This is a genomic window from Pseudomonas sp. RIT-PI-AD (assembly GCF_025642785.1).
GTDB lineage: Bacteria > Pseudomonadota > Gammaproteobacteria > Pseudomonadales > Pseudomonadaceae > Pseudomonas_T.
Map to the genome: position 1 here is coordinate 1 of NZ_JANZKU010000032.1, position 45,829 is coordinate 45,829.

44 protein-coding genes are annotated in these 45,829 nt (G+C 68.5%); 20 read left to right on the forward strand and 24 right to left on the reverse strand.

Annotated features, from left to right (window positions below; translation table 11 throughout):
* The 4 genes from OGL92_RS20015 to OGL92_RS20030 all read right to left on the reverse strand — a co-directional run.
* Positions 1–1,081 (reverse strand): acyltransferase (locus tag OGL92_RS20015; protein WP_263147098.1); only part of this gene is annotated, 1,081 nt, incomplete at its 3' end.
* On the reverse strand, positions 1,078–1,977 hold the full coding sequence (locus OGL92_RS20020) for a class I SAM-dependent methyltransferase (protein ID WP_263147101.1): 900 nt from the start codon (positions 1,975–1,977) through the stop codon (positions 1,078–1,080). The genes OGL92_RS20015 and OGL92_RS20020, both read right to left, overlap by 4 nt.
* Positions 1,974–3,527 (reverse strand): glycosyltransferase, encoded by a 1,554-nt coding sequence (locus tag OGL92_RS20025; RefSeq protein ID WP_263147104.1) that lies wholly within the window; start codon positions 3,525–3,527, stop codon positions 1,974–1,976. Before OGL92_RS20025 ends, OGL92_RS20020 begins: the two co-directional genes overlap by 4 nt.
* Complete coding sequence (locus OGL92_RS20030) at positions 3,524–5,083, reverse strand: glycosyltransferase (RefSeq protein ID WP_263147106.1); 1,560 nt, start codon at positions 5,081–5,083, stop codon at positions 3,524–3,526. Before OGL92_RS20030 ends, OGL92_RS20025 begins: the two co-directional genes overlap by 4 nt.
* Positions 5,084–5,546: 463 nt before the next feature.
* On the opposite strand from OGL92_RS20030, the gene OGL92_RS20035 reads away from it, so the two are divergent.
* From OGL92_RS20035 to OGL92_RS20045, 3 genes are all read left to right on the forward strand, one after another.
* The gene (locus OGL92_RS20035; protein WP_263147109.1) at positions 5,547–5,864 is read left to right on the forward strand and encodes a DUF2388 domain-containing protein; all 318 of its coding nucleotides are present in this window, start codon (positions 5,547–5,549) and stop codon (positions 5,862–5,864) included.
* A gap of 84 nt (positions 5,865–5,948) precedes the next feature.
* Positions 5,949–6,266, forward strand: a complete 318-nt coding sequence (locus tag OGL92_RS20040) for a DUF2388 domain-containing protein (RefSeq protein ID WP_263147111.1) — start codon at positions 5,949–5,951, stop codon at positions 6,264–6,266.
* Between the two features lie 66 nt (positions 6,267–6,332).
* A complete protein-coding gene (locus OGL92_RS20045) occupies positions 6,333–8,294 on the forward strand; it encodes a DUF4105 domain-containing protein (RefSeq protein WP_263147113.1) in 1,962 nt (653 codons plus the stop codon).
* A 12-nt stretch (positions 8,295–8,306) separates the two neighbouring features.
* On the opposite strand, the gene OGL92_RS20050 is transcribed toward OGL92_RS20045, so the two are convergent.
* From OGL92_RS20050 to OGL92_RS20060, 3 genes are all read right to left on the reverse strand, one after another.
* Positions 8,307–9,434, reverse strand: coding sequence for a hypothetical protein (locus OGL92_RS20050; RefSeq protein WP_263147115.1), 1,128 nt, complete (start codon positions 9,432–9,434; stop codon positions 8,307–8,309).
* 7 nt (positions 9,435–9,441) lie between these two features.
* On the reverse strand, positions 9,442–10,299 hold the full coding sequence (locus OGL92_RS20055) for a hypothetical protein (protein ID WP_263147116.1): 858 nt from the start codon (positions 10,297–10,299) through the stop codon (positions 9,442–9,444).
* Between the two features lie 124 nt (positions 10,300–10,423).
* The gene (locus tag OGL92_RS20060) at positions 10,424–10,825 is read right to left on the reverse strand and encodes a GFA family protein (RefSeq protein WP_263147118.1); all 402 of its coding nucleotides are present in this window, start codon (positions 10,823–10,825) and stop codon (positions 10,424–10,426) included.
* Positions 10,826–10,914: 89 nt separating this feature from the next.
* On the opposite strand from OGL92_RS20060, the gene OGL92_RS20065 reads away from it, so the two are divergent.
* Together OGL92_RS20065 and OGL92_RS20070 are read left to right on the forward strand one after the other, a co-directional pair.
* Positions 10,915–11,847, forward strand: coding sequence for an AEC family transporter (locus OGL92_RS20065; RefSeq protein ID WP_263147123.1), 933 nt, complete (start codon positions 10,915–10,917; stop codon positions 11,845–11,847).
* A gap of 169 nt (positions 11,848–12,016) precedes the next feature.
* Entirely contained in the window at positions 12,017–12,781 is a 765-nt protein-coding gene (locus OGL92_RS20070) for a TerC family protein (RefSeq protein WP_263147125.1), read from the forward strand.
* Between the two features lie 58 nt (positions 12,782–12,839).
* Here OGL92_RS20070 and OGL92_RS20075 read toward each other — a convergent pair whose 3' ends face one another.
* Complete coding sequence (locus OGL92_RS20075) at positions 12,840–13,007, reverse strand: rubredoxin (RefSeq protein WP_263147128.1); 168 nt, start codon at positions 13,005–13,007, stop codon at positions 12,840–12,842.
* Positions 13,008–13,170: 163 nt separating this feature from the next.
* Between OGL92_RS20075 and OGL92_RS20080 the strand changes: the two genes are divergently transcribed.
* The 6 genes from OGL92_RS20080 to OGL92_RS20105 all read left to right on the forward strand — a co-directional run bounded on the left by OGL92_RS20080 (position 13,171) and on the right by OGL92_RS20105 (position 18,653).
* Positions 13,171–13,728 (forward strand): chorismate lyase, encoded by a 558-nt coding sequence (locus tag OGL92_RS20080; protein WP_263147129.1) that lies wholly within the window; start codon positions 13,171–13,173, stop codon positions 13,726–13,728.
* 62 nt (positions 13,729–13,790) lie between these two features.
* Positions 13,791–14,681 (forward strand): 4-hydroxybenzoate octaprenyltransferase, encoded by an 891-nt coding sequence (gene ubiA / locus OGL92_RS20085; protein ID WP_263147132.1) that lies wholly within the window; start codon positions 13,791–13,793, stop codon positions 14,679–14,681.
* Between the two features lie 84 nt (positions 14,682–14,765).
* On the forward strand, positions 14,766–15,455 hold the full coding sequence (gene phoB / locus OGL92_RS20090) for a phosphate regulon transcriptional regulator PhoB (protein WP_263147134.1): 690 nt from the start codon (positions 14,766–14,768) through the stop codon (positions 15,453–15,455).
* Positions 15,456–15,504: 49 nt separating this feature from the next.
* On the forward strand, positions 15,505–16,806 hold the full coding sequence (phoR, locus tag OGL92_RS20095; protein ID WP_263147136.1) for a phosphate regulon sensor histidine kinase PhoR: 1,302 nt from the start codon (positions 15,505–15,507) through the stop codon (positions 16,804–16,806).
* Positions 16,807–16,997: 191 nt separating this feature from the next.
* Entirely contained in the window at positions 16,998–17,186 is a 189-nt protein-coding gene (locus OGL92_RS20100) for a hypothetical protein (RefSeq protein WP_263147140.1), read from the forward strand.
* 126 nt (positions 17,187–17,312) lie between these two features.
* Positions 17,313–18,653, forward strand: coding sequence for a hemolysin family protein (locus OGL92_RS20105; protein ID WP_263147142.1), 1,341 nt, complete (start codon positions 17,313–17,315; stop codon positions 18,651–18,653).
* A gap of 235 nt (positions 18,654–18,888) precedes the next feature.
* On the opposite strand, the gene OGL92_RS20110 is transcribed toward OGL92_RS20105, so the two are convergent.
* From OGL92_RS20110 to OGL92_RS20145, 8 genes are all read right to left on the reverse strand, one after another.
* The gene (locus OGL92_RS20110) at positions 18,889–19,785 is read right to left on the reverse strand and encodes a M23 family metallopeptidase (protein ID WP_263147144.1); all 897 of its coding nucleotides are present in this window, start codon (positions 19,783–19,785) and stop codon (positions 18,889–18,891) included.
* Between the two features lie 121 nt (positions 19,786–19,906).
* Positions 19,907–20,734 carry a M23 family metallopeptidase gene (locus OGL92_RS20115; RefSeq protein ID WP_263147146.1) on the reverse strand — a complete coding sequence of 276 codons (828 nt, stop codon included), beginning with the start codon at positions 20,732–20,734 and terminating at the stop codon, positions 19,907–19,909.
* A 100-nt stretch (positions 20,735–20,834) separates the two neighbouring features.
* A complete protein-coding gene (locus OGL92_RS20120; RefSeq protein WP_263147147.1) occupies positions 20,835–21,728 on the reverse strand; it encodes a response regulator in 894 nt (297 codons plus the stop codon).
* Positions 21,729–21,841: 113 nt separating this feature from the next.
* Positions 21,842–22,570, reverse strand: coding sequence for a phosphate signaling complex protein PhoU (gene phoU, locus OGL92_RS20125; protein ID WP_263147149.1), 729 nt, complete (start codon positions 22,568–22,570; stop codon positions 21,842–21,844).
* 113 nt (positions 22,571–22,683) lie between these two features.
* Positions 22,684–23,517 carry a phosphate ABC transporter ATP-binding protein PstB gene (gene pstB / locus OGL92_RS20130; protein ID WP_263147151.1) on the reverse strand — a complete coding sequence of 278 codons (834 nt, stop codon included), beginning with the start codon at positions 23,515–23,517 and terminating at the stop codon, positions 22,684–22,686.
* Positions 23,518–23,580: 63 nt separating this feature from the next.
* Entirely contained in the window at positions 23,581–25,251 is a 1,671-nt protein-coding gene (pstA, locus tag OGL92_RS20135; RefSeq protein WP_263147153.1) for a phosphate ABC transporter permease PstA, read from the reverse strand.
* A gap of 82 nt (positions 25,252–25,333) precedes the next feature.
* On the reverse strand, positions 25,334–27,589 hold the full coding sequence (locus OGL92_RS20140) for an ABC transporter permease subunit (RefSeq protein ID WP_263147155.1): 2,256 nt from the start codon (positions 27,587–27,589) through the stop codon (positions 25,334–25,336).
* A 135-nt stretch (positions 27,590–27,724) separates the two neighbouring features.
* Positions 27,725–28,693 (reverse strand): phosphate ABC transporter substrate-binding protein PstS family protein, encoded by a 969-nt coding sequence (locus OGL92_RS20145; protein WP_263147158.1) that lies wholly within the window; start codon positions 28,691–28,693, stop codon positions 27,725–27,727.
* Positions 28,694–28,838: 145 nt separating this feature from the next.
* On the opposite strand from OGL92_RS20145, the gene OGL92_RS20150 reads away from it, so the two are divergent.
* Positions 28,839–30,152, forward strand: a complete 1,314-nt coding sequence (locus tag OGL92_RS20150) for a sorbosone dehydrogenase family protein (RefSeq protein ID WP_263147161.1) — start codon at positions 28,839–28,841, stop codon at positions 30,150–30,152.
* Between the two features lie 101 nt (positions 30,153–30,253).
* On the opposite strand, the gene OGL92_RS20155 is transcribed toward OGL92_RS20150, so the two are convergent.
* The gene (locus OGL92_RS20155) at positions 30,254–31,537 is read right to left on the reverse strand and encodes an MFS transporter (protein ID WP_263147164.1); all 1,284 of its coding nucleotides are present in this window, start codon (positions 31,535–31,537) and stop codon (positions 30,254–30,256) included.
* Between the two features lie 421 nt (positions 31,538–31,958).
* Here OGL92_RS20155 and OGL92_RS20160 point away from each other — a divergent pair, with 421 nt between their 5' ends.
* The 3 genes from OGL92_RS20160 (at position 31,959) to OGL92_RS20170 (ending at position 33,991) form a co-directional block, all read left to right on the forward strand.
* A complete protein-coding gene (locus tag OGL92_RS20160) occupies positions 31,959–32,360 on the forward strand; it encodes an acyl-CoA thioesterase (RefSeq protein WP_263147166.1) in 402 nt (133 codons plus the stop codon).
* Between the two features lie 147 nt (positions 32,361–32,507).
* Positions 32,508–33,431, forward strand: coding sequence for a D-hexose-6-phosphate mutarotase (locus tag OGL92_RS20165; protein ID WP_263147168.1), 924 nt, complete (start codon positions 32,508–32,510; stop codon positions 33,429–33,431).
* A 110-nt stretch (positions 33,432–33,541) separates the two neighbouring features.
* Positions 33,542–33,991, forward strand: a complete 450-nt coding sequence (locus OGL92_RS20170; RefSeq protein ID WP_263147170.1) for a DUF3592 domain-containing protein — start codon at positions 33,542–33,544, stop codon at positions 33,989–33,991.
* Positions 33,992–34,006: 15 nt separating this feature from the next.
* Here the strand turns inward: OGL92_RS20170 and OGL92_RS20175 are convergent, their stop codons facing one another.
* The 5 genes from OGL92_RS20175 to OGL92_RS20195 all read right to left on the reverse strand — a co-directional run bounded on the left by OGL92_RS20175 (position 34,007) and on the right by OGL92_RS20195 (position 37,954).
* Positions 34,007–34,543, reverse strand: coding sequence for a DUF3299 domain-containing protein (locus tag OGL92_RS20175; RefSeq protein ID WP_263147173.1), 537 nt, complete (start codon positions 34,541–34,543; stop codon positions 34,007–34,009).
* A gap of 290 nt (positions 34,544–34,833) precedes the next feature.
* Positions 34,834–35,079 (reverse strand): GlsB/YeaQ/YmgE family stress response membrane protein, encoded by a 246-nt coding sequence (locus tag OGL92_RS20180; protein WP_263147176.1) that lies wholly within the window; start codon positions 35,077–35,079, stop codon positions 34,834–34,836.
* Between the two features lie 122 nt (positions 35,080–35,201).
* Complete coding sequence (locus tag OGL92_RS20185) at positions 35,202–36,284, reverse strand: 5-(carboxyamino)imidazole ribonucleotide synthase (protein WP_263147179.1); 1,083 nt, start codon at positions 36,282–36,284, stop codon at positions 35,202–35,204.
* Between the two features lie 40 nt (positions 36,285–36,324).
* Positions 36,325–36,816, reverse strand: coding sequence for a 5-(carboxyamino)imidazole ribonucleotide mutase (gene purE / locus OGL92_RS20190; protein ID WP_263147182.1), 492 nt, complete (start codon positions 36,814–36,816; stop codon positions 36,325–36,327).
* A gap of 235 nt (positions 36,817–37,051) precedes the next feature.
* Positions 37,052–37,954 carry a LysR substrate-binding domain-containing protein gene (locus OGL92_RS20195; protein WP_263147185.1) on the reverse strand — a complete coding sequence of 301 codons (903 nt, stop codon included), beginning with the start codon at positions 37,952–37,954 and terminating at the stop codon, positions 37,052–37,054.
* A gap of 176 nt (positions 37,955–38,130) precedes the next feature.
* On the opposite strand from OGL92_RS20195, the gene OGL92_RS20200 reads away from it, so the two are divergent.
* Positions 38,131–39,555, forward strand: a complete 1,425-nt coding sequence (locus OGL92_RS20200; RefSeq protein WP_263147187.1) for an aspartate ammonia-lyase — start codon at positions 38,131–38,133, stop codon at positions 39,553–39,555.
* Between the two features lie 80 nt (positions 39,556–39,635).
* On the opposite strand, the gene OGL92_RS20205 is transcribed toward OGL92_RS20200, so the two are convergent.
* A complete protein-coding gene (locus tag OGL92_RS20205; protein ID WP_263147189.1) occupies positions 39,636–40,454 on the reverse strand; it encodes a helix-turn-helix transcriptional regulator in 819 nt (272 codons plus the stop codon).
* 175 nt (positions 40,455–40,629) lie between these two features.
* Between OGL92_RS20205 and OGL92_RS20210 the strand changes: the two genes are divergently transcribed.
* Entirely contained in the window at positions 40,630–42,075 is a 1,446-nt protein-coding gene (locus tag OGL92_RS20210; protein WP_263147192.1) for an alanine/glycine:cation symporter family protein, read from the forward strand.
* 105 nt (positions 42,076–42,180) lie between these two features.
* On the forward strand, positions 42,181–43,173 hold the full coding sequence (locus OGL92_RS20215; RefSeq protein ID WP_263147193.1) for an asparaginase: 993 nt from the start codon (positions 42,181–42,183) through the stop codon (positions 43,171–43,173).
* Here the strand turns inward: OGL92_RS20215 and OGL92_RS20220 are convergent, their stop codons facing one another.
* The gene (locus OGL92_RS20220) at positions 43,174–44,637 is read right to left on the reverse strand and encodes a PLP-dependent aminotransferase family protein (protein ID WP_263147195.1); all 1,464 of its coding nucleotides are present in this window, start codon (positions 44,635–44,637) and stop codon (positions 43,174–43,176) included. It lies immediately after the preceding gene.
* Between the two features lie 99 nt (positions 44,638–44,736).
* On the opposite strand from OGL92_RS20220, the gene OGL92_RS20225 reads away from it, so the two are divergent.
* Both OGL92_RS20225 and OGL92_RS20230 read left to right on the forward strand, forming a co-directional pair.
* Positions 44,737–45,372: an FMN-binding negative transcriptional regulator gene (locus OGL92_RS20225; RefSeq protein ID WP_263147196.1), complete on the forward strand. Its 636-nt coding sequence runs from the start codon at positions 44,737–44,739 to the stop codon at positions 45,370–45,372.
* Between the two features lie 20 nt (positions 45,373–45,392).
* Positions 45,393–45,829: GNAT family N-acetyltransferase (locus OGL92_RS20230; RefSeq protein WP_263147199.1), on the forward strand; the 437-nt coding region annotated here is incomplete at its 3' end.

Here is a 45,829-nt window from a genome sequence, read left to right on the forward strand (position 1 = left end):
CGCCATGCCGGCGCAGCGGGGTTTCCAGCAGGCGGAAGTTGGCTTCCGCCAGCAGCCCCAGCAGGGGCAACGCGCAGGCCAGGTACGCCAGGGCCAGGCCCGGGCTGGGCGGCTGCCCCGGCAGCAGGCGATGGAACAGTTCGCGGGTGGCGAAGAACGCCGGGATGTGGATCAGGTAGAGGGCGTAGGAGCGCGTGCCGACCCACACCAGCAGCCGCCGCAGGCGGCCGTCCGCCAGCAGCAGGTCGCGGTCGTAGGACGCCAGCAGCACCAGCGCCGCCGAGAACAGCGCGATGAGTGCGACGGCGTAGCGCACCGCCTGCAGGTGGGCGCTGAGCCACGCCATCGCCGCCACCAGCCCCAGGGCCAGCGCCAGGCGCGCACCGCGCCCCCAGGCCGACAGGCTGGGCAGCAGGGCACGCCAGGAATCCCGCCCGCTCCACAGCGCGATCAGGATGCCCAGAGCCAGGGCATCGGTGCGGAACACCATGAGGAACGACTGCTGGCGCGGCAGGGCCATCTGCGCCAGGGCGAAGAGCAGCAGGAACACACCCAGCCGGCGGCGGAACAGCACCACCAGCAACGGGAACAGCAAGTAGAACTGTTCTTCCAGGGACAGGCTCCAGTAGACGAAACTGGCGCCGATCTCGTGGAGCATGAAGTTCTGCGCGAAGCGCAGGTTGGCGTACTGCAACACCCCGGCGGCGGTGGCTTGCAGGTTGGCCTCCAGGCTGCCGAAAACGCCGCTGCGGTTGAACCCCACCACCGCCAGCAGGATCAGCCCCAGCCAGAGCCAGGCCGACGGCCACAGCCGCCAGATCCGCCGCACCCAGAACGCCTGCATCACCCGCCAGGCGCTCGCGGAATCGGGGGCCGCCAGAAGGCGCGGCACCAGGTCGCGGGCGATGACGAAGCCGGACACGGCGAAGAACAGGTCGACGCCGAAGGTACCGCCGAATGCGCCGTAGAGCAGGTCGAGGGTCGAGGAGGTCCAGGGCCACAGGTTACCGATGTGCTGGAACAGCACGAACAGCACCGCCACCGCGCGCAACACCTCGATGTCGGCGATGCGTCCCTTCACCGGGGTTCGGGCCCCGGCTTGCGCGCCACGATCAACTGGCTCTTCGGCAGCACCTGGTCGAGGGCGCGCTTCATCGGCGCGGCCTCGGGCATCTTGATCAGTTGGTGCCAGAGCTTCGCCCAGTCGTTGAGCAGCGGCGGATAGGGCGGCTGCACCACGTCGTGGGAGGCGCCCTCCAGCTCGCCGCCGGCGGCCTTGGCGCAGGTCCAGTAGAAGCACATCCACAGGGTCCAGAAGAACCCGTAGCTGTCGCGGCGGACGATTTCCAGGCCGGCGTCGCGCACCAGTTGGCCGAACGCCTCGCGTTCGAAGATGTGGATGTGGTTCGGCCGCTCGAAGTAGTAGGCCGGGGCGAAGGCCTTCTGCAGGTGCTCGCCGGCCGCGTCGGGCACCGCCAGCAGGTAGAGGGCGCCGGGCCGGCCGACCCGCACCAGTTCGCTCAGCACGGCGGCCGGGTCCTCCACGTGTTCCAGCACTTCCAGGGCCACCACCCGGGTGGCGCTGGCATCGGCCAGGGGCAGCGGCGCGCTGTCGGACACCAGCCCCTCGGCCTGGCGCGCCGGCGTCTGTGCGACCCGCCGGCGCAGGGCCTCGACCTTCTCCGCGACCAGGTCGCTGAAGATCACATGGGCGCCGCGGTTGGCGCAGAACAGCGTCGCCCCGCCGGCGCCGCAGCCGACGTCCAGCACCACGTCCTCGGCGCTCACCGGGAAGTCGCTGAAAAGTTCGCCGCGGTCGTTGCGGAACCAGCCGCTCTGCACCACGTCGACCAGGCCACAGTCCCGCGAGTCGACGAAGCCGGCGCCCTCGCTGATGGATTTCCAGGCGGCCTCGGCCTCGGCTTCGTCCGCGAAGTCCATGCCGAAGCGGCGGAATCCTTCGAGCAAACCGCTCATGCGTCCACGTCCTCATCGATGGTCAGAAAACGGCGCAGGCGCTCTTCGGCCACCGCCTGCGAACAATGCCCGCGCATCCGCTCGACGGCGTTCGCCGCCAGCGCGCGATAGCGCCCGGGCTCCTCCCGGAAGGTCCGGTAGGCCTCCTGGTAGGCCTCCAGCAACGACTGCCAGTCGATCTGGTGGCGCAGCGTACGGTACGCCAGGCGGGGGTCGTGGGGCCAGGCGGTGGCGTCGAGCCAACTGTCGACGACGAAGCCGACCTCCTCGTCCATGTAGTCGGCCATCGCCGAATGTTGCGGCGCGATGGCGGGTTTGCCGCAGGACATGAATTCCATCAGCGGCAGGCACTGGCCTTCGCCGTGAGAGGCGTTGACCACGAAGGCGGTGGCGTCGATCAGCGCCTCGAAATCGGCAGCCTCCAGGTAACCCTGGAGCAGTATCACCCGGCAGCGGAACGCCGGCAGGCGCGCCATGCACATCAGCATGTCGTTGATCGCCGAGTGGTATTTGCTGTGCCCCAGCTTGAACAGCAGGGTCGCCTCGGGCTGGTCGCGGAACGCGGTGCAGAAGGCGGTGAGCATGTCGACCCAGTTCTTGCGCCCGTCGTAGGGGTTGAACATGGCGGTGAAGATCACCCCGTCCAGTTCGAGCCGGCGCGGCGCCAGGTCCCAGGGGCTGAGCGGCGGCTCCGCGTCCACCAGGGGTTCGGGGGCCGGCGCGGCGGGCGGCGGCACCGGGCGCCCGCGCCGACGCAGCGCCCGCAGGCCGTGGTCGAACGCATCCGGCAGGCGGTCGCGCCAGACCAGCCGGTACCACTCGGCCAGGTAGCGCAGGGTCATCTTCAGCCGCCCGGAAGCGACCGCCGGCGGCGCAGCCTCCACCGCGGTCTCCGCCTGGACCATGGGCACGGCGTCGGCGAGGCTCTGCGCGGGAATCTCCCCGCGTGCCACGGCCACCGCCTGGGCCACCGCGTCCAGGCCCGGCATCCAGGGCTCGAGCGACAGGCAATGGGTGTCGAAGACCACCCCGGCCGGCAGCTCCAGCACCCAGGGGCCGCCCGGGCGTTGCGCCGGATCGCGCTCGCGCAGGGGGGCGAACTTGTCCCACACCGGCGCCGGGATGGCGATCACCGGGAAGCGATCGTCCATCGCCTCGCACACGGTGTCGCGGGTCAGCCAGGAATGCACGATGGCCCGGCCGCAGTGGCGCAGGCCGTGGCGCCAGTCCTGTTGCGGCTCGTCGAGCCAGCTCTCGCTGGGGATCGAATCGAATTCCCAGGCGAACACCGGCACCGTCGGGCAGGCCAGTTCGAGGCAGGTGCGGTGCGGCGGCGAGAAACTGAGGAACACGCAGGGCTCGCCGGTGGCGCGGGCGCTCGCGTAGTGCGCATCCACCTCGCGCTGCGGATCCTCCACCAGGATGACCTCGCCGAGGCGTTCCAGCACCGGGCGGAATTCGCGCAGCACGAAGTAATAGCTGTATTCGGGCAGACCCAGGCTGCGGGCGATGCTCGCCGCGGTGACTTCGGAATAGATGAGGATTTTCACGGCAGCGAATGCTCCAGACGCGGCGCGCGCCGCTCCGTCGACGACTGCGGCAGCGTTTCGAGGAAATCGCTCAGGCGCGCGGCCACCTGTTCCACCGAGCAGAACGCCTGCATGTGCCGATGGGCGAGGGTCGACATGCGCCGGTAGTCCCGCGGGTTTTCCCGCGCCAGTCGGTAGCTGGCGCGATAGGCCTCCATCAGCGACTGCCAGTTCAGGCGGTGACGGCGGGTGCGCAACAACCCAGTGGGATCATGGGACCAGCAGGAAGGCTCGGGGCAGGTCTCGACGATGAAGCCCAGGTCGGCGGTCAGGTAATCCAGCATGGCCGTGTGGCGCGGCGCGATCACCGGCTTGCCGGCGCTGAGGAACTCCATCAGCGGCAGGCACAGGCCCTCGCAGGCGGAGGCATTGACGTAGAACGTGCTGGCCTCCACCAGCGCGCGGTACTCGGCCTCCTCGAGGAACCCATGCAGCACCAGCACGCGGCAGCGGAACGGCGCCAGTCGCGACAACAGGGTCAGCAGCACGATCCGGTAATACTCCAGGTCGTGGTGGGTCATCTTCACCACCAAGGTGGCGTCTTCCACGTCCTTGAACGCCCAGCAGAACGCGGTGATCAGGTCGATCCAGTTCTTCCGCCCGTCGCCCGGATTGAGCACGCTGACGTAGACCACGCCCTCCAGGGTCAGGCGCTGCGCGCCCAGCGGATAGGGATCCGGCGGCGTCTCCGGTTCGGGTTCGGGCTCCGGTTCGAGGACTGGCGGCACCTCGACGGGCACCGGTGCCTCGACGACCGGCGCCGGCGCCTCGGGCCGCTTGGCACCAGGGCCGCGGGTCAGCTCGTACCACCATTCGCGCCAGAGCGTGCGGCTGATCAGGCGCCTTTCCGCCCAGCTCAGTGGGCCCGGGGGCTCCACCGGCGGGCATTCCGGCTCGGGCAGGACCTCGGGCTCTTTCTCCGGCTCGATTTCCACCGGCGGTTCGGGCTTGCGCACCAGCGCGTCGGCGGACAACCCGAGTCGCGGGCTGTCGATCACCCGTCCGGTGAATTCGAAGGGGCGCGGCGTCCGGCGCGGCGACCAGCCCGCCTGCGGGTACAGGTCGGCGAACCGCGACCACACCGGCGCCGGGATCGCCCGCACCGGGAATTCGGGGCCCATCGCCCGGCTCACCGCCCGGGCGGTTTCTTCGCTGCAGGGCACCGCGGCGGCGATCCGCTCGAAGACGTGGCGCCAGTCGTTGCGCGGGTCGCCGTCCCAGGCCTGGTCGGGCAGGTCGTCGAACTCCCAGGCGAACACGCACAGGGTCGGGCAGCGCAGCTCCACCGGCGTCTGTTGCGGGGGGCTGAAACTGAGGAAGACGACCGGCTTGCCCTGGTCATGGTAGGCGTCGTAGAGGCGGTCGACGTCGGCCGCGCCCTCCGCCTCGATGACCGTGCCGATCCGGCGCAGCGCGGGCAGGAACTCACGCAGCAGGAAGTAATAGCTGTATTCGGGCTTGCCGAGCGACGCCTGGATATCGGACTGGCCGATCTTGGAGCCAATGAGAATGATCATGTCGTGACCGAGCAGGTTGATGCCGGACGCGAGGAGGTGCGGTCACGGGTGCCGTCCCATCCAGTCCTGTCCGGAACGCGGCTCGTGCCCGACCACTCGGCACGCAACCGCATTTGTCCACTTTTATTATTGATGTCTCGTGCAATGACGCTTTCCGCGGCATTCCATGCGGGAAAGTGCTGCATAGCACCAGTAAACTCCGGGCCTTGCAAGTGCCTTTTGAGCGCGGCGCGGAGCCGGCCCGGGTGCCCGCGAGGGGCGGCCCAGGGCCCGCGCGGCGGACCAAGCGGTCACGCCCGCGGTCCGCGACCGCTCGCTCGCGTTCGCGCGCGCTGGTCGGCGAACCGCGTATTGGCTAGGCTAGCGGCATGACGCGAAGGCTCCAGGCGGCGCTGCACCCGCCGCCCGCCAACCGCCCCCACGCCCCACCGGGGCGTCCCCATTCCCCGTACCAGGAGTCACCATGAACCTCATACGCCCCCTCGCCGCCGCCCTCCTCGTCGGCCTGGCCAGCCAGGCTTCGGCCTCCAGCCTGGTCGGCACCAGCGACGCGATCTTCGACGGCCTGCGCGGCAGCAGCAACGCGATTTCCGATGCCACCTCGTCGCTGCGCGATGACAAGGTGATCCGCGCCGCCCGCGACGATGCCGCCAGCTTCGTCGCCAGCGCCGGGGCGATCCGCGGCGCCCAGCTGGAAGCGGCGTTGCAGACGTTGCGCCAGCGCGATCCGGCGTCGTTGGCGAGCGACATGCAATTGGCCGAGGCGGTGCTGGTGCGTTGAGCGCCCGGCGCGCGGCCGAGGCTTGAACTGGCCGCGCGCCTTCCCGTCCAATAGGCGGTCCCCCTCGATCCCTCGGAGTTCCCCATGCGTAGCCCGCTGTTCGTCGCTGCCGCCCTTTCGTTGCTCGCCACCACGGCCCAGGCCCAGACCCTGGTAGCCACCAGCAACATCATCGTCCGCGCCATCGACCGCTCGATAGACTTCACCTCCGACACCACCACCTCGATCCGCGACGCCAAGATCATCCGCGCCGCCCACGACGACGCCGCCAGCTTCGTCGCCAGCCAGGGCGGGATCCGCGGCGCCCAACTGGAAGCCGCCCTGGTCCGCCTGCGCGAACGGCTGCCGGAAGCCCGCGATGCCAGCGACGAAGTCCTCGCCGAGGCGATCCTGGCGCTCTGAGCCGTCCCCTTAGTGGCGCCCGGCGCCGTCCACCACAGCCAGCCCCGGCGCGGAAACCTTTCTCGAATGCACGCCTTTCTGCGCCGCCTCGGCGCGTTCTCGCTCCTGATGCTCGCCGGCGCCTGCGCCCAGGCGGGGTTGCGCCTGGACCTGCAGACCGAAGGCCTGGACCCGGCCCAACGACAGGCCAGCCAGGCACTGCTCGACGAAGCCCTGGCCGCCCTGCCGCCGACCCTGGTCGAGCGGCTGGACCGTCGCGTCGAGGTGAGCTGGAGCGATCGCCTGCCGGCCAACGCCTTCGGCCGCGCCCTGCGCCCGGATGCCCTGGCGTTGAACGCGGCGCAACTGCCGGCGCTCACCGACGGCTCGGCCGCCCGCCAGCCCACCGGTCGCCCCCACGGCACCCTGCGCCGCGAACTGCTGGCCACCGTGCTGCACGAGCTGACCCACCTGTACGACCGCGCCCGCCTGTTCGACGCCGACCAGCGCACCCTGCTGTTCCGCTGCCATGGGCGCGCCGCCAGCAACGGCGTGGTCGGTCTGCCCGCCGCCTGCCGCGGGCAGACCGAGCGGCGCTTCAGCCTCAGCGACGACCCGCGCCTGCTCGACCTCGCCGGCTGGCCGCAGTACGTCGGCCGGCGTGGCGCGCGCGAAGCCCGCAACGGCCAGGTGGCCCGCAGCCCAGACCTGTACGAACTGAGCAACCCGCGGGAATTCGTCGCGGTGAACATGGAGTACTTCCTCCTCGATCCGGCCTACGCCTGTCGGCGTCCCGCGTTGTATCGCTACTTCCGCGAGCGTTTCGCTTGGGCGCCGCCTTCCGCTGGCTGCGACGGCGGCCTGGCCTACCTCAACGCCGGCCGCGACTTCGCCCGCGAGCCCCTCGGCCGGCTCGACCCCGAGCGGGTCTACGAAGTGGACTACCTGTTCGCCGAGGCCAACGACAGCTGGGTCAGCCGCTGGGGCCACACCATGTTGCGCCTGGTGATCTGCGCACCGGGCCGGCCGCGCGGGCCGGACTGCAGGCTCGACCTGGACCAGCACCTGGTGCTGTCCTACCGCGCCTTCGTCGGCGACGTGCAACTGTCCAGCTGGGACGGCTTGACCGGCGCCTACCCCTCGCGCCTGTTCGTCCTGCCGCTGCACCAGGTCATCGAGGAATACACCAAGGTCGAACTGCGCAGCCTCGCCTCGGTGCCCCTGCGGCTGGAACGCGACGAACTGGAGCGGCTGGTGGAGCATGCCGCCGAGATGCACTGGGGCTACGACGGCGACTATTGGTTCCTGTCCAACAACTGCGCGGTGGAAACCCTCAAGCTGCTCCGCAGCGGCACCGCCGACCCCCGCCTGGCCGACCTCGACAGCATCATGCCCAACGGCCTGCTCAAGGTGCTCGAAGCCCGTGGCCTGGCCGATCCGTCGCCCCTGGCCGATCCGCGCGAGGCGCTGCGCCTGGGCTATCGCTTCGACTCCTTCCGCGATCGCTACCAGGCGATGTTCGCGGTGATCCAGCAGCGCCTGAAGGTGCCGCAGGCGAGCGTCGAGGACTGGCTGGCGCTCCCGGCCGAGCGACGCCGGGCCTGGTTCGCCAGCGCCGACCTGCGCGCCAGCGCCGCCCTGCTGCTGCTGGAACAGGCCGCTCAGCGCCAGCAACAGCTGCTGGCCCAGGACGAACTCAAGCGGCACTACCTGAGCAGCCGCGAACGCGCCGACGACACCCGCTTCGCCAGGGCCGGCGGCACCCTGGAGCAGATCCTCGCCAACAGCGGCTTCCTCAGCCGCCCGGCGGAACTGCTGGAGGGCGGCTACGGCCTACCCCAGGCCAGCGAATGGCAACGCCTGGAAGCCGAAAGCAGCGAACGCCAACGCCGCCTGCGCCTGCTCAGCGACGACCTCGACGGCGAACTGCGCCACCTGCTGCTCCCCGAACGCCTGGCGGAACTGGACGCCGACGAGGCCAACCTCAAGCAGATCGGCGACCATCTGCGGGCGCTGCACGAGGCGGCGGGCGGATTGCGGTTGCCTTGAAGACCCTCGCCCTCAGGGGTGGGGGTTGGCCGGCACAGGGGAGGGAATGTCGTAGGAATGGACGCTGTATCGGCCATCCCGAGGAACCAAGGCCAATAGTCGATCCTGGCTGGAAAAGGCCAGGTCCTCGACATAAGAAAGCTGAATCCGGCCCAAAGGTCGAGCAGCCTGGGCATCCCATACCTCCAGGTTGCCCTGCTCGTCCGCAACGGCGATGCGGCCCCCGTCGGCCAAGGTCAAGGTCGTTACCGCTGCCGGCATAGCGAACTCACTCATCAGCGCGTAGGGCTGCAGCGAATACACGCGTACCCGGTTATCGATCGACACGGCGAAGCGTTCCTCATGAGGCGCCACGACGACGCGGCCACGCGTGCTGGAAAAGAGAGCTCCCCATCCGCAGCGCCCCAGCGGCTCAATCTCGGGCATCCGCCAGACTTTGCAGGAGCCAGCATCGTCAACGGCGATTACGTGATGTTCGCTCCGGGTGATAGCTGCGTCGAACGGCTTGATGCCCGCCTCCCAATACAGACGTTGATTCGTCCTGGGATCGTGCAGCAGCAATGTTTTCCCCAATAGGTTGCTGGTAAAGACGCGGCCGCTGTCAGTCAACGCATAAACGCCCGCGTAACCCGGGTGCGCACTCCATATCTCCAGAGGCTCTTGCGTTTTTTGCCAGTCGATCAGGGTCTTTCGATACGCGACGTAGTGGATATTCACCCTCATCGGCACGTCGCCCCCCGCATCGAAAGCATGTTCGTACACCTGCTTTTCCGGTTCGATCTGGAATATCTTCACAAAAGCGCGAAGCGCTCCCCGCTTTCCATCCACATACCCTACGAAGTAACGATCGGAGTCGATGAACCCACTCCCATTGATGGATGAGAACTCACCACCCACCTGAGTCGAGTTTATCTTCCTCAAACTCGTCGTTTCATAAAGCTCGATACGCTCAGAAGAGTTCGCGACCAGGAAATAGCGGCCGCTTTCATCGATGCTCAGCTTCTCTGCGGAGGGACTTACGGCCGTTGAGTTCCGCTCAGACAGCTGAGGTACCGCAAGCCCCTGGCCCGCCGTTGTCGACTGTTCGGTCTGGCAACCGGCCAGAGCGATAGCCGTGATGAATGAAATACCAATACGCATGGAAGCCTCAGACGGGGCTGGCGCTGACGCAGCCGTAGAAATAAGGAAGGAATTTTTCGACGGTCAAATCGTGTAGACGGTCGTTAAGGCTGGAGATGCCGCCCCATGAATACACCTTGAAGCTGAGCTTCTTTTTCCTAAGCATGTCCGCCACATCGGCCCGGGCAGAATTGTAGCAACTGGGTCCCAGCCCCATGGGCTCACACATGACGATCCAGTGATCGGGCGTTCCCACGAGTGTTCTGGGCATGCCATTCAATTTGGGTACAGGAATCTCGCCGGCTACCGCACCCAGCACCGCCGCGCGTACCAATAGGCAAACGTACCGCCCCATATTGGCTTGCAGGTCCGCAGTCAGAAGTCGCTCCAGCGAGGCTGGATGGTATTGCGCCTGGTTTCCCACCTGGCCAAACAAACCACTCTGTTCGAACCAGGCTGCCATGGTCCCTGCGCCGGTTATGCCTGCAACGGACGAACCTGGCCCACTCATCGAGAAGATGCCGTTGGATGAGTCCCTCAAGCTCGCCAGCGTTACCCAATCAATAGGTTCGATCGTGTTGCCGATATCGGCTTGTTGGCAATGGGCGCTCGGCTTGATGTGCAACTGACCGAGACGAGCCTCACCCTGGGTCATGAGATCAATGGCATATCGCGCGTAGTGCCGAGGGTGGGCGGTAGCCAGGCAAAACATGAAAGCGGCAGGGCCGCATAACGGCGCACTCTGTTGGTTGATGGTTTCCGGTCTATTGATCCGTTTGGCGATTGCCTCGCCAATTTTAGTACGCGTCACGTTAGGCGCGTTGAGAAACGAAAACGCCAGCGGCTCTCTACTGCTCTGGAACGCCTGTATCAGGGAGTACGGCACGACGGGAAGTTCCTTTTTCCGAAGGGGCCGACATGATGGCTAAAAAATGGCACGCGCGCCGTGCAGGGTTCACAGACGGATCACCTTGGCGCGCTACTTTCGATCACCGCTGCGCAAGACGCGCTCAGATGTGCTCTTCTTCCTCGTCCGGCAACTGCGGGTCCAGGTTCAGCCAGGGCAGGCGCGTACCGACCCAGATGTGCCGGTCGGCGGGCGCGTGCTCGGGTTCGTCCAGGGTGCCGATGGTGACGTCCAGCGTCTCCGGGCTGTGGCGGGTGAACAGGGCCAGTTGGGCCCCGCAATCGCGGCAGAAATAGCGCGTGCAGGTCGCCGACGAGGCGTACTCGCCGGGTTCGCCGCGCAGCCATTCGAAGGCCGCGCGCGGCACGGTGATCCAGGTCACCACCAGGCCGCCGCTGCTGCGTCGGCAGATGGTGCAATGGCAGTGGGCGATGTCGCGCAGCGGCGCCTGGAAGCGGTAGCGCAGACTGCCGCATTGGCAACCGCCTTGATGCAGATCCGTCATGGAGCCTCCCGGGATGCGAACGCGCCCATCATGCGACCTGGGCCGGTCCAGGGGAAGCCGCCTTGCATCGCACCGGCGGAGTGCCGAAGATGCGGGCTTTTGTCGAGCGTCCTGCCGTGATCGATTTGCTGTTGGCCCTCTGGCCGTTGTTCGCCCTGATCGTCGGCGGCTATGCCCTGCGCCGCCGCGGCTTTCCCAGCGAAGGCTTCTGGCCGGGGGCGGACCGGCTGAATTACTTCGTCCTGTTCCCCGCCCTGCTGTTCCACAACCTGGCCACCGCGCCGCTGGACAACCCAGCGCTGCCACGCCTGGCGGCGGCGGTGATGCTGGGCCTGGGCATCGCCTGGTGCGCCCTGCTGCTCGGCCGGCGCCTGCGGGGCTGGCCGGCGGCGCGCTTCGGCGCCCTGGCCCAAGGCATCCTGCGCTTCAATACGTACCTGGGCCTGGCGGCGGTGGGCAGCCTGTTCGGACCGAAGGGGCTGAGCCTGGCCGCGCTGATGCTGGCATTGATGGTGCCGACGGTGAACCTGATGTCGGTGTGGGCGCTGACCGCCGAACGGGGCGTGGGGGTCCGCGAACTGCTGGTGCCGGTCCTGAAGAACCCGCTGATCCTCGCCTGCCTGGGCGGCGCCCTGGTGAATCTCCTCGGGTTGCCGCTACCCGGCGGCAGCGAACGCCTGCTCTCGCTGCTGGCCGCCGCCAGCTTGCCCCTCGGCCTGCTCTGCGTCGGCGCCGCGCTGCGCCCTCAGGAACTGGGCGGGGAGGCGTCGGCCCTGGCCTGGAGCTGCGCCCTCCGGCTGCTGGGCATGCCGCTGCTGGCGTTCGTCGTGGGCCGGGTGCTGCAGCTGCCGAGCATGGAAAGCGCGGTGCTGGTGCTGTTCTTCGCCCTGCCCACCGCACCCACCGCCTATGCGCTGACCCGTCAGCTCGGCGGCGACGCTCACCTGATGGCCGGGGTGATCACCCTGCAGACCCTGCTGGGCGCCGCGAGCCTGCCGCTGGTGCTGATCCTGCTGGTCTGAGGCCCTCCTCGCGGCACGGCTCCCGCGCCGAGGCGGTCGGCGAAGGCGGCCGTTCGCCAGGGGAAATAACCTGTCGAGAAATCGCACGAAAATTTAATCGGCCAACCGCTAGAATCCGCCGGCTGCCGGTCAGAGTCCGGTGAGCCACAACTTTCTCAAAGGAAACGATATGGATTGGCTGACCAACCCGGAAATCTGGGTGGCCTTTTTCACCCTGACCGCTCTGGAAATCGTCCTCGGCATCGACAACATCATCATGATCTCGATCCTGGTGGGCCGGATGCCCAAGGAGATGCAGGCGAAGACGCGCCTGTTCGGCCTGGCCCTGGCCATGGTCACGCGGATTCTCCTGCTGCTGTCGATCGCCTGGGTGATGCGCCTGACCGCCGACCTCTTCCACGTGTTCGGCCAGGGTATCTCGGGACGGGACCTGATTCTCTTCTTCGGCGGCCTGTTCCTGCTGTGGAAAAGCAGCAGCGAGATCTACCACGGCCTGGAGGGCGAGGACGAGACCCAGGGGACGCCGAAGAAAATGGCCGGCGGCTTCATCGGCACCATCATCCAGATCGCCATCATCGACATCGTGTTCTCCCTCGACTCGGTGATCACCGCGGTCGGCATGGTCGCCCACGTGCCGGTGATGGTGGCCGCGATCATCGTCGCGGTGCTGGTGATGATGCTGGCCGCCGGGACCATCAGCGATTTCATCGACAAGCACCCGAGCCTGAAGATGCTCGCCCTGTCGTTCCTCATCGTGGTGGGTACGGTGCTGATCGCCGAGAGTTTCGAGGTGCACGTGCCGAAGGGCTATGTCTACTTCGCGATGGCCTTCTCCCTGGCGGTCGAGGCGCTGAACATCCGCATGCGCGGCGCGCGGGCGGCCAAGGCGCAGAACGATCCGGTCAAGCTGCGCAAGGACATCCCCGGCGAGTGATCCGCCCGGCAACCGGGCCGCGCCGCTGTCGGCCGACAGCGGCGCGGCGACAGCGGGATCAGCCGATCTCGATCATCTCGAAGTCCATCTTGCCGACGCCGCAATCCGGGCAGAGCCAGTCTTCCGGCACGTCCTCCCAGCGGGTACCCGGCACGATGCCGTCGTCCGGCCAGCCCTGGGCCTCGTCGTAGATCAGGCCGCATACCACGCATTGCCACTTCTTCATCTTGCCCCTCGCTATTCAGGCTGGAGCCGGTGCCTTCTCTTGCTGGAAGGGTTCGCCGGCCGACGCCGCTTTGTACTGGTCCTCGCCGGGGCGTGCAAGTGCCAGCCGGCGCCCGCCGGCATGCTAAGCTCGCCGCCGTCTTTCTCGTTCAAGTCCATCGCCCGTGTCCCACCTCGCTCCCGACCAGCCGTTGTCCTGGCTGACCGCCGCCCAGTTGCGCCCCAGCCCCGCGCCGCTCCAGACCGACTGGTTGTTCGACCGCGGTTCGCTGACCCGCCGGCTGATCGCGTTGTCCGAATCGGCCTTCGGCGTGGTCCCCCTCGAGGAGGGCTGGCAGACCCTGCGCCCCGACGAATGCCGCGCGCTGGACGTCGCCGAGGGGAGCCAGGGCTGGGTGCGCGAGGTGTACCTGCTTGGCCAGGGCCAACCCTGGGTGTTCGCCCGCAGCGTCGCCGCCCGCGCCGCCCTGCTCGATTCCGGGCTGGACCTGGCCACGCTGGGCAACCGCTCCCTGGGCGAGCTGCTGTTCAGCGACGCGGCCTTCGCCCGCGGCGCCCTCGAAGTGTGCCGCTACCCGGCGGACTGGCTGCCGCCCGAGGCGCGCACGCCGGACCTGTGGGCGCGGCGTTCGCGCTTCGTCCGCGACGGCCTCGCGGTGCTGGTGGCCGAGGTGTTCCTGCCGGCGCTGTGGCAGCGGGCCGGCGCGCCGCCGTCGCCCTAGCCCTTCGGCCGCCCGCCGAGCCTCTGCCGAACCCGTCGCCCGACCGCAACCGGAGCCGCCGCATGTACACCACCCTGCTGCAATCGCTGAACCGCGTTCATCCGCGCGCCTGGGACTTCATCCAGCTGATGCGCCTGGACAAGCCGATCGGCATCTACCTGTTGCTCTGGCCGACCCTGTGGGCGCTGTGGATCGCCGCCCAGGGCCTGCCCAGCTGGCCCAACCTGGCGATCTTCGTCGCCGGGGTGATCTTCATGCGCGCCGCCGGCTGCGTGATCAACGATTACGCGGACCGCGACTTCGACGGCCACGTCAGCCGCACCCGCGCCCGGCCCCTGGCCAGCGGACGGGTTTCCCCCCGCGAGGCGCTGCTGGCCTTCGCCCTGCTCTGCGCGGCCAGCTTCGGCCTGGTGCTGCTGACCAACGCCACCACGATCTGGCTGTCCTTCGGCGGCCTGGTCCTGGCCGCCTGCTACCCCTTCATGAAGCGCTACACCTTCTATCCCCAGGTGGTCCTCGGGGCCGCCTTTTCCTGGGGCATGCCGATGGCCTTCACCGCCGAGACCGGCGACTTGCCGGCCGAAGCCTGGCTGCTGTACATCGCCAACCTGCTGTGGACGGTGGCCTACGACACCTACTACGCGATGACCGACCGCGAGGACGACCTGAAGATCGGGGTGAAATCCACCGCCATCCTGTTCGGCGACGCCGATCGCATCATCGTCGCCACCCTGCAGGCCCTCGCCCTGCTCTGCCTGCTGCTGGCCGGCGGTCGCTTCGAGCTCGGGCTGTATTTCCACCTCGGCCTGCTGGCGGCCGCCGGTTGCTTCGCCTGGGAATTCCACGCCACCCGCACCCGCGACCCCCAGGCCTGCTTCAAGGCGTTCCTGCACAACCACTGGGCGGGGCTGGCGATCTTCCTCGGCATCGTCCTCGATTACGCGCTGCGCTGAGGCGGACGACGCGGCAGTGTCACATCGCTGCAATAATTCCGTTATCTAATGCGCCCAACGACAGGACTCAGCGGAACGCGACCCATGGCAGGCAAGACAATCCTCATCGTCGACGACGAAGCGCCGATCCGCGAAATGATCGCCGTGGCGCTGGAAATGGCCGGCTACGAATGCCTGGAGGCGGAGAACACCCAGCAGGCCCATGCGGTCATCGTGGATCGCAAACCGGACCTGATCCTCCTCGACTGGATGCTTCCCGGCACGTCCGGCATCGAGCTGGCCCGGCGCCTGAAGCGCGACGAACTGACCGGCGACATCCCGATCATCATGCTCACCGCCAAGGGCGAAGAGGACAACAAGATCCAGGGCCTGGAAGTCGGCGCCGACGACTACATCACCAAGCCGTTCTCGCCGCGCGAACTGGTCGCTCGCCTCAAGGCCGTGCTGCGCCGCGCCGGCCCGGCCGACAGCGAGGCCGCCATCGAAGTCGGCGGCCTGCTCCTCGACCCGGTCAGCCACCGCGTGACCATCGACGGCAAGCCGGCCGACATGGGCCCCACCGAATATCGCCTGCTGCAATTCTTCATGACCCACCAGGAACGCGCCTACACCCGGGGCCAGTTGCTCGACCAAGTCTGGGGCGGCAACGTCTACGTCGAGGAACGCACCGTCGACGTGCACATCCGCCGCCTGCGCAAGGCCCTCGGCGAGGTCTACGAAAACCTCGTGCAGACCGTGCGCGGCACCGGTTACCGTTTCTCCACCAAGGGCTGAGCCCGCCAGGGGCCACAGCGCCTCGAAGACCACCGATGGATGAGCGCGGATGAATCAGGACTGGCGAGGTGCGGTGATACGCTGTCTGTTGTTGCTGATCGCCGGTTGCCTGCTGGTCGGCCTGCTCACCGGCGAATACGCCTGGGCGCTGGCGGCCGGCCTGGGCGCCTACCTGAGCTGGACCCTCTACCAATTGGCGCGCCTGCACCACTGGCTGAAGTCCAAGGGCCCGGACGAGCCGCCGCCCGACGGCCAGGGCCTGTGGGGCGAGGTCTTCGACAGCATCTACCACCTGCAACGCCGCCATCAGCGTGCCCGCGACCGCCTGCAAGCGGTGATCGACCGGGTGCAGGAATCCACCGCGGCCCTGAAGGACGCGGTGATCATGCTCGACAGCGACGGCAACCTGGAATGGTGGAACCGCGCCGCGGAACACCTGCTCGGCCTGAAGACGCCCCACGACAGCGGCCAGCCGGTGACCAACCTGATCCGCCACCCGCGCTTCAAGGAATACTTCGAGCAGGAGAACTACCGCGAGCCGCTGGAACTGCCCTCGCCCATCAGCGACCGCCTGCGCCTGCACTATCACTTCACCCAGTACGGCAACCGCGAACACCTGATGCTGGTGCGCGACGTCACGCGCCTCCACCAGCTCGAACAGATGCGCAAGGACTTCGTCGCCAACGTATCCCACGAACTGCGCACGCCGCTGACGGTGATCGCCGGCTACCTGGAAACCCTGCTGGACAACGTCGAAGACGTGAACCCGCGCTGGCGGCGGCCGTTGCAGCAGATGCAGCAGCAGGCCGGACGCATGCAGAACCTGCTCAACGACCTGCTCCTGCTGGCCAAGCTGGAAGCCACCGACTATCCCTCGGACAACCAGCCGGTGGCGATGGAACCGTTGTTGCGCTCGATCGAAGCCGACGCCCTGGCGCTTTCCGCCGCCCGCGGACACCGCATCGGCCTGGACGTCGATGCTCGGGTAAGCCTCAAGGGCAGCGAGGCGGAACTGCGCAGCGCCTTTTCCAACCTGGTGTTCAACGCGGTGAAATACACCCCGGACCAGGGCGATATCCGCATCCGCTGGTGGGGCGACGAACAGGGCGCCCACCTGGCGGTACAGGACTCCGGCATCGGCATCGAAGCCCGCCACCTGCCGCGCCTGACCGAACGCTTCTACCGGGTCGACTCCAGCCGCGCCAGCGCCACCGGCGGCACCGGCCTCGGCCTGGCCATCGTCAAGCACGTTCTGCTGCGCCACCGCGGGCGCCTGGAGATCAGCAGCGTGCTCAACCACGGCAGTACCTTCACCTGCCACTTCCCGCCGGCCCAGGTGGCCCACCGCTGAAAAGCGGCGGGCCATGCCACTTCGCCATCCCCTCTCCGACGCCTGGCCGCCCACCGTCTCGCGAGGGGGAAGCAGCGCACAGTTCGCCGTGAATACGCTGAAGTAAACTGCCACCCTCGCCAGCGCTGACCGACAGGCGCTTGAGCGTCGCGCTGCACACCTCTTCGAACACTCAGGTAAAGGGACTTCCCATGGCAGCGTCAGCCGGCCTCCCGGTCTCGCATATCGGTCACGAGGTGGCGGGCCAGTACATCGTCACCGGCTCGCCCAACGTGTTCGTCGGCAGCACCGCGGTGGCATGGCCGATCAGCCCACGAAGTCCGCGGCCCGGTGCCGGGCGCAATCGGCCCCAGCCCTGGCAGCCACGCCCGGTGCCGTGAGCGGGCGCGCGTAGACGTCCCGTGCAGGTCGCACACGTTTCGTAGCAAGCCGTCGCCGGCGCGCGACTTGCAAACCGCGCGACCAGCCTGCACCCTTGACTCCGTCATCCACCAACCGAAACGTCCATGGACCCTTCCCCTAGTACTTCCCTGCTCAGTTACTTCGCCGATTTCGGCATGATTCTCTTCGCGATGTTCCTGGTGTTGCTCAACGGCTTTTTCGTCGCCGCGGAGTTCGCCATCGTCAAGTTGCGTTCGACCCGGGTCGAGGCCATCGCCGAGAAGAGCGGTTGGCGCGGACGTATCCTGCGCACCGTGCACGCGCAACTGGACGCCTACCTGTCGGCCTGCCAGTTGGGTATCACCCTCGCCTCCCTGGGCCTGGGCTGGGTCGGCGAACCGGCGTTCGCCCATCTGTTGGAACCGGTCCTCGCCGGGGTCGGGGTGGATTCCCAGGAGGTGGTCAAGGGCGTGTCCTTCTTCTCCGCCTTCTTCATCATTTCCTACCTGCACATCGTGGTCGGCGAGCTGGCGCCCAAGTCCTGGGCGATCCGCAAGCCGGAGCTGCTGTCGCTGTGGACGGCGGCGCCGCTGTACCTGTTCTACTGGATGATGTATCCGGCGATCTACCTGCTCAACGCCAGCGCCAACGGCATCCTGCGCATCGCCGGCCAGGGCGAGCCGGGGCCACACCACGAGCACCATTACAGCCGCGACGAGTTGAAGCTGATCCTGCACTCCAGCCGCGCCCGCGACCCCAGCGACCAGGACATGCGGGTGCTGGCCTCGGCGGTGGAACTGGGCGAGCTGGAGGTGGCGGACTGGGCCAACTCCCGCGAAGACCTGATCTACCTGGACCATGCCGCGCCGCTGTCGGACATCCTGACGATCATCCGCCGGCACAAGTACAGCCGTTATCCGGTGTACGACATCGCCCGCAACGACTTCATCGGGCTGCTGCACATCAAGGACCTGCTGCTGGCGCTGACCGCCCTGGAAAGCATGCCGGAGACCTTCGACCTGGACGAGTTGCTGCGGCCGCTGGAGCGGGTCACCCGGCACACCCCGCTGACCCAGTTGCTGGAGCAGTTCCGCCTGGGCAGCGCGCACTTCGCCCTGGTGGAGGAGGCCGACGGCAAGGTGATCGGCTACCTGACCATGGAGGACGTGCTGGAAGTGCTGGTCGGCGATATCCAGGACGAACACCGCAAGGCGGAACGCGGCATCCTCGCCTACCAGCCGGGCAAGCTGCTGGTGCGGGGCGACACGCCGCTGTTCAAGGTGGAACGCCTGCTCGGCATCGACCTCGACCACATCGAGGCCGATACCCTCGCCGGGCTGGTCTACGAGAGCCTCAAGCGGGTGCCGGAAGAGGAAGACGTGCTGGACACCGACGGCCTGCGCATCATCGTGAAGAAGATGAAGGGTCCGAAGATCGTGCTGGCCAAGGTGCTCAAGCTGGACTGAAGCCTGTTCACGCCAACGGGCCCGCCCGGGGCCGTTGGCAGGCCCGCGAACTCCAGGCTCCCTACGAAACGCGTCGACACCCGCCGAGGCTTGGTCGACGCCGCTTCGGGGGCCGTCTCCACCGCGCGTGGCGACGCTTCCCCACCGAGCCTGCCTCGCCCTGCACTCTACGAACGCTCGTGCTACCAGGCCCTGTACGAACAGGGCATGCGCTCGGTGACTGTCCGTACAGCCCCTAGCGTTTGCCCAGGGCGAAGTTCGGCAGGCTGTCCACCGGTTGGGCGAACTGGAAGGGAATCGACTCCAGGGCCAGGCCCACGTTGCGCTGCACCACGAAATGCAGGTGCGGCCCGCTGCTGTTGCCGGTGTTGCCGGAGCGCCCGATAGCGATGCCCGGCTCGATCCGCTCGCCCTCCCGAACGCTCACCGAGCCCTGCATGAGGTGCAGGTAGACGCCCATGGTGCCGTCGTCGTGGAGGATTCGCACGAAGTTGCCGGACGGGTTGTTGCCGCGCCCGCTCTGCTGGTTCTCGATCTTCACCACGGTGCCCGCCCGCGCGGCGACGATGGGCGTGCCCTCGGGCATGGCGATGTCGATGGCGTAGCGGCCTTTCGGGGTGAAATGGCTGTACTGGCCGTTGGCGCCCTGGCTCTGGCGGAAGGGCCCACCGATCCACGGCAACGGGTAGCGGTAGAGCTGCGGTTCCAGCCGGGGATCGCCGAGGGCATAGCGCAAGCGCGGCTTGTAGCGCATCGGCTTGGTCGCATCCAGTGGCGCCAGGGTGGCCAGGCGGATCTGGCTGCGCGGCGCCAGCACCCAATGGATCGGCGTGTCGGGCGCGCCGCTGAGGTTGCCCGTCTGCTCCAGGCTCAATTCCACTTCCACCGGCGCGAACAGGTCGTTGCGCACCAGCAGGGTCTCGCCGCCGGCGTGCTTCTTGGTTTCCAGCTTCACCTGGTTGTCCAGCCGCTCGACCATGCGGTCGCGGAACACGAACACCTGGGCGCCCGCCGCCGCCTTGTCGGTATAGGTCACCACGCCGTTGGCATCGGTGTATTTGTAGATGGTCAGCGCGGAGGCCGGCAGGGTCGCCGCGAGCAGACCGCAGAAGAAAAGAGAGCGCCCTAGCATGGCCGGTCGGAACTTCGGGTTTCGGAATGGGTCCGGGAGGCGCAAGCCTAGCAGCGCATCCGCCACGAGGCGAGACACCGGCCGTCAGCACGGCCGTCCATGCAGCCGGATGAGGCGTGCGTCACTGTTTGCCGAGGGCGAAGTTCGGCAGGCTGCCGACCGGCTCGGCGAACTCGAAGGGCACTGACTCGACGCGGTTGCCGAAATTGCGCTGGATGGCGAAGTGCAGATGCGGGCCGGTGCTGTGCCCGGTGTTGCCGGAACGCGCCAGCGGCGTGCCGCTGTCCACCAGTTGGCCTTCGTGGACCACCACGGAGCCGGGCGACAAATGCAGGTAGACGCTCATGCTGCCGTCCCGGTGAAGGATGCGCACGTGGTTGCCGGAGGGGTCGCCGTCGCGCCCGGCCTGGTCGTTGCGCACGGTCAGCACGCGACCGGCGCGGGCGGCGACGATGGGCGTGCCTTCGGGCATGGAGATGTCCATGGCGTAGCGGCCCTTCGGCGTGTTGTGACTAAAAGCGCCGTTGGGCCCCTGGGTAACGCGGAATGGACCGCCGACCCAGGGCAAGGGGTAGCGATAGGCGCGCGGGTCGGACCCGGGGACTTCGTCCGGCGCCGGTGCGGTGTCGCGCAGGAGTTGTTCGAGGTCGCGCTGCAGCAGGCTGGCCAGGGTCACGCCGCCCGGGCCGCGGGGTTCCACCCGGGGCTCGCGCAGGTCGCGGCCGACGTTGACGCGCTTCTGCTCCAGGTCGATGTCCATGGCGCCGTAGAGGGCGTCGCGTTGCTCGGCGAAACGCGCCGGGCCGCCGGCCGCGGGCGCATGGGCCGGCGCCGCGCCCGGGCGGTTGCCGTAGGTCACCACGCCGTTGGCGTCGACCGACTTGTAGAACCCGGCCAGCGCCGCGGGGGCGACGAGGGCGAGGCAGAGGAGGCTCAGGCGTCCGAGCATGGCGGGCATCGTCAGGGGAAAACGGCGCAAAGCCTACCAGTTGCAAGGCCCGTCGGGGCGCCGGTCGTCGCGGATCGCCTGCGGGCGACCCGGTGGAGCCTCAGGCGCCGGGGCTGAAGTGCTTCTGCGCGGTCCCGCGGGCGATCAGCCGGGAGAGGTAATCGAGCTTCTGCGGATCGCGGTCGACGAAGCGGAACGTCAGTTGCAGCCATTCGCTGTCGGGTTTCGGTTCCAGGGCCGCCAGGGCGTGCAGGTAGCCGTTGAGCCGGGCGACTTCGCCACCCTCGCCCTGCTCCAAGTCGAGCACCGCGCTTTCCAGGACCTGCGGCAGGGGATCGCCGCGACGCACCAGCAGGTGGGCGTCCTTCAGGCTGATGGCCTTGATCACGCAGGCCAGCACGCCGGAAGGCAGGCGCAATTGCGCTTGGCCACGGCCGCTGATCGGCGCGGCCGAGGAAGCCGAGGGTGCCGGCGCCGCCGCTCGGGGCGCCGCCGCGGGCGCGGCCGGCTTGATCACCTCGGCGCGGCCGCCGGTGAGGGCGGCCAGGGAGTCGTTGGCGAAGGCGCCGCTGCTGAGCATCTTCGGCGCGGAGCTGGTCAGCGCGGCGAGCTTGCCGGTGCGGCTGAGGGCTTTCTTCACCTTGGTGGTGAGCTGGTCGTTGGAGAAGGGCTTGCCGATGAAGTCGGACACTCCCGCCTGGATCGCCTGCACGACGTTCTCCTTGTCGCCCCGGCTGGTGACCATGATGAAGGGCACGGTCTTCAGGCTGTCCTGCTGGCGGCACCAGGTGAGTAGCTCCAGGCCGGACATCTCGGGCATTTCCCAGTCGCAGAGGATCAGGTCGACCCCCTGGCGGGTGAGCAACTGCTGGGCCTTGCGGCCGTTGGTGGCCTCTTCGATATGGATGCCGGGAAAATGATCGCGCAACCCTTTCTTCACCAGATCGCGGATAAAGGACGCATCGTCCACCACCAGCACATTGACTTTGCTCATCGACCGCTCCTACGGAAAACGAGCTAAGCATAGTCCGGGCGGGTGAGGCTTGGCTAAGCCAGTTTGTCGGGCGTGTGGGGAAAGTCGCACGCGGACCCCGGCCGAGCCCGCGCTCACTCGAGCGGCGGACCCTGGACTTCCCGTTCCAGACGCGCCAGGCCAAGGTGGCGCACGTCGGTGCCGCGCACCAGATAAATCACCAGGTGGGCGATGTTGCGCGCATGGTCGCCGATCCGCTCCAGGGAGCGCAGCGCCCAGATCACGTTGAGCACCCGCGAGATCGAGCGCGGGTCTTCCATCATGTAGGTCACCAGTTCGCGCAGGGCGGTCTTGTACTCGCGGTCGACGGTCTTGTCGTATTGCACCACCGCCAGCGCCAGGTCGGCGTCGAAGCGGGCGAAGGCGTCGAGGGATTCCTGGACCATCTTGCGCACCTGGTCGCCGATGTGGCGCACCTCGACGTAGCCGCGCGGCGACTCGCCTTCCTCGCAGAGCTGGATGGCCCGGCGGGCGATCTTCGAGGCCTCGTCGCCGATCCGTTCCAGGTCGATCACCGACTTGGAGATGCTGATAATCAGGCGCAGGTCGGAAGCCGCCGGTTGCCGGCGGGCGAGGATGCGCAGGCATTCCTCGTCGATGTTGCGCTCCATCTGGTTGGTCTGCTCGTCGATCTCTCGGACCTGCTGGGCCAGGCCGAAGTCGGCGTCGATCAGGGCGGTGACCGCATCGTTGACCTGTTTCTCGACCAGGCCGCCCATCGCCAGGAGGTGGCTGCGCACATCCTCCAGCTCGGAATTGAACTGCTGGGAGATGTGATGAGTGAGGCTGTCTTTGTCGATCATGTGCGAACCCTTGATTTAACCGGATACCTGTACGGGGTGGGCCTGGCGGGGCGTGCCGGGCGCTGGAGCGGCGGCGGGCTGCGCCGACGCGGCTCCGCGCGCCGACAGGGCCGTCAGCCGTAGCGTCCGGTGATGTAGTCCTCGGTCTGCTTCTTCGCCGGGTTGGTGAACAGCGTATCGGTGTCGCCGTATTCGATCAGCTTGCCCATGTACATGAACGCCGTGTAGTCGGACACCCGCGCGGCCTGTTGCATGTTGTGGGTGACGATGACGATGGTGTATTTGGCCTTGAGCTCGTAGATCAGTTCTTCCACCTTCAGGGTGGAAATCGGGTCCAGGGCCGAGCAGGGCTCGTCCAGCAGCAGCACTTCCGGCTGCACCGCCACGGTGCGGGCGATCACCAGGCGTTGCTGCTGGCCGCCGGAGAGGCCCAGGGCCGACTCGTGTAGGCGGTCTTTCACTTCTTCCCACAGCGCCGCGCTCTTCAACGCCCACTCCACCGACTCGTCGAGCACGCGCTTCTGGTTGATGCCCTGGATGCGCAGCCCGTAGACCACGTTCTCGTAGATGCTCTTGGGAAAAGGGTTGGGCTTCTGGAACACCATGCCGACGCGCCGGCGCAGTTCGGCGACGTCCTCGCCCTTGCGGTAGATGTCGTGGCCGTCGAGGCGGATCTCGCCCTGCACGCGGCACCCGTCCACCAGGTCGTTCATCCGGTTGAAGGTGCGCAGCAGGGTCGACTTGCCGCAACCGGAGGGGCCGATGAACGCGGTGACGCGGCGCTTGGGGATGTTCAGCGCGACGTCGAACAACGCCTGCTTGTCGCCGTAGAACAGGTTCAGCCCGGGCACTTCCAGCGCCACCGTCTCGTCGGCCAGGCGCAGGCTCTGCTTGCCGCGGCCGAGGGCGGCCAGGTCGATGCCGTGGGTAGGGACTTCATGTTGCATGGGGGACTCCTTGGGAAGCTCGGGGCGCGGCACGGGCAGCCGGGGCGCCCTGGGACTGCCGCCTCACTGATCCAACGCCTTGTATTTTTCGCGCAGGTGGTTACGGATGAACACCGCGCTGAGGTTGAGCAATGCGATCACCAGCACCAGCAGCAGCGCGGTGGCGTACACCAGCGGGCGCGCGGCCTCGACGTTGGGGCTCTGGAAGCCGACGTCGTAGATGTGGAAACCCAGGTGCATGATCTTCTGGTCCAGGTGCAGGTAGGGGTAGTTGCCGTCCAGCGGCAGGCTCGGCGCCAGCTTGACCACGCCCACCAGCATCAGCGGCGCGACTTCGCCGGCGGCGCGCGCGACCGCCAGGATCAGCCCGGTCATCATCGCCGGGCTGGCCATCGGCAGGACGATCTTCCACAGGGTTTCCGCCTTGGTCGCGCCGAGCGCCAGGGAGCCCTCGCGCACCGCCCGGGGAATCCGCGCCAGCCCTTCCTCGGTGGCGACGATCACCACCGGCACCGCGAGGATCGCCAGGGTCAACGATGCCCAGAGCAGGCCGGGGGTGCCGAAGGTGGGCGCCGGCGCCGCCTCGGGGAAGAACAGCCGGTCCAGGGAACCGCCCAGCACGTAGACGAAGAAACCCAGGCCGAACACCCCGTAGACGATCGCCGGGACCCCGGCGAGGTTGTTCACCGCGATGCGGATCAGCCGGGTCAGCGGGCCCTGGCGGGCGTACTCGCGGAGGTAGATGGCCGCCAGCACGCCGAAGGGCGTGACGATCACCGCCATGATCAGGGTCATCATCACGGTGCCGAAGATCGCCGGGAAGATCCCGCCCTCGGTGTTCGCCTCGCGCGGTTCGTCGCTGACGAACTCCCACAGCTTGGCGAAGTAGAAGCCGAATTTCTGCAGGCTGGACATGGCGTTCGGGCGGTAGGCGCGGACCACCTTGCCCAGGTGGATTTCCTGTTCGCGCCCGTCCACCGTGCGCACCGTGATGCTGTCGCGCTCGAAGGCCTTGTTCAATGCCAGCAGGCGCCCCTCGAAGGTCTTGTACTGCGCGTCCCACTGCGCGCGCTCGGCCTCCAGGTCGGCCTGGGCGGCGGCGTCCAGCCGGTTCTCCAGCTCCAGCTTGCGGCGTTCCAGGCGCAGGCGCTCGAGGCCATGGTTGATCCGGCCGATGTCCTTCTTCTGCAACTGCGCCAGCTCGCCGTGGAGCACATCGACCCGTTGCAGGCGCTGTTGCAGCGCGTCCCAGGCCGCCTCGCCCTCGGCGACCCGTTGGCCGTCCTGTTTGACGTCGATCAGGTAGCCGTAGAAGTTGCCCCATTCGCGGCGCTCCAGGACCATCAGTTCGGCGGGGCGCCGCGGCGCGCTCAGCCACTCGCCCACCACCCAGCTGAAATCGGCGCCGTAGAGCTCGCGGTTGCCGACCTTGAGCAATTCGCGGGTCATGAACTCGCCACCCTCGACGTTCACCGGCAGGCCGGCGGCGGCCAGGCGCGCGCGCGGCACTTCCTCGGCTTCCACCAGCTCGCCGGCGAGGACCTTGGCCGGCTGTCCGGGGATCTGGTAGTCCGCCTCGAGGATGTCCGCCGGCCAGAAATGCCCGAGGCCGCGCACGGCGATCACCGAGAGCAGGCCGATGGTCATGATCACCGCGATGGACACCGCCCCGGCATTCAGCCAGACCCAGGGGGCGCCGCTGTTGAACCAGCCTTTCAGGGAATCGCGTTTCACTGCTCGCTCACCTTGTTCGATGCCGTGCACAGCGCCGCGCGAGCGCGGCGATTGGTCGGGAAGGCCCGCCTGGGGCCGAGGATCATAGCGACGCATATTTCTTGCGCAGCCGGGTGCGGATCAGCTCTGCCAGGGTGTTCATCACGAAGGTGAAGCTGAGCAGCACCAGCGCGGCGAGGAACAGCACCCGGTAGTGGGTGCTGCCGACTTCCGACTCCGGCATTTCCACCGCGACGTTGGCGGCCAGGGTGCGCAGGCCCTGGAAGATGTTCACGTCCATGATCGGCGTGTTGCCGGTGGCCATCAGCACGATCATGGTCTCGCCCACCGCGCGGCCCATGCCGATCATCAGCGCCGAGAAGATCCCCGGGCTGGCGGTGAGGATCACCACCCGGGTCAGGGTCTGCCAGGGCGTGGCGCCGAGCGCCAGGGAGCCGAAGGTGAGGCTGCGCGGCACGCTGAACACCGCGTCCTCGGCGATGGAGAAGATGTTCGGGATCACCGCGAAGCCCATGGCCAGGCCCACCACCAGGGCGTTGCGCTGGTCGAAGGGGATGCCGCGGTCGTGCAGCCAGACGCGCATGTCGCCGCCGAAGAACCAGTTCTCCAGGTAACCGCTCATGCCCAGCGCCAGGGCGCCGACCAGCAGGATCACCGGGATCAGCAGCGCCGCCTCCCAGCCGTCCGGCACGCGCAGGCGGATGCGTTCCGGCAGGCGGCTCCAGGCGAAGGCGGCGAGCAGGATGCCCAGGGGCATCAGCAGCAGCAGGCTGAAGATCCCCGGCAGGTGGCCTTCCACGTAGGGCGCCAGGAACAGCCCGGCGAAGAAGCCGAGGATCACCGTCGGCAGCGCCTCCATCAGCTCGATGATCGGCTTGACCTTGCGGCGCATGCGCGGGGCCATGAAGTAGGCGGTGTAGATCGCCGCGGCGATCGCCAGCGGGGTCGCCATCAGCATGGCGTAGAAGGCCGCCTTGAGGGTGCCGAAGGTCAGCGGCGAAAGGCTCAGCTTGGGTTCGAAGTCGGTGTTGGCGGAGGTGGACTGCCAGACGTAGCGCGGCTCGTCGTAGCTTTCGTACCAGACCTTGCCCCACAGCGCGCTCCAGGAAATCTCCGGGTGCGGGTTGCGCAGGTTGACCGGCTGGAACTGCCCGGCGCGCTCCAGAAGGATGCGGTTGGCCCGCGGCGACAGGGCGCCGATGCCGGCGCCGTCGAGCACCGACTGGGTCAGCAGGGTGCGGTGCGCGGTGCTGTGGAAGACCCCCAGGGTGCCCTTCTCGTCGAGGGCGAGGAAACCCTTGCGGCGTTCCTCGGGAAGAATCTGGGTGATCGGCGCGTCGCCGAGCTGGAACTCGCGGACGAAGGTCAGCCGGGATTTGCCGTTCTTGTCGCGGACCATGAACCACTGGCGGATGCCGCCGGCGGAGTCGCCGATCATCAGCGAGATGCCGCCCAGCAACGGGCTGGCGGTGGTCACCCGGGCGTCGCCGTCGAGCAGCGCATAGCGGCCGTTGAGGGTCTTCTTGCGCAGGTCGAAGACATCCGCGGTGGCGGCGCCGTTGATCACGTACAGCCAGAGCTGGCGCGGGTCGATGAGGATGGCGCGGATCGGGTCGGCGATCTGCGGCAGGTCCAGGCGGGTTTCCTCCAGGCTGCTCTCGCCGGTGAGGAGGTTCTCCCGCCGCTCGAAGCTCAGGGCGTGCAGCTCGCTGCCGGTGGAGCCGCTGACCAGCAGGCTGGTGCCGTTCAGGCTGGCCGCGACGTGCTCCAGGGGCCGGCCGCGGGGGTCGAGGACCACCGGTGTCTCGCCCAACGGGTATTCGATGTCCGGGGTGATGATCTTGCGGTTGTCCGGGTAGCTCACCTTGTAGTTGACCTGGAAGGCCAGGGCCTTGCCGTCGGACAGGCCGACCAGCGCACGGCGGCTGCCGGGTTCGTCCTCGGCCACCGAGACGATGCTCACGCCTTGCGGGATCGGCAATTGCAGGCGGCTCAGGGCGCGGGCGTCCTTGAGATCGAAGAACTGCAGGTGGCCGAGGCGATCCAGGCGCATCGCCACCTGGTTCTGCTCCTCGATGGCCAGCAGCAGCGGGCGTTCCTCGCTGCCCAGCCAGGCCGGCTGCAACGCCGGGCGCAGGGTCAGCTCGGCACCCTGGAAGATCGGCAGCACCACGTGGGCCAGGTAGAAGAAGATCAGGGTGATGGCGCCCAGCACGGCCAGGCCGCCGATGGACACGTACCAGCGCGCCAGGCGGTCCTTGAAGGCACGGACGCGGCGCTTGCGCTGCAGAGCCGGCGTGTTGAAATCCAGCCGTTGCGTATTCTCAGAAGCGGTCATGGTGTCGGGGCCCGGTCATTCATGCGCACACCCTAGAGGGGTTGTGTGACAGAAAAATTACACTCGAGTGACGTGACGACGCCCACCACTGCGCAGTGGCGGGCGTCTCCGGCTTCCTTGCCGCGATGTCGCGTGTTACAGGCCCAGATCCTTGCGGGCCTTTTCCACTACCTTGCTCGGCAGCGGGATGTAACCGTCCTTGACCACCACTTCCTGGCCCTGCTTGGACAGGACCATCTTGACGAACTGGGCCTCCAGGGGCTCCAGCGGCTTGTTCGGCGCCTTGTTCACGTAGACGTAGAAGAAGCGCGCCAGCGGGTACTTACCGGAGAGCGCGTTGGCCTCGTTGGCTTCCTCGATCTCGCCGCCTTTCTTCGACAGCGGCACCGCACGCACGCTGGCGGTCTTGTAGCCGATGCCCGAATAGCCGATGGCGTTCACCGTGCTGGAGATCGACTGCACCACCGAGGCGGAACCCGGCTGCTCGTTGACGTTGGAACGGAAGTCGCCTTTGCACAGGGCTTCTTCCTTGAAGTAGCCGTAGGTGCCGGAAACCGAGTTGCGCCCGAACAGCTGGATCGGCTTGTTCGCCCACTCGCCGGTGAGGCCGAGGTCGCCCCAGGTGTTCAGCTCCTTCTCGCCACCGCACAGGCGGGTGCTGGAGAAGATCGCGTCGACCTGCGCCAGGTCGAGGCTCTTGATCGGGTTGTCCTTGTGCACGAAGACCGCCAGGGCGTCGATGGCGACCGGCACGGCGGTGGGTTTGTAGCCGTACTTCTCTTCGAAGGCCTGCAGCTCGTTGTCCTTCATGGTGCGGCTCATCGGGCCCAGGTTGGCGGTGCCCTCGGTGAGCGCCGGCGGCGCGGTGGAGGAACCGGCGGCCTGGATCTGGATGTTGACGTTCGGATAGAGCTTCTTGTATTCCTCGGCCCACAGCGTCATCAGGTTGGCCAGGGAGTCGGACCCCACGCTGGACAGGTTGCCGGAGACCCCGGTGGTCTTTTCATAGGTCGGCAGGGCCGGGTCGATGGCGGCAACCGCGTTAACGGCGCTCACGCCAGCAGCGGCGAAGGTGAGGGCCGCCATCAAACGCTTCAATTTCATGCCTTACTCCTAGCGGAAAGGGTGGGATGGAACGGGGGCCAGTATCGACAGGCCCGATGAACACTCTATGACCGCTTTATGACGTTTGGATGAATGGCCAGTACGCGACGCATGGAGCGTCGTGGGCCCGAGAGGAGATCGACCGATGACCATGCTGCGCCCCGCTTCGCTCGCCCTGCTCGCAGCCGCCCTGGCCGGCTGCGGCGAGAACGCCACCCTGACGGTCGCCGCCGGCACCGGTCCGCGCCCGCAGCTGCCGGCGCCCAACGCCACCCTGCTGCCCACCGTGAACATCGCCCCGGCGGTGGGCTGGCCCGCCGGCACCACGCCGCGGGCGGCCGAGGGGCTGAAGGTGAACGCCTTCGCCAGCGGCCTCGACCACCCGCGCTGGCTGCACGTGCTGCCCAACGGCGACGTGCTGGTGGCGGAAAGCAACGCGCCGGAACAGCACGACGGCGGCTTCAGCCTGAAGAAATGGGCCTCCGGGCTGGTGATGAAACGCGCCGGCGCCGGGGTGCCCAGCCCCGACCGTATCACCCTGCTGCGCGATGCCGACGGCGACGGCGTGGCGGAAATCCGCACGGTGTTCCTCCAGGGCCTGCACTCGCCGTTCGGCATGGCGCTGGTCGAGGACCAGTTGTACGTGGCCGACACCGATGCCCTGCTGCGCTTCCCCTACCGCAGCGGCGACACCCGTATCGAAGCCGCCGGCAGCCCGCTTACCGACCTGCCGGCCGGGCCGATCAACCACCACTGGACCAAGAATGTCATCGCCAGCCGCGACGGCCGCCTGCTGTACGTGACCGTCGGTTCCAACAGCAACGTGGCGGAGAACGGCCTGGACCAGGAAGAAGGCCGCGCGGCGATCTGGGAAGTGGACCGCGCCAGCGGGCACAAGCGGCTGTTCGCCAGCGGCCTGCGCAACCCCAACGGCATGGCCTGGGAACCCCGGAGCGGCGCGCTGTGGACGGTGGTCAACGAGCGCGACGAGATCGGCAGCGACTTGGTGCCGGACTACACCACGGCGGTGCGCGACGGCGACTTCTTCGGCTGGCCCTTCAGCTACTACGGCCAGCACCTGGACAGCCGGGTCGAGCCGCAGCGGCCGGACCTGGTGGCCAAGGCGCGGATGCCGGACTATGCCCTCGGCCCGCACACCGCGTCCCTCGGCCTGGCCTTCGCCTCCGGCACCGCGCTGCCCGAACGCTTCCGCGAAGGCCTGTTCGTCGGCCAGCACGGCTCCTGGAACCGCGAGCCCCACAGCGGCTACAAGGTGATCTTCGTGCCCTTCGCCAACGGTCAGCCCAACGGCGAACCGCTCGACGTGCTGACCGGCTTCCTCGACTCGAAGCAACAGGCCATGGGCCGCCCGGTGGGGGTCGCCGAGGACGGCAAGGGCGCGCTGCTGGTCAGCGACGACGTCGGCAACGCCATCTGGCGGGTCACGGCGAAGGACTGAGCGGCGCGACCGCCGCTACCGGTCAGCCGCGCTCGCCGAGCAGGCGTCCAATCCGGCGCGGCTTCGCCCGGGCAGCCTCGGATGAGGGCTTCGCCGTGGGCTCAGCGGCCGCGGCGCAGCAGGTAGACCCCGACCGCCAGGCCCAGCCCGCACAGCGCGATCACGTAGTAGGCCGGGCCCAGCGGGCTGTACTTGAGCAGCAGGGCCACGGCCATCGGGGTCAGCCCACCGAAGATCGCGTAAGACAGGTTGTAGGAGAACGACAGCCCGGAGAAGCGCACCACCGCCGGGAAGGCCTTGACCATCACGTAGGGCACCGCGCCGATCACTCCGACGCAGAGACCGGTCAGGGCGTACAGCGGCATCAGCCACTGCGGGTGCACCCGCAGTTGGGTGTAGAAAGTCCAGGACGTCGCCGCCAGCAGCAGGCTGCCGACGATGAAGGTGCGCCCGGCGCCGAAGCGGTCGGCCAGCGCGCCGGCGAGGATGCAGCCGCCGGTGAGGAAGAGGATCGCCAGGCTGTTGGCGCGCAGGGCGGTCGCCGCGTCGAAGCCGTAGGCGCTCTGCAGGACGTTGGGGGTCATCAGGATCACCACGACGATGCCGGCCGACAGCACCCAGGTCAGCAGCATGGACAGCACCACCGCCTCGCGGTGATCGCGGACCACCGTCTTCAGCGGGATTTCCTCCGCCAGCGCCTTGCGCATCTGCAGTTCGGCGAATACCGGCGTCTCGTGCAGCCAGCGCCGCAGGTACACGGAGAACAAGCCGAACACCCCGCCGACGATGAAGGGAATCCGCCAGGCATAGGCCTGCACTTCCGCGGCGTCGTAGAGGCTGTTGATCAGGGTGGCCATCAGCGAGCCGAGCAGGATGCCGAAGGTCAGCCCGCTGGTGAGAGTGCCGCAGGCGTAGCCGATATGCCGGGGCGGCACGTGCTCGGCCACGAACACCCAGGCGCCAGGTACTTCGCCGCCGATGGCGGCGCCCTGGATCACCCGCAGCAGCAACAGCGCCAGGGGCGCGAGGATGCCGATCTGCGCGTAGGTCGGCAGCAGGCCCATCAGCAGGGTCGGCACCGCCATCAGGAAGATGCTCAGGGTGAACATGCGCTTGCGCCCGAGCAGGTCGCCGAAGTGCGCCATCACGATGCCGCCCAGCGGCCGGGCCAGGTAGCCGGCGGCGAAGATCCCGAAGGTCTGGAACAACCGCAGCCATTCCGGCATGTCGGCGGGGAAGAAGAGCTTGCCGACCACGGTGGCGAAGAACACGAAGATGATGAAATCGTAGAATTCCAGCGCGCCCCCCAGGGCGGACAAGGAAAGGGTCTTGTAGTCGCTGCGGGTGAGCGCGCGCGGCGCGGAACTGTCGGGCACGGAGGACATGGCGTTAGGCTTCTCATTGGAAAGTAGGACGTCGCTGGCGCGACGCTGCCGCACGATAGCAAATTGATTCGGGCAGACCCAGCGCCACCCCGCCTCCGGGAAAAGCCGCCGCGGCGGTCGTCGGCGGCCGGCACGCCCGATATACTGCGCCTCGACGCGACCCTCTGCGACGGGCCTGTCCCGGGCCGTCCGGGCGAAAAAGCACGCCGCGCGCCGTGGAAACTGCGATAGTGCGTCGACGAGCGATCCTGGTGGTGGGCGGTCCGGCCGCGAATCCGCTTTTTCGCCCACGGGATTCGCCCGCCGCGCACCGACGCCGGCGCCGCGCACATCCCGTCGCGTCAGCTGTGACAGGCAAGCCCCGAGCACCTTCGCCGGCGGCGCCGAACATGAGAAATCGCGGGGTAGAGGCACCCCAGGCATGATCGAACTCGAACAAGAAGATCCCATTCCCCAGGGCGACCTGGCTTTGCAGATCACCGCGCTTCCGCGGGAAACCAATGGCTTCGGCGACATCTTCGGCGGCTGGCTGGTGGCGCAGATGGACCTCGCCGGCACCGCCATGGCCAGCAAGGTCGCCGGCGGCCGGGTAGCCACGGTGGCCATCGACCGCATGGCCTTCCTGGTCCCGGTGGCGGTGGGCGCGCAATTGTCGTTCTACACCCAGACCCTGGAGATCGGCCGCAGCTCGATCCAGATGCTGGTGGAAGTCTGGAGCGACGACCCGCTTTCCAGCGAATGGCGCAAGGTCACCGAGGCGGTGTTCGTCTTCGTCGCCATCGACGGCAGCGGGCGCACCCGGCCGGTCCCGCCGCGCCGCTGAGGCCGGGGCGCCCCGCTCGACCTCGGCAGAGGCGCGCCGAGGCGACTCGCGACGACGCGCCTCCCGCCGCATGCCTTCGTCGGCCGGGAACCCCGGCCGCCGCGCGATGCCCCACGCATGACCATGACACGCCAGACAGGAGTCCCCATGCAGCAGCCCCCGCACGCCCCTTCCCCGTCGGTCGAGCGCCTCGACCTGGACGAGCTGACCTGCTGGCGCCTGCGCCACGGCGGCACCGAGCTGCTGGTGACGCAACAGGGCGCGCAGGTCCTGCGCTACGGCCGCGACGGCGAAGCGCCGTTGATCTGGCTGAGCGAGCAGGCGGCCTACCGCCGCGGCCAGTCGGTGCGCGGCGGGGTGCCGGTGTGCTGGCCCTGGTTCGGCGACCTGCGACGCAATCCGCCGGCGGTCCAGGCACATTACCAGGGCGACGAGGCGGCCCCCGCCCACGGCCTGGTACGCGGCATCGACTGGCGCCTGCACGGCGTGGAACACAGCGCCGAGGCGGTGCAGCTCGCCTTCGTCCTCGACAGCCGCGAGCATCCCCTGCCGAACTGGCCGGAGGCCTGCGAACTGACCCTGCGCATCCGCCTCGACGAGCGCCTGCACCTGAGCCTGGAAAGCCACAACCTGGGCGAGCGGCCGATTACCCTGAGCCAGGCGCTGCACACCTATTTCGCCGTGGGCGACGTGACCCGGACGCGGGTGGAGGGCCTGGAGAACGCGCCTTACCTCGACACCCTGAAAGACTGGCAGCGCTGCCGCCAGGACGACGCGCCCGGCTTCGACGGCGAGACCGACCGCATCTACCTGGAGGTGCCGCCGCGCCTGAGCATCCTCGACGAGGCCTGGCAGCGCCGCATCCACCTGGAAAGCCACGCGTCGCATTCGGCGATCCTCTGGAACCCCTGGATCGACAAGGCCAAACGCCTCAGCCAATTCGCCGACGACGCCTGGCGCGGCATGCTGTGCATCGAGACCGCGCGGGTGATGGACGACGTCCTGGTGCTCCAACCCGGCGAACGCCACGCCATGGGCGTCACGCTCTGGAGCGAGGCGCTGCCGGGCTGAGCCGCGATCCACTGGGCGGACCGAAACCAGGAACGCCGCGCCGCCAGCCCGGAAATCCAACCCGCTTCAAGCCCGCCCCGCCGGGCTCGTCACGTCATCGGAAACCAACCATGTCCAAGTCCTCGCGAGACCGGCCCGAACCCCAGGAAACCCTGCAAGGGATGCTGTGCAGCCTGGCCGGCCTGGTTTTCCTGGTCATCGCCGGGTTCTGCTACGCCAGCCACGTGGCCTTTCTCGAGCGCGCCGAGCGCGCGGAGGGCGTGGTGGTGAAGCTCAATGCGGGCGCCGCGCACCCGGAGATCGAGTTCACCAGCCGAGCGGGGGCGCGGGTGTCCTACCCCCAAGGCGGATTCCACGGGTCTTATGAGGTCGGCGAGCGCGTCCACGACCTCTATGACCCGGCCTCGCCGGGCAACACCGCGACCACCGATTATTTCGGCGCCCAATGGAGCGGGGTGATCATCACCCTGGCCCTGGCAACGGGGTTCCTCGCCCAGGGCCTCTATAAGATCTACTGGGTGCGCGCCGCGCGCCGGCGTGGGCCCGCCCCGGCCCGGTAGCGCCTGGGTCGGCCCCTACTGCATGTCGCTGTCTTCGACCAGGCGCACCTGCGTGGCGTCGAGGGCGTAGGCGGCATCCGCCAGGTCGTTGCTGACCTTCTCGACCTTCAGCGTGCCGCTCACCCACAGCGGTTCGTAGATATCGTCCAGGCGAACGCCCTTGGGGTAGCGCACCAGCACGATCTGGTTCGGCGGCGGCGGCGGGACATGGATGCAGGCGCCCGGATAGGGCACCAGGAAAAACAGCGTGTTGCGGCCCTTGCCGTCGGTTTCCAGGGGCACCGGGTAGCCGCCCAGCCGCAGCGACTTGCCGTTCAGGGCCGCCACGGTGCGCGCCGAATACATCACCGGCGGCAGGTCCTGGCCTTGCTTCAACCCCCCCTTGCGGGTGAAGTCGCCATCGGCCTCGGGGGTGTCGTGAAGGATTTCCGGCATGTCCTCGAGCGCCTTGCGGTCCTCCGCCGGCAGCAGGTCGAGCCAGTCGGTTTCCGGGGGTTCGGCGTGGGCCAGGGGCAGGCACAGCAGAAGGGACAAGAGCAGCAGGCGGCGCATGGCGGAACTCGGCGGAGACGTGGCGCGAAAGGCTACCCCGGCGCGCACGGGCTGCCTAGGGTCGTATGAGCACTCCGAGCCTGTTTCTAGCGCGGCATCACCGAGCGGGTGCACCTTCGTACGGAGCCAAGCTTCGCAGGAAAAACGATCGGGCGAAGGCGGATGAGAGAACGTCGATGCGGCTCCGACCAAGCCTCACCGCTGCGCAGGCATGTGCCGGACAGCGGCTTCGGGCGGATCCAGACGGGGCGCCGATCCGGGACGCGGGGTCCCGGACGGCCCGGCCGGAATCACTTCTTGCTGATCAAGCCGTAGATCACCAGCAGGACGATGGCACCGACCACCGCGCCGATGAAGCCCGCGGTTTCGCCCGCCTGGTAGATGCCCAGGGCCTGGCCGCCGTAGGTGGCGGCGAGGGAACCGCCGATGCCGAGCAGAATGGTCATGATCCAGCCCATGCTGTCGTTGCCGGGCTTGAGGAAACGTGCGACGAGACCGACGATCAGGCCGATTAAGATGGTACCGATGATGCCCATGCTGATACTCCTTTGCTCACGAGGGACGCGGCGAGCGCCGCGTGGAAAATCGGACAGCGGGAGCCGGCGGACAGTTCGTCCCATCGACGCCGCGGGGGCCGAAGGCCCCGCGGCACGACGGGTCAGCCCTCGATCAGCGCGGTCACCGCGGCGATACGCCGGTCGAGGGTGGCGCGGTCCTCGCAGCGCAGGGTGGCGTGGCCGACCTTGCGACCGGCCTTGAAGGCCTTGCCGTAGTGGTGCAGATGGCAGTCTTCCAGGGCGACCACCTGGGCCACCGGCGGCACTTCGCCGATGAAGTTGAGCATGGCGCTCTCGCCGCGCTTGGCGGTGGAGCCCAGCGGCAGGCCGGCGACCGCGCGCAGGTGGTTCTCGAACTGGCTGCAGGCGGCGCCCTCGATGGTCCAGTGCCCGGAATTGTGCACCCGCGGCGCGATCTCGTTGGCCTTCAGGCCGCCGTCCACCTCGAAGAATTCGAAGGCCAGCACGCCGACGTAGGCCAGCTTGCTCAACACCCGGCCGGCATAGTCTTCCGCCAGGGCTTGCAGGGGATGGTCGGTGCTGGCGACGGACAGCCGCAGGATGCCGTCGGTGTGGCGGTTGTGCACCAACGGGTAGAAGCGCGTTTCGCCGTCGCGGGCGCGCACGGCGATCAGCGAGACCTCGCCGGTGAAGGGCACGAAGCCTTCGAGGATGCAGGGCACGCTGCCCAGTTCGGCGAAGGCATCGGCGACATCGGCCGCGTCGCGCAGGACCTTCTGGCCCTTGCCGTCGTAGCCCAGGGTGCGGGTCTTCAGCACCGCCGGCAGGCCGATGGCCTGCGCCGCGGCGTCGAGATCGGGTTGCGAGTGGATGTCCGCGAAGGCCGGCGTGGGGATGCCGAGGTCCTTGAACATCGACTTCTCGAACCAGCGGTCGCGGGCGATGCGCAGCGCCTCGGCGGTGGGGTAGACCGGGACGAAGCGGGACAGGAACGCCACGGTCTCGGCCGGCACGCTCTCGAACTCGAAGGTCACCAGGTCGACTTCGTCGGCCAGTTGCCGCAGGTGGTCCTGATCGCCGTAGTCGGCGCGGATGTGTTCGCCGAGGGCGGCGGCGCAGGCGTCGGGCGCCGGGTCGAGAAAGGCGAAGTCCATGCCCAGCGGCGTACCCGCCAGTGCCAGCATGCGGCCCAGTTGGCCGCCTCCGATTACGCCGATTTTCATGTCCTGCCCCTTACTCTGGTTGTTCGTCTGCGCCCCGCCCTCAGGCGTCGCGCGGGTCCGGCTGGTCCAGCACGCTACGGGTCTGTTCGTCGCGGAACGCCTTGAGGGCGACGTGGAACTGCGGGTGGCCATGGCCGAGGATGCTCGCCGCCAGCAATGCCGCGTTGACCGCGCCGGCCTTGCCGATGGCCAGGGTGGCGACCGGCACGCCGGCCGGCATCTGCACGATCGACAGCAGGGAATCGACGCCGGAGAGCATCGACGACTGCACCGGCACGCCGAGCACCGGCAGGTGGGTCTTGGCCGCGCACATGCCCGGCAGGTGCGCGGCGCCGCCGGCGCCGGCGATGATCACCTGGATGCCCCGGGCCTCGGCCTGTTCCGCGTACTGGAAGAGCAGGTCCGGGGTCCGGTGCGCGGACACCACCTTCACTTCGTAGGGAATGCCCAGCTTGTCCAGCATCTCGGCGGTGTGGCTGAGGGTGCTCCAATCGGACTTGGAGCCCATGATCAGGCCTACCAGTGCGCTCATCGTCGTGCCTCTTCGTTGTGCGCCGGAGGGCGCGACAAAAACCAACAAGCCACGCGGCGGGGGCGTGGCTTGGCATGTACGGGCAAACCGACGGCGACGCCGGTTTTTGAGGCGGCGCAGTATAGCCTAAAGCCATGCCCGGGGCGCATCCGCCGCGACCGCCTGTCCCCGCGCCGCGCGCGGCCAGCGGCGCACCGGGTGATGCGCCCGCCCCACCGCTGCGCGACGCCCCCGGCTACATGCCGAGGCCGCTTTCCAGCTTGCGCCAGAGCAGGCGCACCGCCGCCTTGCGCACCAGGGCGCAGCGGTACAGGCGGATCTCCAGCGGCACCTGCCATTGCTCGCCACCGCAGATCGCCAATTCGCCCCGCGCCAGTTCGGCGGTGATGCTCAGGCGCGGCACCCAGGCCACGCCGAGCCCTTGCAGGGCCATGCTCTTCAGGCTGTCGGCCATCGCCGTCTCGTAGACCGTGGTGGAGCGCAGCGCGCGCTGGCGCAGCAGCAGGTTGACCGAGCGCCCGAGGAAGGCCCCGGCGCTGTAGGCCAGCAGCGGCACGCTCTGCCCGCTTTCCAGGTCGAACAGCGGTCGGCCCGCGGCGTCCACCGCGCAGACCGGCAGCATCTCGGTGCCGCCCAGGGGCATCGAGGGGAACAGTTCCGGGTCCATTTGCAGGGCCGCGTCGGGGTCGTAGAACGCCAGGATCAGGTCGCAGCCGCCCTCGCGCAGCGCGTGCACCGCCTCGCCCACGTTGGCCGCCACCAGCCGGCTGGCGAAGCCCAGCCCATCGGCGCGCAGGCGGGCGATCCATTGCGGGAAGAAGCCCAGGGCCAGCGAATGCGCCGCGGCGAATTGCAACACTTCGCCCTGCTGGCCCTCCAGGTGATGCAGGTGGCGCACCACTTCGCCGAGCTGCTCCACCAGGCTGCGCGCGGTGATCAGGAACAATTGCCCGGCCTCGGTCAGCTCGATCGGCGTGCGCGCACGGTTGACCAGGGTCAGGCCGAGGGTGGCCTCCAGGCTGCGGATGCGCCGGCTGAACGCCGGCTGGGTGACGAAGCGCCGCGTGGCGGCCTGGGAAAAGCTGCGGGTGACGGCCAGGGCGACGAAGTCTTCCAGCCATTTGGTTTCCAGGTTCATCGGCGCTCCCCGGGCGGCGGTGGTAGGGCACACGCGCGGCGAGGGGCCGGCGTCACAGCGACAGTATGCCGATTATGCATACCCCAGCGTTTAACAGCATTGGTCTGCGATCGGCCCGGAGCCCTATCCTACGGCCCTATCGCGGCTCAGCCGTATTGCCCGAGATACCCGCCATCATGTCCTCCGCTGCATCCTTCCGCCTCGAAAAAGACCTGCTCGGTACCCTCGAAGTCCCCGCCGACGCCTATTACGGCATCCAGACCCTGCGCGCGGTGAACAACTTCCGCCTGTCCGGGGTGACGCTGTCGCACTACCCGAAACTGGTGGTCGCCCTGGCCATGGTCAAGCAGGCCGCGGCCGACGCCAACCGCCAGCTCGGCCACCTCGGCGAGGCCAAGCACGCGGCGATCAGCGAAGCCTGCGCGCGGCTGATCCGCGGCGACTTCCACGAGCAGTTCGTGGTGGACATGATCCAGGGCGGCGCCGGCACCTCGACCAACATGAACGCCAATGAGGTGATCGCCAACATCGGCCTGGAAGCCATGGGCCGCGCCAAGGGCGAATACCAGTACCTGCACCCGAACAACGACGTGAACATGGCGCAGTCGACCAACGACGCCTACCCCACCGCCATCCGCCTGGGCCTGTTGCTCGGCCACGACGCGCTGCTCGCCAGCCTCGACAGCCTGATCCAGGCCCTGGCCGCCAAGGGCGTGGAGTTCGGCCAGGTGCTGAAGATGGGCCGCACCCAGTTGCAGGACGCGGTGCCCATGACCCTGGGCCAGGAGTTCCACGCCTTCGCCACCACCCTCGGCGAAGACCTCGACCGCCTCAAGCGCCTGGCGCCGGAGCTGCTCACCGAGGTCAACCTGGGCGGCACCGCCATCGGCACCGGGATCAACGCCGACCCCGGCTACCAGAAGCTCGCGGTGGAGCGCCTCGCGGCGATCAGCGGGCAGCCGCTGCAACCGGCCGCCGACCTGATCGAAGCCACCTCCGACATGGGCGCCTTCGTGCTGTTCTCCGGGATGCTCAAGCGCACCGCGGTGAAGCTGTCGAAGATCTGCAACGACCTGCGCCTGCTCTCCAGCGGCCCGCGCACCGGGATCAACGAGATCAACCTGCCGGCGCGCCAGCCAGGCAGCTCGATCATGCCGGGCAAGGTCAACCCGGTGATCCCCGAGGCGGTCAACCAGGTGGCCTTCGAGGTGATCGGCAACGACCTGGCGCTGACCCTGGCCGCCGAAGGCGGGCAACTGCAGCTGAACGTCATGGAACCGCTGATCGCCTACAAGATCTTCGATTCGATCCGCCTGTTGCAGCGGGCCATGGACATGCTGCGCGAGCACTGCATCGTCGGCATCACCGCCAACGAAGCGCGTTGCCGCGAACTGGTGGAACACTCCATCGGCCTGGTCACCGCGCTCAACCCCTACATCGGCTACGAGAACAGCACCCGCATCGCCCGCGAAGCGCTGATTTCCGGCCGCGGCGTGCTGGAACTGGTGCGCGAGGAAGGCCTGCTGGACGAGGCCACCCTGGCCGACATCCTGCGCCCGGAGAACATGATCGCCCCGCGGCTGCTGCCCCACAGCGCCTGATCACCAGGCGGCGCGCCCCGCGCGCCGACTTTCGGGGGAGCCACGGCTCCCCCTTTTTTATGCCCCTCGCGGCCTGCCCTTCACTCGATCTCGAACAGCCCGTGGCGCATCCGCGCGCCGGCCAGGCGCTGGCGGATGTCGTCGTCGATGCGCGGATCGTCCGGCGCATAGAGCATCACCTGGCGATAGGCGGCGACCCGGTTGATCTCGGTGCCCAGGTAGTCCCACACCACCCGGGTGCAGGCCGGGGTGCGCCGGTCGCCGCTGGACACCCCGGTCTTCAGGCCGTTGAGCCGGGTGATACGGCTCTTGAAGCTGGGGATCAGGATGGTCTGGCTCATCTCGTTGAGGGTCAGCGACTCGTAGTCCAGGAGGAACAGCCGGTCCTGCAGGTTGAAGGCCGCGCCCAGGTAGCGGCAGCGCACCCAATCCTCCGCCGGGCCGCTGTTGCTGCTGGCGCGCTCCTGGCGTTCCTGGCGCTCGAAGAGGAAGTTGCCGGCGTCCTCGTGCAGGTGCACCAGGGACAGCAGGATGCTCCCCGGCACCGACATGCAGTTGGCGTATTCGAAGTAGTAGCCGCAATAGCGCGACAGGCTGCCGGCCTGCTGGCGCAGCGGCTCGAGCAGGGCGCCCAGGGGATCGGCGCCGGCGCTGGCGGTGGATTCGCCGCCGCGGGCGCCGACCAGCTTGGCGAACTGCTCGGGGGGCAGGCCCAGCTCGTAGCTCTCGACGCCGAAGAAGTCGCCGATGCGCTTGAGGTTGTAGGCCGTCGGTCGGCTCTGGCCGCTGAGGTACTTGTTGAACTGGGCGCGGTTGATCGCCAGCTTGCGGCAGATCTCGGCGATCGAGCGGTAGTGGCTGCAGAGCAGCTTGAGGTTGCTGGAAAGCGGCGTGGACATGGTGCGGTACGGTGGATGCGAGTGACGCGACTATAGCATCGACTCGCGTCACTTCGTAACGAGCCGCGAAATTGCGTCGGCCCGGCGCTTGCCCAACCATGCGCGCTTCGCGAAGACAGCCGTCCCCGGGCAGCCGTCGGCATCGCCCCGAAAAAACAAGAAATCGAGGTTACCCATGCTCGAAACACTCAACGACTTCCTGTCCGGAAAACTGCTCATCGTCCTCATCGTCGGCCTGGGCACCTACTTCACGGTGCGCTCGCGCTTCGTGCAGATCCGCTATTTCGGCCACATGTTCTCGGTCTTCAAGGACTCGGTGCGCAGCCAGTCCGGCCAGCTCAGTTCCTTCCAGGCGCTGATGCTCAGCCTCGCCGGCCGCGTCGGCGCGGGTAACATCGCCGGGGTCGGCATCGCCGTAACCCTGGGCGGCCCGGGCGCGGTGTTCTGGATGTGGGTGACCGCCCTGGTCGGCATGTCCAGCAGCTTCTTCGAGTGCTCCCTGGCGCAACTGTACAAGCGCGCCGACGGCGACGGCCTGTACCGCGGCGGCCCGGCCTACTACATCCAGCACGGCCTGAAGCTGAAAGGCATGGCCATCGTGTTCTCGGTGCTGCTGCTGGTGACCTACGGCTTCGCCTTCAACGGCCTGCAATCCTTCACCGTGACCCATTCGCTGCAGAACGCCTTCGGCTTCGACCCGCAAATCACCGGCATCGCCCTGGCGGTCCTGCTCGGCCTGGTGTTCTTCGGCGGCATCAAGCGCATCGCCTCGGTGTCCGACCTGCTGGTGCCGGTGAAGACCCTGGCCTACATCGGCGTGACCCTGTACGTCATCGCCACCCAGATTGAGCACGTCCCGGCCATGCTGGAGACCATCATCAAGAGCGCCTTCGGCCTCGACCCGGCCTTCGCCGGCCTGCTCGGCAGCGCCATCGTGATGGGCGTCAAGCGGGGCGTGTTCGCCAACGAAGCCGGCCTGGGCAGCGCGCCCAACGTCGCCGCGGTGGCCTCCGTCCAGCACCCGGCCTCCCAGGGCGTGGTGCAGGCCTTCAGCGTGTTCCTCGACACCTTCGTCATCTGCACCTGCACCGCCCTGCTGATCCTGCTGTCGGGCTTCTACACCCCCGGCTTCGAAGGCGACGGCATCGTCCTCACCCAGAACTCCCTGGCGGCGGTGGTCGGCGACTGGGGGCGGATCTTCGTCAGCGTGGCGCTGTCGCTGTTCGTCTTCACCTGCATCCTCTACAACTACTACCTCGGCGAAAACAGCCTGCGCTTCCTCGCCGGCCGCAGCCGCCCGGTGCTGCTGGTCTATCGCGGTCTGGTGCTGGCGCTGATCGTCTGGGGCTCGGTGCAGAACCTCTCCACCGTGTTCGCCTTCGCCGACATCACCATGACCTGCCTGGCCTTCGTCAACCTGATCGCCCTGGCCATGCTGGTCAAGGTGGGCCTGCGGGTGCTGCGTGACTACGACGACCAGCGTCGCGCCGGCATCAAGACTCCGGTCTTCGACGCCGCCAAGTTCGCCGACCTGGACCTCGACCCCGAGGCCTGGCCGGTTGCACCGCGCGTCGACAGCCTGACCGACACCGGCGTGCAACCGCTTCCCGCGCACCACTGATTCAGCCTGCCGCGGCGCCCCAGGGTGCCGCGCGCCTTCGCCCCTCCGGCGACCCGGGCCGCCTCACCGAACGGCCCTTTCCCCCTCGACAAGAAGGAGCGCGGCATGACTGCCGTTCGTAAGCTTCTCGTGCTCTACACCGGCGGTACCATCGGCATGCAGATGAGCGCAGCCGGCCTGGCGCCCGCCTCCGGCTTCGAGGCGCGCCTGCGCGCCGAGCAGGCCGCCCACCCCGAACGCCCGTTCCCCCACTGGACCTTTCGCGAACTGTCGCCGCCGCTGGACAGCGCCAACATGCGCCAGGACAACTGGCTGGCGATGCGCGACGCCATCGTCGCCGCGGTGCAGACCGACGGCTGCGACGCGGTGCTGCTGCTGCATGGCACCGATACCCTGGCCTACAGCGCGGCGGCCCTGAGCTTCCTGCTGCTCGGCTTGCCGGTTCCGGTGCTGCTAACCGGCTCTATGCTGCCGGCCGGTGCCGAGGGCAGCGACGCCTGGGATAACCTGTTCGGCGCCGTGGCGCGCCTCGAGCGAGGCGTCGCGGCCGGCGTGTACCTGTACTTCGCCGGCGCGCTGCTGCACGGGGCGCGGGCGAGCAAGCTGCGCAGCGATGCCTTCGACGCCTTCGCCGAGCTGCCGCGGGAACGCCAGGGCGCCCGCGCCGAGGGCATCCCGGCCAGCCTCGACTATCGTGTCCGTCGCCAGCCGGTGGAGCTGGCGGTGCTGCCGCTGTTCCCGGGCATCCGCGCGGCCCAGGTCGAGGCGCTGCTGGCCAGCGGCGCGCGCGCGCTGCTGGTGGAATGCTACGGCAGCGGCACCGGCCCCTCGGACGATGCCGAGCTGCTCGCCATGCTGCGCGATGCCCATGCCCGCGGCGTGGTGCTGGCCGCCGTCAGCCAGTGCTGCCAGGGCCACGTGGCCTTCGACGTGTACGCCGCCGGCAGTCTGTTGCGTGACGCCGGGCTGGTCTCGGCCGGCGGGATGACCCGCGAAGCGGCGCTGGGCAAGTTGTTCGCCCTGCTCGGCGCCGGCCTGTCCCAGGCCGAGACGGAGCAGTGGTTCGCCCTCGACCTCTGCGGCGAACGCGTCGACTGATCAGCGCCAGGCCCGGCGCAACGCCGCCAGCGCCTCGCCGATCGCCGCCTCGGGCACCGCGGCGAACCCCAGCACCAGCCCCGCGCGGCACTCCGCCGCCGGGGCGCCGTCCTCCAGCCAGTACTCGCTCAGGCCATTGAGCTCCACGCCCACCGATTCGGCGGCGGCGATCAATTCGCGCTCCCGCGCCAGGCTCTCGACCCGCACGCACAGGTGCAGGCCGGCGGCCACCGGCGGCAGCGCCGCGCAACCGGCGATGTCCTGCGGCCAGCCGCGCAGCAGCGCGTCGCGGCGAGCGCGCGCGGCCTGGCGCATGCGACGCACGTGGCGCTGGAAATGCCCCTCGGCGATGAACGCCGCCATCACCGCCTGGGTGCCGACCTCGGAATGCCGCATGTCCGCCGAGCGGCGCCGGGCGAAGACCTCGGCCAGGTGCGCCGGCAGCACCAGGTAGCCCAGGCGCAGCGCCGGAAAGGCGATCTTGCAGAAGGTCCCCACGTAGAGCACCCGGCCCTGGCGATCGAGGGCCGCCAGCGGCGCCAGCGGCGTGCCGTCGTAGCGGTACTCGCCGTCGTAATCGTCCTCCAGGATCCAGCCGTCGCTGCGCTCCGCCCACTCCAGCAACTCCAGGCGCCGCGCCAACGACAGGGTCACCCCGGTGGGGTACTGGTGCGAGGGCGTCAGGTAGACCAGCCGGCAGTCCGGCAGGCGCGCCAGCTCGGCGGTGTCCAGACCGTCGGCATCCAGCGCAACGCCGCACAGCCGCGCGCCGGCCAGGGTGAAGGCATGGGCGGCGGCGCGATAGCCAGGGTTCTCCACCGCCACCCGGTCGCCGGGATCCAGCAGCAGTTGCGCACAGAGGCCGATGGCCTGCTGGGCGCCGCAGGTGATCACCACCTGCGCCGGATCGCAGTGCAAGCCCCGCGCGGTGCGCAGGTAGGCGGCGATCAGCTCGCGCAACTGGGCGTCGCCGGCCGGATCGCCGTAGCCCAGGGCCTCGGGCGGCGGCTTGCGCCAGAAGCGCGCCTGCAGGCGCGACCAGGTGTCGAAGGGAAACAGGTCGAAGGCCGGTACGCCGACGCGGAATGCCCGCGGCGGACCGCTGCGCAATGGCGGCCGCGCATGTTCGCGCGCCCGCGCCAGGCCCGCGCCGGACGGCCAGCGCGCGGCGCTCGGCCGCGGAGCCTTGGGCGCGCTGGCGAAGCCGCCGACGTAGGTGCCGTCGCCGGTGCGACCATCCACGTAGCCCTCGGCGTGCAATTGCTCGAACGCGCGCATCACGGTGTTCCGCGAAACCCCCAGGCGCTGCGCCAGGTCGCGGCTGGCCGGCAGCCGCACGCCACCGGGCAGGCGGCCGTCGAGGATGCGTTCGCGCAGCGCGCGGTACAGCTGCCGCGCCAGGCCCTGGCCGGGGTCGAGGTGAATGCCGGCGAAATCGAACGGCAGGGCGGGCGCATCGGCCATGGCGGACTCCTGATTGGCTCCATGAAAGTCGCCGGAAATGGCGCTTACAACGGACCAATATCCTGCCTAGGATGGTTCCACCGCGCCAGGAGATTCGTCATGCACCGCCCCGCCGCTTTCCGCCAGGACGACCTGGCCCGCCTGCATGCCCAGATCGAGCAAGCGCCGTTGGCCACCCTGGTCAGCCACGGCGAGCAGGGCCTGCTGGCCACCCATCTGCCCCTGCTGCTGGAAACCGGCGAGGGCGACAAGGGCACCCTCTACGGGCACTTCGCCCGGGCCAATCCGCACTGGCAGGACCTCGCCGCCGGAGCCGAGGCGCTGACGGTGTTCGTCGGCGCCAACGCCTACGTGAGCCCGTCCTGGTACGCCAGCAAGGCCGAGCACGGCCGGGTGGTGCCCACTTGGAACTACGTGGCGGTGCACGCCTACGGCCAGGCCGAGGTGTTCGACGACGGGCCGCGCCTGTATCGCCTGGTCGAGCGCCTGAGCGCCCGTCACGAGGCCGGACGACCGCGGCCCTGGGCACTGGAGGATGCGCCGCGCGACTACCTCGACGGCCTGCTGCGCGCCATCGTCGGCTTCGCCCTGCCGATCCGTGGCCTGGAAGGCCAGTGGAAACTCAGCCAGAACCGCTCGCCGGCCGACGTGGCGGGCGTCCGCGCCGGCCTGCTGGACAGCGACGACCCGCAGGCCCGGGCCCTCGCGGCCACGATGAACGATTCCGGCCACTGACGGCCCTCCCGGAGATCCCCATGCACCTCGACATCCGCCCCCTCGGTCGCGACGATCACGCCGCCTGGCTTCCCCTCTGGGAGGGCTACCAGCGCTTCTATGCCACCGCGATCCCGCCGGACACCAGCGCGCGCACCTGGCAACGCTTCCTCGACCCCGCCGAACCCATGCACGCCGCGCTGGCCTGGCGCGACGGCGAAGCCCTGGGCCTGGTGCACTTCATCTACCACCGCTCCTGCTGGACGACCGGCGATTACTGCTACCTGCAGGACCTGTTCGTCGCCGAAAGCCTGCGCGGCGCGGGGGTCGGTCGCCAACTGATCGAACATGTCTACCGCGAGGCCGCCGCTGCCGGCTGCTCGCGGGTGCATTGGCTGACCCACGAAAGCAACCACACCGCCATGCAGCTCTACGACCGCCTCGCCGAACGCTCCGGCTTCGTCCAATACCGCCACCT

What these genes read in the sequence shown, in the direction of transcription:
- OGL92_RS20020 (WP_263147101.1), bottom strand. Translation starts at nt 1,977, where the DNA reads ATGAGCGGTTTGCTCGAAGGATTCCGCCGCTTCGGCATGGACTTCGCG.
- OGL92_RS20030 (WP_263147106.1), bottom strand. Translation starts at nt 5,083, where the DNA reads ATGATCATTCTCATTGGCTCCAAGATCGGCCAGTCCGATATCCAGGCG.
- OGL92_RS20035 (WP_263147109.1), top strand. Translation starts at nt 5,547, where the DNA reads ATGAACCTCATACGCCCCCTCGCCGCCGCCCTCCTCGTCGGCCTGGCC.
- OGL92_RS20040 (WP_263147111.1), top strand. Translation starts at nt 5,949, where the DNA reads ATGCGTAGCCCGCTGTTCGTCGCTGCCGCCCTTTCGTTGCTCGCCACC.
- OGL92_RS20045 (WP_263147113.1), top strand. Translation starts at nt 6,333, where the DNA reads ATGCACGCCTTTCTGCGCCGCCTCGGCGCGTTCTCGCTCCTGATGCTC.
- OGL92_RS20050 (WP_263147115.1), bottom strand. Translation starts at nt 9,434, where the DNA reads ATGCGTATTGGTATTTCATTCATCACGGCTATCGCTCTGGCCGGTTGC.
- OGL92_RS20060 (WP_263147118.1), bottom strand. Translation starts at nt 10,825, where the DNA reads ATGACGGATCTGCATCAAGGCGGTTGCCAATGCGGCAGTCTGCGCTAC.
- OGL92_RS20065 (WP_263147123.1), top strand. Translation starts at nt 10,915, where the DNA reads ATGCGGGCTTTTGTCGAGCGTCCTGCCGTGATCGATTTGCTGTTGGCC.
- OGL92_RS20070 (WP_263147125.1), top strand. Translation starts at nt 12,017, where the DNA reads ATGGATTGGCTGACCAACCCGGAAATCTGGGTGGCCTTTTTCACCCTG.
- OGL92_RS20075 (WP_263147128.1), bottom strand. Translation starts at nt 13,007, where the DNA reads ATGAAGAAGTGGCAATGCGTGGTATGCGGCCTGATCTACGACGAGGCC.
- ubiA (WP_263147132.1), top strand. Translation starts at nt 13,791, where the DNA reads ATGTACACCACCCTGCTGCAATCGCTGAACCGCGTTCATCCGCGCGCC.
- phoB (WP_263147134.1), top strand. Translation starts at nt 14,766, where the DNA reads ATGGCAGGCAAGACAATCCTCATCGTCGACGACGAAGCGCCGATCCGC.
- phoR (WP_263147136.1), top strand. Translation starts at nt 15,505, where the DNA reads ATGAATCAGGACTGGCGAGGTGCGGTGATACGCTGTCTGTTGTTGCTG.
- OGL92_RS20100 (WP_263147140.1), top strand. Translation starts at nt 16,998, where the DNA reads ATGGCAGCGTCAGCCGGCCTCCCGGTCTCGCATATCGGTCACGAGGTG.
- OGL92_RS20105 (WP_263147142.1), top strand. Translation starts at nt 17,313, where the DNA reads ATGGACCCTTCCCCTAGTACTTCCCTGCTCAGTTACTTCGCCGATTTC.
- OGL92_RS20110 (WP_263147144.1), bottom strand. Translation starts at nt 19,785, where the DNA reads ATGCTAGGGCGCTCTCTTTTCTTCTGCGGTCTGCTCGCGGCGACCCTG.
- OGL92_RS20115 (WP_263147146.1), bottom strand. Translation starts at nt 20,734, where the DNA reads ATGCTCGGACGCCTGAGCCTCCTCTGCCTCGCCCTCGTCGCCCCCGCG.
- OGL92_RS20120 (WP_263147147.1), bottom strand. Translation starts at nt 21,728, where the DNA reads ATGAGCAAAGTCAATGTGCTGGTGGTGGACGATGCGTCCTTTATCCGC.
- phoU (WP_263147149.1), bottom strand. Translation starts at nt 22,570, where the DNA reads ATGATCGACAAAGACAGCCTCACTCATCACATCTCCCAGCAGTTCAAT.
- pstB (WP_263147151.1), bottom strand. Translation starts at nt 23,517, where the DNA reads ATGCAACATGAAGTCCCTACCCACGGCATCGACCTGGCCGCCCTCGGC.
- OGL92_RS20140 (WP_263147155.1), bottom strand. Translation starts at nt 27,589, where the DNA reads ATGACCGCTTCTGAGAATACGCAACGGCTGGATTTCAACACGCCGGCT.
- OGL92_RS20145 (WP_263147158.1), bottom strand. Translation starts at nt 28,693, where the DNA reads ATGAAATTGAAGCGTTTGATGGCGGCCCTCACCTTCGCCGCTGCTGGC.
- OGL92_RS20150 (WP_263147161.1), top strand. Translation starts at nt 28,839, where the DNA reads ATGACCATGCTGCGCCCCGCTTCGCTCGCCCTGCTCGCAGCCGCCCTG.
- OGL92_RS20155 (WP_263147164.1), bottom strand. Translation starts at nt 31,537, where the DNA reads ATGTCCTCCGTGCCCGACAGTTCCGCGCCGCGCGCGCTCACCCGCAGC.
- OGL92_RS20160 (WP_263147166.1), top strand. Translation starts at nt 31,959, where the DNA reads ATGATCGAACTCGAACAAGAAGATCCCATTCCCCAGGGCGACCTGGCT.
- OGL92_RS20165 (WP_263147168.1), top strand. Translation starts at nt 32,508, where the DNA reads ATGCAGCAGCCCCCGCACGCCCCTTCCCCGTCGGTCGAGCGCCTCGAC.
- OGL92_RS20170 (WP_263147170.1), top strand. Translation starts at nt 33,542, where the DNA reads ATGTCCAAGTCCTCGCGAGACCGGCCCGAACCCCAGGAAACCCTGCAA.
- OGL92_RS20175 (WP_263147173.1), bottom strand. Translation starts at nt 34,543, where the DNA reads ATGCGCCGCCTGCTGCTCTTGTCCCTTCTGCTGTGCCTGCCCCTGGCC.
- OGL92_RS20180 (WP_263147176.1), bottom strand. Translation starts at nt 35,079, where the DNA reads ATGGGCATCATCGGTACCATCTTAATCGGCCTGATCGTCGGTCTCGTC.
- OGL92_RS20185 (WP_263147179.1), bottom strand. Translation starts at nt 36,284, where the DNA reads ATGAAAATCGGCGTAATCGGAGGCGGCCAACTGGGCCGCATGCTGGCA.
- purE (WP_263147182.1), bottom strand. Translation starts at nt 36,816, where the DNA reads ATGAGCGCACTGGTAGGCCTGATCATGGGCTCCAAGTCCGATTGGAGC.
- OGL92_RS20195 (WP_263147185.1), bottom strand. Translation starts at nt 37,954, where the DNA reads ATGAACCTGGAAACCAAATGGCTGGAAGACTTCGTCGCCCTGGCCGTC.
- OGL92_RS20200 (WP_263147187.1), top strand. Translation starts at nt 38,131, where the DNA reads ATGTCCTCCGCTGCATCCTTCCGCCTCGAAAAAGACCTGCTCGGTACC.
- OGL92_RS20205 (WP_263147189.1), bottom strand. Translation starts at nt 40,454, where the DNA reads ATGTCCACGCCGCTTTCCAGCAACCTCAAGCTGCTCTGCAGCCACTAC.
- OGL92_RS20210 (WP_263147192.1), top strand. Translation starts at nt 40,630, where the DNA reads ATGCTCGAAACACTCAACGACTTCCTGTCCGGAAAACTGCTCATCGTC.
- OGL92_RS20215 (WP_263147193.1), top strand. Translation starts at nt 42,181, where the DNA reads ATGACTGCCGTTCGTAAGCTTCTCGTGCTCTACACCGGCGGTACCATC.
- OGL92_RS20220 (WP_263147195.1), bottom strand. Translation starts at nt 44,637, where the DNA reads ATGGCCGATGCGCCCGCCCTGCCGTTCGATTTCGCCGGCATTCACCTC.
- OGL92_RS20225 (WP_263147196.1), top strand. Translation starts at nt 44,737, where the DNA reads ATGCACCGCCCCGCCGCTTTCCGCCAGGACGACCTGGCCCGCCTGCAT.